This is a genomic window from Paenibacillus nanensis, assembly GCF_003583765.1.
In the GTDB taxonomy this organism is placed as follows: Bacteria; Bacillota; Bacilli; order Paenibacillales; family Paenibacillaceae; genus Pristimantibacillus; species Pristimantibacillus nanensis.
Genome location: NZ_QXQA01000024.1, coordinates 1 through 57,671, shown reverse-complemented (window position 1 = coordinate 57,671; position 57,671 = coordinate 1). Strand labels below are relative to the sequence as shown.

The 57,671-nt window shown below is 53.8% G+C and carries 41 protein-coding genes and 1 pseudogene (1 of these 42 running past the window's edge); 13 read left to right on the top strand and 29 right to left on the bottom strand.

From position 1 onward, the window contains the following. The 9 genes from D3P08_RS25535 to D3P08_RS25495 all read right to left on the bottom strand — a co-directional run. Positions 1–1,013, bottom strand: the 5' portion of a protein-coding gene (locus D3P08_RS25535; protein WP_119602955.1) for a DUF4097 family beta strand repeat-containing protein. It extends 928 nt beyond the left edge of the window; 1,013 of the gene's 1,941 nt are visible here — the first part of the coding sequence; the start codon lies at positions 1,011–1,013; its stop codon lies off the left edge, out of view. Further along, positions 995–1,723, bottom strand: a complete 729-nt coding sequence (locus tag D3P08_RS25530) for an MgtC/SapB family protein (protein ID WP_119602954.1) — start codon at positions 1,721–1,723, stop codon at positions 995–997. The genes D3P08_RS25535 and D3P08_RS25530 overlap by 19 nt, the downstream gene beginning before the upstream one ends. Positions 1,724–1,826: 103 nt before the next feature. After that, entirely contained in the window at positions 1,827–3,266 is a 1,440-nt protein-coding gene (gatB, locus tag D3P08_RS25525) for an Asp-tRNA(Asn)/Glu-tRNA(Gln) amidotransferase subunit GatB (RefSeq protein WP_119602953.1), read from the bottom strand. A 42-nt stretch (positions 3,267–3,308) separates the two neighbouring features. After that, positions 3,309–4,766, bottom strand: a complete 1,458-nt coding sequence (gatA, locus tag D3P08_RS25520; protein WP_119602952.1) for an Asp-tRNA(Asn)/Glu-tRNA(Gln) amidotransferase subunit GatA — start codon at positions 4,764–4,766, stop codon at positions 3,309–3,311. A 37-nt stretch (positions 4,767–4,803) separates the two neighbouring features. After that, positions 4,804–5,091 carry an Asp-tRNA(Asn)/Glu-tRNA(Gln) amidotransferase subunit GatC gene (gene gatC / locus D3P08_RS25515; protein WP_119602951.1) on the bottom strand — a complete coding sequence of 96 codons (288 nt, stop codon included), beginning with the start codon at positions 5,089–5,091 and terminating at the stop codon, positions 4,804–4,806. A 159-nt stretch (positions 5,092–5,250) separates the two neighbouring features. Further along, positions 5,251–5,628 carry an ATPase gene (locus D3P08_RS25510; protein ID WP_119602950.1) on the bottom strand — a complete coding sequence of 126 codons (378 nt, stop codon included), beginning with the start codon at positions 5,626–5,628 and terminating at the stop codon, positions 5,251–5,253. Positions 5,629–5,762: 134 nt separating this feature from the next. Next, positions 5,763–6,500, bottom strand: a complete 738-nt coding sequence (locus D3P08_RS25505; protein WP_119602949.1) for a GTP pyrophosphokinase — start codon at positions 6,498–6,500, stop codon at positions 5,763–5,765. Between the two features lie 159 nt (positions 6,501–6,659). Beyond that, positions 6,660–7,670, bottom strand: coding sequence for a Gfo/Idh/MocA family protein (locus D3P08_RS25500; RefSeq protein WP_119602948.1), 1,011 nt, complete (start codon positions 7,668–7,670; stop codon positions 6,660–6,662). A 43-nt stretch (positions 7,671–7,713) separates the two neighbouring features. After that, complete coding sequence (locus D3P08_RS25495) at positions 7,714–8,559, bottom strand: sugar phosphate isomerase/epimerase family protein (RefSeq protein WP_119602947.1); 846 nt, start codon at positions 8,557–8,559, stop codon at positions 7,714–7,716. Between the two features lie 182 nt (positions 8,560–8,741). Between D3P08_RS25495 and D3P08_RS25490 the strand changes: the two genes are divergently transcribed. The 4 genes and pseudogenes from D3P08_RS25490 to D3P08_RS25475 all read left to right on the top strand — a co-directional run bounded on the left by D3P08_RS25490 (position 8,742) and on the right by D3P08_RS25475 (position 13,225). Continuing rightward, complete coding sequence (locus D3P08_RS25490; protein WP_119602946.1) at positions 8,742–9,647, top strand: AraC family transcriptional regulator; 906 nt, start codon at positions 8,742–8,744, stop codon at positions 9,645–9,647. Positions 9,648–9,747: 100 nt separating this feature from the next. After that, positions 9,748–10,377: pseudogene (locus D3P08_RS27995) on the top strand (cupin domain-containing protein); the annotation flags it as partial. 450 nt (positions 10,378–10,827) lie between these two features. Then, positions 10,828–12,126, top strand: coding sequence for a uracil permease (uraA, locus tag D3P08_RS25480; RefSeq protein ID WP_119602944.1), 1,299 nt, complete (start codon positions 10,828–10,830; stop codon positions 12,124–12,126). 157 nt (positions 12,127–12,283) lie between these two features. Then, positions 12,284–13,225 carry a coiled-coil domain-containing protein gene (locus tag D3P08_RS25475; RefSeq protein WP_119602943.1) on the top strand — a complete coding sequence of 314 codons (942 nt, stop codon included), beginning with the start codon at positions 12,284–12,286 and terminating at the stop codon, positions 13,223–13,225. 57 nt (positions 13,226–13,282) lie between these two features. On the opposite strand, the gene D3P08_RS25470 is transcribed toward D3P08_RS25475, so the two are convergent. Next, the gene (locus tag D3P08_RS25470) at positions 13,283–22,531 is read right to left on the bottom strand and encodes an S-layer homology domain-containing protein (protein WP_119602942.1); all 9,249 of its coding nucleotides are present in this window, start codon (positions 22,529–22,531) and stop codon (positions 13,283–13,285) included. Positions 22,532–22,700: 169 nt separating this feature from the next. On the opposite strand from D3P08_RS25470, the gene D3P08_RS25465 reads away from it, so the two are divergent. The 6 genes from D3P08_RS25465 (at position 22,701) to D3P08_RS25440 (ending at position 29,829) form a co-directional block, all read left to right on the top strand. After that, complete coding sequence (locus tag D3P08_RS25465) at positions 22,701–24,752, top strand: ATP-binding protein (protein ID WP_119602941.1); 2,052 nt, start codon at positions 22,701–22,703, stop codon at positions 24,750–24,752. Positions 24,753–24,845: 93 nt separating this feature from the next. Continuing rightward, positions 24,846–25,649, top strand: coding sequence for an SDR family oxidoreductase (locus tag D3P08_RS25460; RefSeq protein WP_206099008.1), 804 nt, complete (start codon positions 24,846–24,848; stop codon positions 25,647–25,649). 139 nt (positions 25,650–25,788) lie between these two features. Then, positions 25,789–26,403, top strand: a complete 615-nt coding sequence (locus D3P08_RS25455) for a bifunctional transcriptional activator/DNA repair enzyme AdaA (protein ID WP_276311197.1) — start codon at positions 25,789–25,791, stop codon at positions 26,401–26,403. An 8-nt stretch (positions 26,404–26,411) separates the two neighbouring features. After that, positions 26,412–26,999, top strand: coding sequence for a methylated-DNA--[protein]-cysteine S-methyltransferase (locus D3P08_RS25450; protein WP_119602940.1), 588 nt, complete (start codon positions 26,412–26,414; stop codon positions 26,997–26,999). Continuing rightward, positions 26,974–27,795 carry an SPL family radical SAM protein gene (locus tag D3P08_RS25445; RefSeq protein WP_119602939.1) on the top strand — a complete coding sequence of 274 codons (822 nt, stop codon included), beginning with the start codon at positions 26,974–26,976 and terminating at the stop codon, positions 27,793–27,795. The genes D3P08_RS25450 and D3P08_RS25445 overlap by 26 nt, the downstream gene beginning before the upstream one ends. Positions 27,796–28,116: 321 nt before the next feature. After that, the gene (locus D3P08_RS25440; RefSeq protein WP_119602938.1) at positions 28,117–29,829 is read left to right on the top strand and encodes a proline--tRNA ligase; all 1,713 of its coding nucleotides are present in this window, start codon (positions 28,117–28,119) and stop codon (positions 29,827–29,829) included. Positions 29,830–29,885: 56 nt separating this feature from the next. On the opposite strand, the gene D3P08_RS25435 is transcribed toward D3P08_RS25440, so the two are convergent. The 10 genes from D3P08_RS25435 to D3P08_RS25390 all read right to left on the bottom strand — a co-directional run bounded on the left by D3P08_RS25435 (position 29,886) and on the right by D3P08_RS25390 (position 42,374). After that, complete coding sequence (locus D3P08_RS25435) at positions 29,886–31,061, bottom strand: MalY/PatB family protein (RefSeq protein WP_119602937.1); 1,176 nt, start codon at positions 31,059–31,061, stop codon at positions 29,886–29,888. A gap of 110 nt (positions 31,062–31,171) precedes the next feature. Further along, positions 31,172–32,026: a diguanylate cyclase domain-containing protein gene (locus D3P08_RS25430; protein WP_240647747.1), complete on the bottom strand. Its 855-nt coding sequence runs from the start codon at positions 32,024–32,026 to the stop codon at positions 31,172–31,174. Then, a complete protein-coding gene (locus tag D3P08_RS25425) occupies positions 32,023–34,089 on the bottom strand; it encodes a cellulose biosynthesis cyclic di-GMP-binding regulatory protein BcsB (RefSeq protein ID WP_162848602.1) in 2,067 nt (688 codons plus the stop codon). The genes D3P08_RS25430 and D3P08_RS25425 overlap by 4 nt, the downstream gene beginning before the upstream one ends. Positions 34,090–34,103: 14 nt before the next feature. Next, complete coding sequence (locus D3P08_RS25420) at positions 34,104–35,354, bottom strand: glycosyltransferase family 2 protein (protein WP_119602935.1); 1,251 nt, start codon at positions 35,352–35,354, stop codon at positions 34,104–34,106. A 10-nt stretch (positions 35,355–35,364) separates the two neighbouring features. After that, positions 35,365–36,921, bottom strand: coding sequence for a hypothetical protein (locus D3P08_RS25415; protein WP_119602934.1), 1,557 nt, complete (start codon positions 36,919–36,921; stop codon positions 35,365–35,367). 5 nt (positions 36,922–36,926) lie between these two features. Further along, entirely contained in the window at positions 36,927–38,414 is a 1,488-nt protein-coding gene (wsfD, locus tag D3P08_RS25410) for a glycan biosynthesis hexose transferase WsfD (protein WP_206099007.1), read from the bottom strand. Between the two features lie 18 nt (positions 38,415–38,432). After that, entirely contained in the window at positions 38,433–39,557 is a 1,125-nt protein-coding gene (locus D3P08_RS25405; RefSeq protein WP_119602933.1) for a glycosyl hydrolase family 8, read from the bottom strand. Positions 39,558–39,730: 173 nt separating this feature from the next. Then, on the bottom strand, positions 39,731–40,612 hold the full coding sequence (locus tag D3P08_RS25400) for a MetQ/NlpA family ABC transporter substrate-binding protein (RefSeq protein WP_119602932.1): 882 nt from the start codon (positions 40,610–40,612) through the stop codon (positions 39,731–39,733). Between the two features lie 41 nt (positions 40,613–40,653). Further along, positions 40,654–41,316, bottom strand: coding sequence for a methionine ABC transporter permease (locus tag D3P08_RS25395; protein WP_206099009.1), 663 nt, complete (start codon positions 41,314–41,316; stop codon positions 40,654–40,656). A 50-nt stretch (positions 41,317–41,366) separates the two neighbouring features. Further along, complete coding sequence (locus tag D3P08_RS25390; protein ID WP_119602961.1) at positions 41,367–42,374, bottom strand: methionine ABC transporter ATP-binding protein; 1,008 nt, start codon at positions 42,372–42,374, stop codon at positions 41,367–41,369. Between the two features lie 370 nt (positions 42,375–42,744). Here D3P08_RS25390 and D3P08_RS25385 point away from each other — a divergent pair, with 370 nt between their 5' ends. Next, positions 42,745–43,047 (top strand): hypothetical protein, encoded by a 303-nt coding sequence (locus D3P08_RS25385; RefSeq protein WP_119602931.1) that lies wholly within the window; start codon positions 42,745–42,747, stop codon positions 43,045–43,047. A 49-nt stretch (positions 43,048–43,096) separates the two neighbouring features. On the opposite strand, the gene D3P08_RS25380 is transcribed toward D3P08_RS25385, so the two are convergent. After that, positions 43,097–43,747 carry a TetR/AcrR family transcriptional regulator gene (locus D3P08_RS25380; protein WP_119602930.1) on the bottom strand — a complete coding sequence of 217 codons (651 nt, stop codon included), beginning with the start codon at positions 43,745–43,747 and terminating at the stop codon, positions 43,097–43,099. 179 nt (positions 43,748–43,926) lie between these two features. Here D3P08_RS25380 and D3P08_RS25375 point away from each other — a divergent pair, with 179 nt between their 5' ends. After that, a complete protein-coding gene (locus D3P08_RS25375) occupies positions 43,927–45,339 on the top strand; it encodes an MDR family MFS transporter (protein ID WP_119602929.1) in 1,413 nt (470 codons plus the stop codon). 245 nt (positions 45,340–45,584) lie between these two features. On the opposite strand, the gene D3P08_RS25370 is transcribed toward D3P08_RS25375, so the two are convergent. After that, on the bottom strand, positions 45,585–47,084 hold the full coding sequence (locus D3P08_RS25370; RefSeq protein ID WP_119602928.1) for a UxaA family hydrolase: 1,500 nt from the start codon (positions 47,082–47,084) through the stop codon (positions 45,585–45,587). After that, the gene (locus D3P08_RS25365) at positions 47,077–48,564 is read right to left on the bottom strand and encodes a tagaturonate reductase (RefSeq protein ID WP_119602927.1); all 1,488 of its coding nucleotides are present in this window, start codon (positions 48,562–48,564) and stop codon (positions 47,077–47,079) included. The genes D3P08_RS25370 and D3P08_RS25365 overlap by 8 nt, the downstream gene beginning before the upstream one ends. A 131-nt stretch (positions 48,565–48,695) precedes the next feature. Between D3P08_RS25365 and D3P08_RS25360 the strand changes: the two genes are divergently transcribed. Then, positions 48,696–49,565 carry a helix-turn-helix domain-containing protein gene (locus D3P08_RS25360; RefSeq protein WP_338068745.1) on the top strand — a complete coding sequence of 290 codons (870 nt, stop codon included), beginning with the start codon at positions 48,696–48,698 and terminating at the stop codon, positions 49,563–49,565. Positions 49,566–49,614: 49 nt separating this feature from the next. Here the strand turns inward: D3P08_RS25360 and D3P08_RS25355 are convergent, their stop codons facing one another. The 6 genes from D3P08_RS25355 to D3P08_RS25330 form a co-directional block, all read right to left on the bottom strand. After that, positions 49,615–50,652, bottom strand: coding sequence for an aromatic acid exporter family protein (locus tag D3P08_RS25355; protein WP_119602926.1), 1,038 nt, complete (start codon positions 50,650–50,652; stop codon positions 49,615–49,617). 141 nt (positions 50,653–50,793) lie between these two features. Beyond that, complete coding sequence (locus D3P08_RS28115; RefSeq protein ID WP_119602925.1) at positions 50,794–51,216, bottom strand: DUF1259 domain-containing protein; 423 nt, start codon at positions 51,214–51,216, stop codon at positions 50,794–50,796. 15 nt (positions 51,217–51,231) lie between these two features. Next, on the bottom strand, positions 51,232–51,672 hold the full coding sequence (locus tag D3P08_RS28110) for a DUF1259 domain-containing protein (RefSeq protein ID WP_240647746.1): 441 nt from the start codon (positions 51,670–51,672) through the stop codon (positions 51,232–51,234). A 132-nt stretch (positions 51,673–51,804) separates the two neighbouring features. Continuing rightward, positions 51,805–52,995, bottom strand: coding sequence for a sensor domain-containing protein (locus D3P08_RS25340; protein ID WP_119602924.1), 1,191 nt, complete (start codon positions 52,993–52,995; stop codon positions 51,805–51,807). 117 nt (positions 52,996–53,112) lie between these two features. Further along, positions 53,113–54,696, bottom strand: coding sequence for a methyl-accepting chemotaxis protein (locus D3P08_RS25335; RefSeq protein ID WP_119602923.1), 1,584 nt, complete (start codon positions 54,694–54,696; stop codon positions 53,113–53,115). Positions 54,697–54,873: 177 nt separating this feature from the next. Beyond that, positions 54,874–57,671: S-layer homology domain-containing protein (locus tag D3P08_RS25330; RefSeq protein WP_119602922.1), on the bottom strand; the 2,798-nt coding region annotated here is incomplete at its 5' end.

The following is a 57,671-nucleotide window of genomic DNA, read 5'->3' as shown; positions in this document are numbered from 1 at the left end:
ATCTCATTGCCGGGATTGATCTCAATGATGGATTGCTCGGCAATTTCGGCGGCCTCCGCTTCGCTCGCAAGATCGATCCAAACCGTTGCTTGCAGCTCCACTTCCTCCACGTCTCCGGAACGAACGGTTAAATCGCCGTTGGCATTGATCACTTTTATGGAGGTTACGTTTTCATCGAACGGCACTTTAATCACATTTTTATCGAAGCGATAGCCCTTCTCCTCGCCGTAATCATGCCTCCCGTTCAAGTCTACGTTGAATTGGTCCAGCCAACGGACCGGAAAGTCCGCATATTGGGTGATCGCATATGCCGTTACGGTAATGACCAGCGCGGCCGTAAAGCCAGGCATGTCTAGCCGAAGCTTCCCAGCTTTGCCTTTGAGGACCGTCGCATACAAGATCATCTCCATGCCTAACAATATGAATACGACGGGCCACCATTCGGACAATACCGCAATATCATTGCGTCCTTTCGCCAGATCCCATATAAGCAGCGCCCCTATCGCAAAAATAACGACAGCAGCTGTCATTCGCCCAAGCTTGAACATCCGTGCAGCTCCTTTCCTTGCGAATAGAACAAGCGCGATCGAAACGAGCATGAGCAGCGGGCCGACCGACCATTCCGCAAGCTCGTTCATCCAAGGCAGCATAAAATGGGGCGGCTTCACCAATATCATCATGAGAAGCCCCGCCGACGCAAGCAGGATGCCGCCTTTCAGACGCAACCCAGACGGTTCGGTGTATTGGGGCTCATCCATCTGCAGCACTTCATACACACTAATAAAATAAAACAAAGGGAGAAGCAGCATAAGGTAGACAATTAACAGCAAATGTCTTCCGCCGTCCGAATCCGCCAGCCTGAATATCGCCGTATAATCGAGCAGCAGCCCGGCGAAAAGCAAAAAGCCTTTCGCGTATTGGCCATTCCATACATGCCCCATCCCGGGAAGCAGGAAGGCAAGCAGGACCGAAGCCAGCCTTCCGCCGCGCCGTTTTATTCCGAGCTTACCCAACGTATGCCCTCCAGTTTTTTAAGGTCGTCTATTAAAGTCATGCTATTGTTATGGCGATTAGGCATCGTGATATGCATGATGAGCCGGGTCTCCGTCCGGACAGTCTCCGCGTTTCGGTCATCGTCTTCTTCTACGTCCTCCAGATGCATCTTCCTCACCGTTATATTCCGATCGTTCAGCATGCCGGTCAGCTTGCTCATTAACAAGGAGATGTCCGAGGATTGAACCTTAATGATGAATTCTTTCTTTCCTTTTATATACCGCTTCTCCAGCTTATTGAAGAGCCAAAGCGTGAGCAGCACCATCACCGTCACACTAGCGGAGGCGAAATAGAAGCCCGCGCCCACCGCCAGTCCGATCGCGGCCACAACCCATAGCGAAGCGGCTGTCGTAAGCCCCGTAATCGACTTCCCTGTGAACAATATCGTGCCCGCGCCTAGAAAACCGACTCCTGTAATGACAGCGGCGGCCAGCCTCGCAGGGTCAACCCGCACATTCGCCTCTTTCACAAAATCGGAAAAGCCGTAAATCGACAGCAGCATCAATAAACAAGCGCCGAGACAGACTAATATATTCGTACGGAGTCCCGCCGCGTGGTTGGACTGCTCCCGCTCCAATCCGATAAGCCCGCCAAGCAGAAGCGCCGTCGACAACCGAATGAGAATGTCCAGTTCGCTTATAAACCATGGATTATGAGTTGCGCTTAGCATCGCGATTCTGTCCTTTCTTTGTCAAAAGATGTGCCTCATTCGCTTATTCTATGCGGAAAAAGGCGCGATTCATCATCCAGAATGAATCGCGCCTTGCAGTCCGCTATTTCAGCCGTTCCAGGAGCAGCTTGTTTACAAGCGCCGGATTGGCTTTGCCTTTCGTTTCCTTCATAATTTGACCGACCAGGAAGCCGATGGCCTTCTCTTTGCCCGCCCGGAAGTCCTCTACGGATTGCGGATTCTTCTCGATGATCGAATCAACGACGGCCAGCAGCGCGCCTTCGTCGCTAATTTGGACAAGACCTTGCTCCTCAACGATCTGCTGGGGCAGCTTGCCGCTTTCAAGCATGGCTTTGAATACGGTTTTGGCGATCTTGCCGCTGATTGTGCCATTCTCGAGCAGACCGATCATTTCACCGAGGCCTTGGCCGGTAATCTTCACGTCGGACAGCTCAAGACCGTTCGTGTTGAGGTAACCGAGCAGATCGCCCATAATCCAGTTCGCGACCGCCTTGGCGTCTTTCGTATAGTTCAAGCTGTCCTCGAAGAAATCGGCCAGCTTCTTAGACGAGGTGATCACTTCCGCGTCGTACGCAGGAAGTCCGTATTCGGACGTATAGCGCGCTTTGCGCGCATCCGGCAGCTCGGGAATGGATGCGCGCACGCGCTCCTTCCACTCTTCGCTAATATGCAGACGGACGAGATCCGGGTCCGGGAAGTAGCGGTAATCATGCGCTTCTTCCTTGCCGCGCATGGAGAAGGACTTGCCGACCGTGTCGTCGTAACGGCGCGTCTCCTGCACAACTTCACCGCCGGCGTCGAGAATGTCCGCCTGGCGCATTTGCTCATACTCCAGACCGCGCTGCACGCTGCGGAAGGAGTTCATGTTCTTCAGCTCCGCGCGCGTGCCGAACTTCTCTTGGCCCCATGGACGAAGGCTGATGTTCGCGTCGCAGCGCAAGCTGCCTTCTTCCATCTTCACGTCTGACACTTCGCAATAGAGCATAATCGCTTTCAGCTTCTCGAGGTACGCCTTCGCTTCCTCCGGCGTGCGAATATCCGGCTCCGAGACGATCTCGACAAGCGGCGTTCCGACACGGTTGAAGTCGACGAGCGAAGCGTAGCCGCCGTCAACATGCGTCAGCTTGCCCGCGTCTTCCTCCAAGTGAAGGCGGGTAATGCCGATTCGTTTCGTCTCGCCGTTCACTTCGATATCGATCCAGCCGTTCTCGCCGATCGGCTGGTCGTATTGCGAAATTTGATAAGCCTTCGGCGAATCGGGATAAAAATAGTTTTTACGGTCGAACTTGCTGACGTCCGCAATTTTGCAGTTCAGCGCCATCGCGGCTTTCATCGCAAATTCGACGGCTTGCCGGTTGAGCACCGGCAGCACGCCGGGATGCCCTAGGCAGACGGGGCATGTATGGGTATTGGGCGGCGCGCCGAAGGCTGTGGAGCAGCCGCAAAAAATTTTGCTTTTCGTGTGCAGCTCGACATGCACTTCCAGTCCGACGACCGTCTCATATTTGCTTCCAACAGACATTCTTATCGTTCCTTTCCTAAGCGGGCTTCAAGAGCGCGATAGTTACAGCTGCGGGCGCAGCTTGTGATGATCGGTATGAGCTTCGAACGCATGGGCGGCGCGCAGCACCGTCGTCTCGTCGAAGGCTTTGCCGATAATTTGCAGACCGATTGGCAGCCCGTCCGCCGTTCCGCAAGGAACGCTGATTGCGGGAACGCCCGCAAGGCTGACCGGTATGGTGCAAATATCGTTCAAATACATCGTAAGCGGATCGCCAACCTGCTCGCCGATTCGGAATGCAGGCGTCGGAGCCGTCGGCCCGATAATAAGATCGTACTGCTTAAAGACGTTATCGAAGTCGCCTTTAATCAGCGTGCGAACCTTCTGCGCTTTCAAATAATACGCGTCGTAATAGCCGGAGCTTAGCGCGTAAGTGCCCAGCATAATGCGGCGTTTCACTTCCGGACCGAAGCCTTGGCTGCGCGACTTGCGGTACATGTCGATCAGGTTGTCCGGATTGTCCGCGCGCACGCCGTAACGCACGCCGTCGAAGCGCGCCAGGTTGGAGGACGCCTCGGATGACGCCAGCAAGTAGTAAGCTGCAATCGCGTATTCGGTGTGCGGCAGCGATACTTCTTCCCATGTCGCGCCGAGCGATTCGTAAACCTTTAGCGCGTTCATGACCGCTTCCTTCACTCTTGGGTCGATGCCCGCTCCGAGGTATTCCTTCGGCACGCCGATGCGCAAGCCCTTGACATCGCCGGTCAGAGCGGCGGTGTAGTCCGGAATTTCCACATTCGCGGATGTGGAATCGTTCTTGTCGTAGCCGGCGATCGCTTGAAGCACATAGGCTGCATCTTCCACGTTCTTCGTCAGCGGGCCGATCTGGTCCAGCGAGGACGCGAACGCGACCAGGCCGAAGCGCGATACTAAGCCGTACGTCGGCTTAAGGCCGACAATGCCGCAATAAGCGGCCGGCTGGCGGATAGAGCCGCCCGTATCCGATCCTAGCGAGAAGTAGACCTGTCCCGCCGCAACCGAAGCCGCGGAGCCGCCGCTCGAGCCGCCTGGAACATACTCCGTGTTCCAAGGATTGCGCGTCGGATAATAGCTGGAGTTTTCGTTCGAGCCGCCCATGGCGAATTCATCCATGTTCAGCTTGCCGATCGTGACCGCGTCCGCGGCCTTCAGCTTAAGCGCCGACGTGGCGCTGTAAATCGGATTGTAGTTGCGTAGGAATTGGCTCGCGCAAGTTGTCAGCAAACCTTCGGTTACGATATTGTCTTTGATACCGGCCGGGAGACCGAACAGCAATCCCCGCTCGCCGCCTTCTTGCAGACGCTTGTCCATTTCAAGAGCCTGCGCTCGCGCGTTATCTTCATTCAATGTAATGAAGGCTTGGATTGCAGGTTCCGTCTCCTTGATTCTCGCGTAAGACGCGTCTACGAGCTCCGCTACGGAGAGCTCTTTGTTATTCAATTGGTTATGTACTTCCTGCAGGCGTAGGTCAAACAGTGCCAACAGCAGCCCCTCCTTTTCAAAAATCCACTTATTCTCGTTATTCAAGCACCGCAGGCACTTTAATTTGTCCGTCTTCCTCGTCCGGCGCGTTCAGCAGCACCTTCTCGATCGGCAGCGATTCTCTGCACTCGTCGTCGCGCAGCACATTCGTAATCGGCAGCACGTGAGTCGTCGGCTCGACGTTATCGGTGTCCAGCTCGTTCAGCTTCTCGGCATATTTCAAGATCGCATTGAGCTGGTCGGTGAACTGGGCTTTCTCCGCATCCGTCAGCGCCAGGCGCGCCAGGTTCGCAACATGCTCAACATCCTTCAACGTTATGCTCATCGGGGTACTCTCCTCTATAAAAGTCATTCTTTTTATTATAGCCTACATAGGCCGCAGACAGCAACGATAGAGCAAGGCTGACGCGCGCTGACAAGCAAAAGGACGGAGGGGTTCATCTCCCCGCTCCGTCCTTCTCCTGTATGCCAAACCCGGTTCTTATCAGATCCACGCTTTCAGATTAACCTGACGGATGAAGTCTTCCCGGCTGATCGGCTCCTTCGCCTGCTCCGTCTCTTCTTCCTCCTGATCGCCGTTCATAATGCGCTTGAACAGCTCTTCGTTATGCGTAGCCAGCGCAAAATCGATAAGCGCCTCCCGTTCGATACGCTCCGCCTCCAGCTGCAGAAGCGTCTCTTCCAGCTCCACATCCTCGTCGATCACTAAAAAGTTGCGATTGGCCGACGGGACCCGGACCACATAATCAAAGACGTTATCGGCATTTCGTTCATAAGCGATAATATAGCCGTATTCTCCTATAGGAAGCTTCTGTTCAAACCGGTCGGACATAATGATGACCTTCGAACCTAGCTGCAGCATTATATTCAACCCCTATCTTAGCGCCATTGTTCTTGCTTCTCACTTTTTCTATTATCCTACTAGAAATTAAAAGTTATGTCCAATAGATAAAAGGTTTAATAGCCGGCGGCGCCGCGGGCAGATAGAGAACGGCTCTACTTCTCTTCCTCTTTGCTGAGCTGCAGAAGCCCCTGAGGCAGCCTGAATTGACGGTTGCCCATAAAGAGCTGCGTCAAATCCTCGATTTGATCGTCGCTTTGGCTTTCTTTGATGACGGCAATTTCCCGGTGCAGCCGCTCCATTTGCAGATCCAGCTTGTTGGCCGAATCGGATGCCTCCTTCAGCTCCTGCAGCAAAGTCGAAGGCACCGACTGATTGTATTTATAAAAGATTTTATGCTCTAGGCTAGCCCAAAAGTCCATCGCGATTGTGCGAATCTGAATTTCGACGCAGACATTCTCCTTCCCGTCCGACATGACAACGGGCACTTCGACCAGCAGGTGGAGACTGCGATAGCCGTTCGGCTTAGGATGCTGGATATAATCCTTTTCTTCGGTGACGCGAAGCTCGAATTGATTTTTCAGCATGTCGCGGATTTGATAAATATCGGCAATGAAGGAACACGTGATGCGCAGACCGGCGATATCTTTAATATGTCTCTTGATGTCATCGAGCGAGAGCGGAACGCCTTTGCGGCTAATTTTGGTCATAATGCTCTCAAGCGATTTCACGCGGGATTTCGTATGTTCGATCGGATTGTAGTCATGGAGAAACTGAAACTCTTCTTTTAATATCTCGATCTTGGTCTCAAGCTCGTTAAGGGCGAATTGATACATCATCATAAAACGGGTAACTTCGGTTTTTAGCTTCTTAAATTGTTCGATTTGGTTCATTGGGACTCTCCTAAAGTTTTTATGGACCATGACCTTTGGATTTCTCTCTCTCTTAGTATGAATGCAACACGTCCACAAAAGCAAATCCGCCCGAGCCCGAACAAAAAGGCAGCTTCGCGGGGATTTTCCAGTTCCGCAAAGCTGCCATAGCCAGTATTTCTATAGCCTTTCAATCGCGCCCCGGTTATTCGCGGAACGAATTTCCGCCTCCACGATCTCTAGCGACGCCGCAGCGCTATCGGGCGTGCAGACCTCTACCGGTTTTCCTTCGCTGACCGCTTGAAGAAAATAGCGGATCTCGCGGTAGTAGCCCATATCCTTGGGCAGCTCCGCATAAAAGCCGAGGCCTTCGTTCGGATTCACCTTCAACCGGTCGTTCTCAAAAACGAGATTGCCGCCTTCGAAATTAACGCGGAACGTCATCGCAAAGCCGAAGTCGCCTTGAAGCGTCCAGTCGGCCTGCGCGTTCAGCACTTTGCCGTCCGGATACATGTAATTCGTCGACACGATATCATAGGCGCTGCCGGGAACAACATTGCGGGCGAGCGTCGACACCGCCTCCGGCTTGCCGAAGAGCCAGTTGACGACGTCCGTATCGTGAATGTGCATATCCAGCATGCAGCCGCCGCTAAGCTCGCCGTTTCGGAACCAGCCTTCCGGAGTTGCGCCTCCCCGGAAGAAATAGCCGGAGGTAACCTTGCCATAGCGTCCATCCGTGACGCATTCCTTCAAATATTCGTAGGCCGGCCAGAAGCGGAGACATTGGCCGATCATCAGCGTCTTTCCTGTCTCCTTGGACGCTTCGACCATCCGGTAAGCTTCCTCGGACGTTCTTGCGATCGGCTTCTCGCACAAGACGTGAATGCCGCGCTTCATTAGCGAAATCGCGATATCCGCATGCAGCGTAGTCGGCAGCGTTATGTCGACGATATCCAGCTCTTCGTTCTCCAGCATCTTATCTATATCATCATACAGCTGAAATGGCGATAAATCGTACACCTGCTGCTCCGTGGCAATGTTGCCGGCAGCGGGAACGTTTTTCAGCTCGTCGATCCTTGTGTCGCAGATGGCCGCCAAGCGGACGTTCGCGCCTTCCTTCATCAACCGAACGTAATTGTCAAAATGCATGCGCCCCATAAATCCGAATCCGATAAGTCCTACCTTCAACATGGAATACCCTCTCCCTTATTCTCCATTACTTCAGCCGAACCGTTTAGCGGCTGCGGCCCAATATCGCGTCCATAGCCGCCGATGTGTTAAAGATGATCTGCTCGCTGTGATGCGAATAAGGAGGAATCATCTCCGCCGTGACATACCCTTCGTAGCCGATTTCCCGCAGCGCCTGTACGACTGCCGGATAGTCTACATCGCCTGCCAGCAGGTCGACGAAACCGTGCAAGCCTCCCGTTTGCCGGCGGTAGTCCTTGAAATGCACTTTTTTGATGCGGTCACCGAGTATACGAATCCACTGCTCCGGATAACCGCTATGCACGACATTGCCGACATCGAAATAGGAGCCGACATAGCTGGAGCCTTGATCGTCGATAAACCGGCGCAGCTCAAGCGGCGACAAGAGGAATTTGTTCCATACGTTTTCAATGGCAATGGACACGCCCGCGCTTGCGGCATGCGGAACCAGCTCGGCGATCGCTTCCGACGCCCGCTCGTAGGCGGCATCGTACGGCACGACCTCGGAGCCCGGAATAAAATCCACCCCGACTGCCCCCGGGATGACAAGAACCGCGTCGACGCCGAAAGCGGAAGCCAGCTCAAGCTGCTTCTTGCCGATATCGATTGCTTTCCGGCGCTTCGATTGATCGGCGCTCGTCATCGAATAGTTCCAATAAAGGCCGGTCGCCAGCCCTGCAATCTCCAGCCCTGCATCGTCCAGCCAGGATTTAATGGCGTGCACATCCTTATCCGTCGCGTCTAGTCCAAGCTCTCCCGACTCGTTGAGCGAAAGCTCGATGCCTTCAAAGCCGGCTTTTTGAGCAAGCTGAATACACTCTTGAATCGTGCTTCCCTCTTTAAACGACCAAATATTAATACCCTTTTTCATACGCTCCCTCGCTTTCAACTATTTAATCATTTGTCTAATTCCGTTTCTTGAAGCGCTGCTATAAACATGTGATAATATCTATATCTTATTTGATCGAGCTGACAACAATCTTTAGCTGAAAGAGTGATTTTTTGCACGATTCCGTTCTATCGATACAGTCGCAACGAGGGGGTTAAAGAAGGATGCATTCGTTCGAAAACGAGTTTCCCATACAGCGGAAGGCCCCGTTCAAGGAATGGTCGCCGAGCATTCATTACGCGCAGTTTCAGCGAATGCCTACAGGCTCCCTCGCCGAAAGGCGAATCTATGATTTCGAGCTCCTCTATGTCGGTCAAGGCGAGGCTGCAACGACTATGCGTGGGCAGCGTTATACGTTAACGGCAGGCCAGTTGATCTTCCTGCCGTCCGGCGTCCTCCATCGAAACGAAGCGGTCTCGAGGCCGGACACCCGGTTTCTGGGGATTCACTTTGATTTTTTTGACGAGCTGGATATCCAGACGGAAGCGGACATGATCGTGAATGAGGCCCAGGTGCAAGCGGAACGCTTCGCCTACGAAGCGGTCTCTGAAGATTTTCAACCGTTGTCTCAGGACCCTGTCTATACGCCGACTTTGGAATGCGTGCAGCTCATGGAGCAGCTGGTTCATGAATTTACGATGAGGCCGATCGGCTATGAGCTGGCTTGCAAAGCGCTTATGCTGAACATTTTGTCGCATCTGCTGAGGCTGCAGCATGCCCGCTCCCGCTCACTCGCGTCTCAGCATGACGGCAAGCTGCTGGAGCTGATCGAGAATATCGAGCGTAACCCCGAGGAGCCTTGGTCCAATGCCATCATTGCGAACCGTCTGAATTTGAGCATCGATCATGCGGCCAAGCTTTTTAAACAGCTGGTAGGCTTGCCTCCCAACGAATTTGTTCATACCGTTCGACATCGGGAAGCCCGACGGCTGCTCCGGGAAACGGACCTTCCCATCGAACGGATAGCCGAGCGGACCGGTTACTCCAGCATCCATTATTTCAGCCGGCTGTTCCGAAGGGCCGAAGGCATTTCCGCAACGGAATACCGCAAATTATCCAAAGTGCTGTAGGGGTTATTCATTCAAGCACCATGCCGGGTCACATCCATCTAGGCGAATACATACACTGTCCTGAACCATCATTTTTTCGGCGAAGGGCAGGAAGTGCAGCATGGCAACATCCTATATGGATTTCACGGCGCCGACCGCGCAGTTTACGTACACATTAGCCAACAATCCTTTTTTTAGAAAAGACGACCGGAATGTCATTAACTCTTTATCCGTCAATCAATTGAATACGCTCGGCAACGCGTCGCTTCTCGATATTTTCTTAAGCAAAAGCAACGTAGTCGAGCCGCACATTCACCAAAACGCGACTGAACTGGTGTACTGCGTATCGGGAGCGGCGGTCGTCTCTATCATCAACCCGTTCACGAAGGAGCTGTTAAACTTCCCCATTGCGCCGGGCCAAGTTGCGAATGTTCCGCAGGGCTGGTGGCATTACGAGATCGCAAGCGAGGACAACACGCATTTGATCGCCATCTTCGACGCGCCCGTTCCGCAGGTTATCTTCGGTTCGGACATTTTGCGGCTGACGCCTGCGAGCGTGCTCGCCCATTCCTATTGTCTCGATGAAGCGAAGGTGAAGGATGCGCTTGCTCCGCTTACGGAGACGGTCGTGATAGGTCCCCCGAACAGCTGCAACAAGCCGCAAATGGGGGTCATTCAACAAATAACGAACGAACAGATGCAGGGGATGATGAGCCAGGGCATGATGCAGCAGCAAAGCATGATGAACCAAGGGATGATGAATCAAGGCGGGATGCAGCAAGGTATGATGCAGCAGGGGATGCAGCAAGGTATGATGCAGCAAGGCATGGCGCCGTCCGGCATGACGGGGCAAGCAAGCCAGACCGCGCAGCCGCCGTTTGTACCGGGAAGCTATGGCGGCGTCTATCAGGATGACACGGCGCACTATCCATTCCGTCCGATTGCAAGCGACGGGTACAACATTCCGCTGGATTACCCGTTCCATCCGATTCCGTTCCTGTACAGAAGCTGGAACCAGCTATAATACGATTTCACGAATGATTGAAACTGCGGGAAAGCGATCGAGCTTCCGCAGTTTCTTTTTTTTGAATACCGCACTCCGAATAGATGAAGAAAACGCTTGCCAAAATAAGGTCGAACTATGTAGAATCAACAAAGATATTTGTCGATTTATAAATATTTTGTTAAGGAGCAAACAACCATGCAAAGATCCATTGGCGTCCACGAAAGGCCGCCCGCTGCCACGAGCATAATGCTCAGTCTGCAGCATCTGTTTGCGATGTTCGGCTCGACGGTGCTCGTGCCGAACATTTTCGGAGTCGATCCGGCCATCTGCTTGCTGATGAACGGGATCGGAACCCTGCTTTATATTCTCGTCACAAAAGGCAAAATCCCCGCTTATCTGGGCTCCAGCTTCGCATTCTTGGGGCCGGCCGGCGCCGTAATCGCAAGTCAGGCGGCCGATGGCGGTTACGCTGCCGCGTTAGGCGGGTTTATCGCTTCCGGCGTCATCTTCACCATCGTTGCTTTCATTGTACAAGCAGCCGGCACGCGCTGGCTCGACGTTGTGTTCCCGCCTGCGGCTATGGGCGCGATCGTAGCGATTATCGGCCTGGAGCTGGTGCCGGTCGCGGCGAAAATGGCGGGGTACATTCCTGGCGACGGAGCAGATCCCGCTACTTGGAAGATGGATCCCGACACCGTGATCTTGTCAACCGCTACACTCGCCGTAACCGTGCTTGGTTCGGTTCTGTTCCGCGGCTTCATGCGGATCATCCCGATCCTGTTCGGCATCATCTTCGGCTACGTGCTGGCTTATTTCATGAAAGCGACAGACTTCAGCGGAGTAGACGGGGCGAACTGGCTGCAAGCGCCGACGTTCACGACGCCAGAATTCCACTGGACGGCGATTATCGCCATTACGCCCGCTGCTCTTGTCGTCATCGCCGAGCATATCGGCCACCTCATCGTAACGGGCAATATCGTCGAAAAGGATCTGTCCAAAGACCCGGGCTTGCATCGTTCTATGCTCGGCAACGGCATCTCCACGATCCTATCGGGATTTGTAGGCTCTACGCCGAATACGACCTACGGCGAAAACATCGGCGTGCTTGCCATCACGAAAGTGTATTCCACCTTCGTCATTGGCGGCGCGGCGGTTATCGCGATCGTGCTGTCGTTCTTCGGCAAATTCTCAGCCGTTATTTCCGCCATTCCAGTCCCTGTTATGGGCGGCGTCTCCCTCCTGCTGTTCGGGGTTATCGCCGCATCCGGATTGCGAATGCTGGTTGAATCAAAAGTCGATTACAGCCGCCCGACGAACCTGTTCCTGACAACAATCGTGCTCGTCATCGGACTCTCCGGCGTGAAGCTGACGATCGGCGACGTGTCCTTCAGCGGCATGGCGCTTGCGACGATCGTCGCGATCGTGCTCAGCCTTCTGTTCAAACTTTTTGAAGTGCTGCGCATCTCGAACGACAACGAGGCTGCCGGCCATTAAAGCATAAGAACGCCCCTCAAACGGATCGTATCGGTTTGAGGGGATTTTTTTGCCCCTAATTTGGAACATATCGCTCCGTTTCGCGTAACATCACCCATACCAGCTTCATTTTCTTGAACTCAATAATAGAAGCATTTCAACGCTAAGGAGGCGCTTCATGATGCTGCACACCTATAACGAACGTATTTCCGCCCTTAAATCGAAGCAAAGGCAGAAGAGCAATTGGACCAGGCAAAAAGAAGCTTTGACCGATGAGCTGAAACGAAGGATTCATGAACGGGACCAGTGGGCGGAGCAGCTTCGCGAGGAGCAGAAGGATGTAGACCGGTTAAAAGGGATTAGTCTCGGGGCATTGTTTTTCACTCTGATTGGAAAAAAAGAGGAGAAACTGACGCAGGAGGAAGCCGAGCTGCTGCAAGCGAAGCTGAAGTACGATGAAGCGGCCGATACCGTCAACGACTTGGAGAAGGAGCTGGCTGAGCTTAATCTCAAGCTTGAGTCGGTACGCTTCGTGGAAGGCGATATTGAGCTCGCCTTGCGGGAGAAGGAGCGGCACATCTATAAAGAGCATCCTGCCTTGGCCGCGGAATTAGAGGAGCTGTCCGCTCAGGAAACCGAAGCGCAAGCTGACGCCAAGGAGCTGAACGAAGCGGTAAGCGCGGGCCGTTCCGTCCTGTCCGCGCTGGATCAAGCGGCTAATCTGCTGGAATCCGCGAAAAACTGGGGAACCTTCGACATGTTAGGCGGAGGCGTAATCGCGACCGCGGCAAAGCATAATCGGATCGATGAAGCCCGTTCCGCCATTCATTCCGCGCAGAGCCGGCTGCGGCGCTTCGAGACGGAATTGAAGGACGTGGAACGGGACGTTCATATTTCGATCGATATTAGCGGCATGCTGACCTTCGCGGATTATTTTTTTGACGGACTGATCATGGATTGGGTCGTGCAAGGCCGTATCAACGACGCCGTCTCCCAAGTTAACGGGAAGCGCCAGCAAATTCGCCGTATACTTTCAGAGCTCGGATCAGAGCTTGGCAAGAAGGAAGCTCATTTGCATGAGCTTCGCCGGCGGCAATCCTCTCTAATCGAACAGGCGTAGCAAAAAGAACGGGCTGGGTTCCCTCGCGTCCTGCGAGGGCGCACCCAGCCCGTTTGCTTAGATCCACTCCATAAATACCAGCATGCGATAAAGGACGGCCGCCGCTTGCGCCCGAGTCGTCGTCCCGTTCGGCACTATGCGGTCTTCTTGCACGCCTCTCATCAGACCGGCCTCCGTTGCGAATGCGATCGCTTCGGCAGCCCATGGCGAGATATCGCCGTTGTCCGCATAACGCTCAAGCGATTGTTCGTCGGCTTTCGCGGATTTGCCCAGCAGCTCGGCGAACCTCATCGCAAGCACCGCCATCTCTTCGCGCGTTATCGGGTCATTCGGACGGAATAGGCCCTGATTGCCTCGTATAAGCCCGAGGCGGGTCGCTTCATGAACGAGCTCATCGTACCAAGCGTCCGCTGCGACGTCCTTATACCGCAGAGCCGGTTCGTTTGCCGGCAGCTCCATATAGCTCGGAATTGCCGTTATCAGCATTTTTACCATCTCTGCCCTGGTGACTGCCCGCTCCGGCGCAAACAGGTTAGAGCTAACCCCGTTTACGATATGGCGGCTGATCAGCGCTTCAACCTCCGGCTTGCTCCAATGCCCGTTCAAATCGTCGAAGGAATGACCATACGCCAATACCGCATAAGTTCCCGGACTGTCGATGTAGGCCTCTATTGCGGCCCCGCCGGCGGCTATTTTGCCCCCCATATACTCCCATTGGTCCGGCTGCTGAGGATTCCTCCGATAAACGCCCATCGAATTCGGTTTCACGTCATTCCTCACTAGCGCCTGGTCCGAAATCGTGAGCAGAATGGGCTTCCGAGGCAATTGGCCGCTTTCCTCTTGAATCCGGTATGCCGGGGACAGAAGTCTCCAGCCTTCTTCATCCGGAGGCTGTACGGATTCGTCGAGCCTCAGCTGCAAATGCGCGCCATTCGGGAAGGCACCCTCTGCAATGTCCAGCTTCAGCCTGCCGTCGAAGCCTTCAAACAAGCCGCCTTGAGGAGCAACAACAATCTTCGTCTCATCCGAGCGCTCCGGAGGAGGGGCTCCTGGCGTTCCGCCGGGATCGCCTCCGCCGCCGGTCGGCGGCGCGGTTCCAGTTCGCTCCGTGAGCAGGAAGCCGGTTGAGGGGTTGCCCGCTTCATCCCATGCCTTAACGATGATGTCGTAAGACGTATCCGGCGCGAGTCCGGTAATGACGGCTTTTTGCACGCCCGGTTCGACTTCCATCGTCCCGGCGGACACTTCGGCCCCCGCTTTCATCCATTCCAGCGTCACCTTCACCAAATCCTCCGCAAACGCCGGATCCGTCCAGGACACATTCAGCGATGTCCCTTGGGCCTCAGCCGCCGCATTCATGACGGGACGAGTCGGAACCAGATCAGGCTCCGGTTCTAGGAATGGCGTTGTTACGGTCAGCTGATGCTTCGTTCGATTGCCTCCCGCATCAACCGTTATGACCGCCACATCATAGGAAGCCCCCGGCGTCCATCCGTCAATAACGGCAATACCCCCGCCCTTTTGTATGACAAGGGGCTCGCTGTAATCATCCGTCCCGCCGGCGCTTCTCCACGCAACCTCCACCCGGTCGAAATCCAAATCCGTCGGATCGGTCCAGGTTATCGTTACGCCGTTCGCCGTCGCATCCGCTTCCGCATTCGCCGCCATCCCGGGAGGGAGATCCTCCATCTGAACGTTAAGAACGGAATCCTCCGTCATCGGAATGCCATTGTAGCTTTGCGCGCCGGCATAAATTCGAATTTGAACGGATTGACCCGGCGCCAGCGCCGCTGCCGGCGTAAATCTGAATCGTTTTGACACCTTTAGTCCTTTATACTCGACCGGATCTACCGCGGCGATCGCGCCTTCGATCTCGGCCGGCTCCCCGGATTCGTCTTGGACGGTTGCCGAAAGCATCAGGCGGCTTAATGTCGTTTCATCCACATGACGGTCGAACACAATATCGACAGCTTCTCCTTCGGAGACCGCCATCGCGTATAGGGCTCGCGGAGGCAGCACCGATTCCATCGCGACGTTTACATCCGTATGCGGCGGCAGCACGAGCAGCTCTCTGCTTTCGGCCGGCTCATACCCCTCTTTCGCATAGACGACCTTCCATTTGCCTTCCGGCACATCCCAGCCGTATTTCCCGTTGATATCGGTCAAGTGGGGGTTCTGCTGACCGTACCAATCCGCATCCCAAGGCTTCCAGGCTTGCTCGGATTCCTCCCAAAAAAGCGCCGTTGCCGTTACGCCTTCCATCCGATTGTTCGGCTCCACCTCGTACACGTAACCGCTCGGATCGTAAATCCATTTCGGGTCGCCTACCTTTTTCCGTTTTTCCTCCGGCTCCTCTTCGCATCGGTCATCCTGTGCAATATGCCTTTTCAGATCTTTAATTTCCGAATCGATCGAATCGTCCATTACGTCCTCAATCTGCTCTGAGATGAAAAAGACGAGAATGGACCCTCCGAGCGTTGTCGGAGCAAACAAGATCGAGCTGGCGATCATCGCCCACTTGGCGGCTTCCTGCGCCATATAACGGTCGGCGATCCGATCCGTCCAATCCCGGTACTGATTCGCCGCCGCAGGCGCGCAGCCGGCTTCAATCATGCCCAGCACATCCTCCAGCTGCTTCAGCTTATCCGTATTCTCGACCGTGTCCTTCACATCGTCGTAAAATTCGTATCGGTCAAAGTTTTTCTCTGCGAATTCCATCGTTCCGCGGTAATTAATTTTGATGGACCGCACGTTAACGGCTGCCGTGCTGACCGCGCCTTTCATCGGCTCGCCTGATCCTGAAACGGCCGCGAGCTGCTGCAGCGCCTTATCTCCGCCCGCTTTCATGAAATCCTCTTCCGATATATAGCCGCTGATCGAATACGTGAACGTATTTCCCGAGAAGGCGTAATCAAAGGAATACCCCATAAGCTTTAGGCCAGTCGAAGCGAGAAGAACATCGTCTCTGGCTGTCGTGACGTAATTGACGGGCTCATAGGAAACGGTCGAACGCATCGTCACCTTTTCCCCTTTTGCGAGGAAAGTTCCGCCGACCGACGCTTTCATACGCAACGGATTATCCGGCGACTGCTCGACATCGACCTCCGTCTCCTCCATCTTTTCGAACGCATCCGGCAAATTCCCCAGCTGCTCCTCTTGGACCGATGTCTCATCAAATTCGAGTCCCCGGCGAACGTCATACCTCACATAGACCGGGCCAAGCACCGTCGGGCTGATGACCGCTCTGTACGTGGCGTCCGGTGAGCGGCTCATCTGCACTTCCTTATTGCCGATCTTTGCTCTTACGTTGCGGACTCGTTCATCCTCCTGGAATTTCAACGTTACGGTAAAAGGCTGCAAAGACGAAACATATGGAAACACCGCAACGCCCTGACTCGGGTCGATATGCACCATTCGTCCGCCCGCCTGATTCATGCGGACCTCGGTCACTTCCGGGTAATTGTGCTCAAAGATAACGGCGGATTCTTCCGTATACCATCGCCGAGCTCCGAGTTCAGCCTCCGCTCGCAGCCTGTGCGCGGACTTCCGCTCAGCATCGGTTAAATGGATGCGAAGCCGCCACAGTCCTCCGGCAGTGACGACCGTTTCTCCCAGCGGCCGTTCTCCGTCAAATACTCTGACGATGCTTCCCGCCGGGCCGATCCCGCTGATGAGCGGATCCCTATAGCCGGTCACAGGAGGCGCGTCCAGCCGAAGACGAGTAACGGCTGCCGCCGCTTCCCCAAACCATTCATCCTCCTCGCTTTCCTCAAGCCGATAGCGGATATGTTGAGTGACTGATATCCTCTCGCCTTCATAATCCTCCGCTATCTTCAAATGATAGGCTGCTGTGCCGCCCTTGCCGCTCGCAACATCGCCCAAATCAATTTCAAAGCTGTGATCGTCCTTCATCTCCGCGGCCGCAGCCATTCCGTTAACCGTTACGCTGTTCGGCGCAAGCTCCGTACCGCTAGGGACCGGTACGACGAGTCTTGTATTTTCGGTTGTCCACGAGCTGCGGTTGACGTAGGAGGTCCTTACCTGAAGCAGTTCCCCCGGCAGCGCTTCCGAGGACGCCAATGTAATGGCGTTACCCGCTTGCCCTCCGTATGGCCCCGGAGAAGTCAAACGAATCGTGCCAAGGTTTAACACTTCCCCTACCGCGATTTCGAATCCCCGAACGGCCGAACGCATCCCATAATGCGACGACGAAAAAACAACCTGGTATTGTCCCGGTTCATCGATGCTTAACGCGAATTGAAGGCCGATTGAACGCTCTTCGACGAAGGACAATTTCCCCTCGGAATCAACCTTGTAGATTGAAGCCTGTGCACGGTCTATTGACCCTAGCGTTTCGATGCGGCCGCTCGCTTGAGCGCCGCGCTGCTCCATACGCAGCTCAATTCGGCTGATATCCCGCTCATCCAGAATGGCGGAGCCGCATGCGGCCGGCAGTCCAGATTCGCGGCCATTCATGCATATGCGCACCGTTTCGCCGGGCTTGCCAAAGAACGTCAGAAGATTTCCGGATTGGCTCCGCTCCGGGAGAGACGCTCTGTATCCGAAGTGGGCTAGGACGCGCCAGTCCAATGAAAGCGGACCAACCCAATCTCCGTCAAGATGCTTCGTATACACGTCAAGCTGTACGGTCGGCAATACATTCACGGACATCCTGATATCATGATTATTTTGTTGGCCGGCTGCCAAACGAACCTCTTCCGTGCTGCTCGTGGAATAATCGTAACGCGCCGTCATCCTTGCCGCGCCTTCGTAAAGCTCCATCGCATACATCCCGTTCACATCCGTCACGGCCTGCCTAGTCTCATATCCCGCTTCTCCATATTGAACTGCCGTTACGGCCGCTCCCCGCAAAGGGACGCCATCCTGATTCACAACCTGGCCGCGAAGGACGGCTCGCGACCGCTCGGGAAGCTCGATATCGAATACGTTGCTGCCGGGCTTCTCCACCACCTTCGTTACCTGCAATTGCTTCAGCTCCGCTGATCTCGGGTAAACATTGATTGTAACTTCTTCTCCGACATGCAATCCGCCGATCCTATAACGTTCGCCCCCATTAACGGTCAGGCCGTAGGAGGAGTAAACCATGTCGCCTCCGACAAAAGCCGTAACGAAAGCCGCGGCCTCAGACTGCCCGACGGCAAACAACAATCCCTCGAGCGAAGCTATAGGCTTGGCTTCCAGTGTGAAAGCGCTCCTCTTGCCGGCATGTACGGTCATTTGATCCGCGACAAGCTCCACGGGCTCGCCGGAAGCCGTCTTCACAACGATCCTATACCCGCTTCCTTCCGGCCCCGCCGGCAGCCCCCGCAATTCGTAGCTGTCTCTGCCGTCCAGCTTGATCGCCGCTTGCGCCATCCGGTCCCGGTCCTGAGAGGACAATATAAGGGTCCCTTGGTCCATCCATTCCGGCTGCTCCCCGGCGAGCAGGATTTGAACCGTTCCGCCTACGCGCACCTTTGTTTTCATAACAGCCTCTTGCACCTTGTGCCGATTGCCATCCGTCAGCCGAACCTCGACTCCCGTTATTTCGGAAATTCCTTCCTTTAGCTCGAAGCTGCCGCTATAATGGCTGGCTGCCTGCTCTGTTACATCGACAGCTTCTTCCACCGCCGTGCCGTCCTCAAGAACCGCATGGACGACGGCCGACGCTTGATACCCTGCAGTGCCTTTAAAGGCAACGGTAAGCAAATCGCCGATTTGGGCATAGGAGCCATATTTCACTGGCGCACTTGCCTTCGCATCGAATAGGGCAAGCTCGCCGCCTTCGGGCGCCTTGCCGGTTATGACGCTTACGGATAACGCCTCACTTCGATTGCCGGCGGCATCTATTGCAATAATGCGGAATGTATAATCTGTTTCCGGCTGAAGCCCGCTAATTGCGCGGCTTAGCTCTGAGGACGAAGCCGTAGCGGCAAGCTCGTTCCCATTGAATATTTGATAAGAAACAACTCCTCTTTGGTCGGAAGCTGGCGGCCAGCTAATCGTCACCGATTGGTGCGTAGGCCCGCTCGCGGCAGCCTCAGCTCCGTCCGGCCAGACTGGCGGCTCCGTATCCGCAGCAGCGGACGATTTCAGCTCCGTGTAAAAAACGTCATCCGTAAAATTTGTGTCGCCCGCTGCCAAATTGTCTCCGGAGGAGACGAATGCCGCAATGCGCCCGTCGCTGCTGAGCGCCGGATGATGAGACGACCCGCTGCCGTAGCTCCCCTCAGCCGATTTGCTGATTACGCTCGATTCGCCCGTCGGGATATCATAGGCGAATACGTGCGTGCCGAAGCCCGGCGAATCCGAAGCGTATCCCGTGTAGGCGATTACGGTCCCGTCGCCGCTTAACGCGGGATGCTCGGAATGGCCTAGCGCTGAATACGCGATGCTGCGAGCTTCATCTGTTCGGAGGTCGTAGAGGTATACGCCATAACGTTGCGTCTGTTCATCCTCATTGTAAGCAAATGCGACAAGCTGTCCGTCATCGGAGATAGACGGCTCGGCTGCTTGAGCCATGGCGCCTTCCATTTCACCCTCAATCGCGGAAGCGAGCTCCGCTTGCAAATCGGATAGCCGGATGACATAGACGTCGTTATATCCGTCCGTATCGTTCGGATCAAGCGCCGCCGTCGTCTGCACAGCCAAGTATTCGCCATTTGCGCTCATCGCCGGGCTCGAATAGCTTCCCTGAGGCAGCGCAAGCTTGCTGATCGGATCCGCTAGCGGCCCCTCTTCCTCCCCGCTCTCGCTCTTCGATCGGTCATAAACATACAGACTGCTTTCCGAACCCCCTTCTCCTGCTGAGCGGAATGCCACTTTCCCTCCATCGTCGCTGATGGCTGGTTCCGCAAACGAGAGCTGCTCAGGGTCCTGCCAATAGGTAAAGGGAGATATCAGCTCCGCTGCCGTTCCTTCCTGCTCGTCGAATATCCCGTTGCCGTCGCTGTCCCGGTCGTACAGCACAATACCGCCGTACAAGTTGGAATCGATTAACCCTGCCAGATTGCTGGCATCCGTCACATAAACGATAAACCGGCCGTTGCCGCTAATTCTAGGACTCCAGCTGTCATCAAAACCGAGGTAGCCGTCACGGTCCCGGCTAATGACTTTCAGAGCGCTTGTTTGCCTGTCATACAAATAAATTTGCTTTGCCGTTCCCCAATCCGCATCGGGAATCAAATTGTGCGCTCTGCCCGAAAACACAAAGTACCTCCCGTCGGCGCTGACATCGACCGAAGCCGGACGCGGCTGTTCGTTCTCGTTGGTTCGCGGAGACAGCTGTTCTCCCGTTTCGGTGACGGAGATTCGCTCCAGGACACGGCCGTCCATGCTTTTCGCCTGCGCGTGCGTACCCTCGGACCGATTGCCTTCAGCATCCACCGCCATCACCCGCACATCATAAATGCGGCTGTTCGTGATGCCCTCCAGCACTTGGCTTTGTTGGCCGGGCAGCACAAAGACTTCCTTGTACGCGGCGGCCTCCGCCTTCTTCCATTGCAAAATGATGCCGGTCAAATCCAAATCCGGAGGATCAGTCCAGGAAACCAGCAGCCGCCCTTGAACTGGGGTGACGTTCAAGTGAACAGGCTTGCCGGGAGGCGTCGTTTCTGGAAGCAGGGTATTCGTCGAAACCGTTAAACTCTTCTCGCCGAAAACGTAGCTTTCACTGCCCGCAGCTACCTCGAATGTGTAAGGCTCCGCCAGCTCAAGATCTCTCACAAGCGCGCTCGCGCTGCGCGTAATGGCCGCAATGCGCCGATAGCCGTCATGGACGGTCATTACCTTGTATATCGTGGAGCCGTCGCCGCCGGCTACGGGCGTCCAGCTTAAAGCCGCGTAGCTCCCCCCTGCCTGCTCCACCTGCACGTTCGCGCTTTCCGGCCACTTTGGAGACTCTGCCGCCGGGAGCCCTTCAAGCTCTGCCAAAAAAACGTCCATGTCCTCGGTATCTTCATGATTGGACAGATTGACAGAGCGCGAGGCAAACATGGCATAGCGGCCGTTATTTGTTATAAAAGACTCCATGCTGTCTGCATTTCCGCCGTCTCCGGTCAGGCCGGCGCTAAGCAGTCGGGTTACGCCGGAGGTTCTGTCGTGCACATAAATTTGCTGTAAGCCTGCCTGCCGCGCTTCATAGGTTAGCAACCGGCCTTCCGCCGAAATCGCCGGCGCTTGCTTGAATTCGCCCTCCGTTTCCGGGAGCGAAGGGATAAGCTTCGTCTCCTTCGTCTTCCTGTCGTGGACGAAAATCTCGATGCCGAATGCTCCCCCGCTCTGTTCCGCTAGATTGGAAGCCTCGGACGAATATGCGACATAACGGCCGTCGGCGCTGATCGAAGGCGAGCCGCTGCCGGCGTTGCCCTGACCGCCGGAGGACGATACGCTTACACGCTCAACCGCCGACGATTGGTAATCGTACACGAACACGTCGATTGCGTCGTTCGTATCGCCCTCCACCAAATTCGCTTGCGGCGAATCGAAAGCGATGTGATTCCCGTCGGGCGACATCGACACCGAGTACATGGTCTGTTCTGCAGGTTCAGCAGCTGAATAAGGATGCGAGGTGATGCGCACCGTCCGTCCCGTTGAAACATCCTTCCGGAATAAATCCCAATTGTTGTTGAAATCATCCTTTACGCCATTGTCCGCTCTGGACCAAAACGTAATAAATTGCCCGTTCGCGCTGACAGCATACTTGTTTTTTCCCGGACTGACTCCCTTGGCCACCATCTGCCTCGTGCTTGACTGCCTGTCATACAAATAGAGGTTTATCGTCTCATCCCAGTCATGCTCCTCTACCAAATTCCAGGCTTCCGAAGCGAACAAGACATAGCTGCCGTCCATGCTGATGACAGGATCATAGCTTGGAGCTGTCCCATAGTCCGTTCTTGAGATCATTGTGGCCGCGTTCGTCTCCCGGTCCAGCAGGAAAACGTCCGCAAATCCGTTGTCGTCGCCTTCGACGATCCCCGCCGAAGCGGAATCGAACGCGACGAAGCGGCCGTCCTCGCTCACCGAAGGCGACGAGCTGTCGCCGGCATGGCCCGCGGCCGATTCGCTGATCAGCTCGAGCTGCCCCTGGGCTGGTAGAACTGCGCTCGCCTCTATCGGCATTCCGCCGTCTGCCCCTGACGCCGCGGTTATGGCTTCATTCAGCCGCAAGAGATCAGCTGCATCCATATCCGCCGGAAACCGCGTTTCAGCTTGCGCCGGCGGGGGCAGCGCAATTCCCGCAAGCAGTGCGGCTGCCAGCAGCGCTGCCGCTCCTTTGCTCCATCGTTTGCGTATTCGATTCTTCATTTTTTCACTCCTCCGCGTCAATATCGCTCTCAATGTAATCGCTTCACGCTCTCAGGGACAATATCAATTCACTCTCAATTTTTTCGCTCAAAACCGCAAAATACCGCTGTTTCTTATTCATCCGATCGCTATAATGGAGATATATGTCATTCTCCAAGGAGGGACGGCAATGCGGTTGCGAGACAAGCTGCTTTCGTCCGAACGCGGACAATTTGTAGGGCGAAGCGCGGAGTTAGAGATGATCCGGGCGCATTCGGCAGGCGACTCGAGGCGGCAATGGCTTCATTTTTACGGGCCGGGCGGGATCGGCAAATCAACGCTGCTCCGGCAAGCCGATACGGGGGCCGTTAAGCTTCACCGCTACGAGCTGGACGGCGGCAGCGGGGTACGCCAGAAGGAGGAGATGCTTGCCCAGCTTTCCGAACAGCTTCGTCATGCCGGCGAATCGGTACACGAGAGTGACGGCTGGCCGGAAATGGTAGAAATCATTAATCGCCGCGCCGCGCGGGATGGCTGCGGTATATTTCTGCTTATCGATACGTTCGAAAATTTGCGGTCGGTGGAGGACTGGTTGATCGGTCTGCTCGAGCAGCTGGAAGCGGATATACGCATTGTCTCGGCGGGACGTCATCCCTTGTCGGGCGGATGGCTTCGTTCCGGATGGACGAGTTTCGCTCGGGAGGTTCCGCTTGCCGCGCTTCCGCCTTCCGAGGTTGAACGTTACGCGAGCCGCCGCGGAATTACCGAAAGCGCCTCTTTGTCCCGGTTGGTGCAATTCTCCGGCGGCATCCCGCTCGCGATGGCCCTCGCAGCGGAAGTGATGCTGAGGACCGGCGATCCGGGACAGTTCGACCGGACGGAGCACGGCCGGCTTATTGAGGTTTTGATGGTAGAGCTTCTTCGCGATTTGCCGCCGTCCGTGCAAAGTCTTATCGAGGCCGCTTCCGTCTATTGGCGGTTTAACGAAGAGCGTCTAATAGCCGCCCTGAATACGGAAATTCTCACCGACGCGTTCAGAGATCTGGTGCAGCTACCGTTCGTTATCCGGTCGGAGAACGAATGGATGCTGCATGACACCGTCCGCGCATGGGCGCTCGAGGATTTGATCCAGCGCAAGCCGAATACGTATGAGCAGATGAGGCGCAGAGCGCTGGCGCAGCTGCTCGAGGAGGAGCGGCTTCGCCCTCACCTGCAAAAGAAGCTTTATATCGACAAAATGAATCTCCATGAGCATCCGTTCGTCCGCAGCACCTTTTTCTCCGGACATTTGAACCTCGTTGAGCTGAGAGAATGCCAGCAGAGCGATCTTCCGACGATTGAGCGCCTCTATCTTCACTATTTGAGACACTCCCTTCCTACAGGCGCCGCGGAAAATCATATGGCATGGCTGCTCCGTCCGGTTTGGGAAGAAGCGCCCTCCTCCTTCGTCACCTTTTGGCAGGATGACGAGATGATCGCCTTCTATGCCATGGTCCCGCTTCAGGAGCGAATATTGGAGCTGTTCAGGCAGGAGCCGCTTTTAAAGCCCTTTGTGCAAAACTGGAAGCCCGTCCCTAACGCTTATTTCCTTTCGTTTATGGGGATGGTCCCGGAAATCGAAATTAAAACCCGGTCTTATTTCTTGAATATGATAATCCATCACTTTGGAGCCGCGGATTGGCTGCTTGACTTCACGTGCCTGCAGGAATGGTTCCCCGTATTCGAATATTGCGGCTTCGAACGCGCCGAATGGGCGGAGGCTCGCACGCCGCTTGGCACAGAGTACCGCGCTTTCGCGCTCGATTTGACCCAGGAGGACTTCCTGGCCAAGCTTGACCGGCTGTTAACCCAAGCTCCGAATGCGTTGGACCCGGAGCCGCCTGCGCCGGCAGCCTCTCCGGACCTTCCCGCGCTCAAAGGCCTGCTCCGTCAATGGCACAGCTTGCCGCATTCGCCGGCCGCGGCTGAACAATTCGCAAGACTGTTCCCTCATCGCAAGCCGGCCGCAGGTCAAGAAGCCGGCCAGCTCGCGCGGCAGGAGCTAAGCAGCGCTATGGAGCGGATGCAGAAAGGGAACCGCCGCGAAATGCTGTGGGGGAAAATGCTGAAGTACGCTTATACAGGCGAAAGTCTCCCTCATGAACGCGTCGCGGAAAGACTGAACTTATCGATGGCTACCTATTACCGTTATTTGAACAAGGCGTTGACGCGTCTGTATCAGCTGCTGTCCGAACGCCAGTAGCCTGCCCAAAGCGTTCCGGCGTTTTCGGAATGGATTCCTCCGCTTCATGGAAAGCTAAGAGGAAGATTTTCGGAAACGAAGGGAGCTAACATCATGAGCAGCCATACATCAATCGAAAACCAACGAGTCAAAAACAAGGTGGCCGTTATTACCGGCGCGGGCTCCGGCATCGGCCGGGCGGCCGCCATGAAGCTGGCCGAGCACGGCGCCAAGATCGTGCTGGTTGACTTGCTCGATGAACGGAGCGAGAAGACCCGGCAAGCTATTCGCGATGCGGGAGGGGAAGCCATCTTCGCCGATACGGATGTATCGGATCCCGCGCGGGTGGAGCAGGCGATGCAGGAAGCGGCGAAGCAGTTCGGCGGCATCGACATCCTGTTCGCGAATGCGGGAGTGAACGGCACCTTGGCCCCGATTCAACATCTGGAGCCGGAGGATTGGGACCGGACGCTCGGCGTCAATCTGAAAGGCACGTTCCTTTCGGTCAAGTACGCCCTTCCGCATATGACCGCGCGCGGCGGAAGCATCGTCATTACAAGCTCCATCAACGGCAACCGCAAGTTCACCGGCTTCGGCATGTCCGCTTACAGCGCCTCCAAGGCGGGACAGGTCGCCTTTGCCAAAATGGCGGCGCTTGAGCTCGCGCATCACCGCATTCGGGTGAACGCCATTTGCCCGGGAGCCATCGAGACGAACATCGGACAAAATACGCACCCAACGCCGGAAGTGAATGATATCAAAATCCCCGTCATTTATCCGGAAGGCAACCAGCCCCTTGAACGAAGAGCCGGGCACCCGAATCAAGTCGCGGATTTGGTGCTGTTCCTCGCATCGGACGAGTCGAGCCACATTACGGGCACGACCGTGTACATCGACGGAGCGGAATCGCTGCTCTAATGGAATGCTAGAAAAGGCCGACTCGCATGACGCGGGTTCCGGCCTTTTCTTTTTTTCTTTCGATATCTTGCTCTTCCATACGAAATGACGAGCATCTGTTCCTTTAAGCGGCTATACTGTACATAAAGGAGGCGGTGCGATGGTTACGAAACGAGCGGAGGAAGAAAACGCAATGAAGAGGAAAAGGCGGCCGGGGCAAATCGCCGAAGAGCAATGGCAGGCCATCATCCGCAATGATTCCGATTACGACGGACGTTTCTACTATGCAGTCCGGACAACCGGTATCTATTGCAGGCCATCCTGCAAATCAAAGCCGCCAAATCGGGATAACGCGGAAGTTTTCCCTTCTTCCGCCGACGCTGCGGCCGCAGGCTACCGTCCCTGCAAGCGGTGCAAGCCGGCGGGCGGGCGGCTGCCCGACGAGGAATGGACGCAGCAAATCATCGATTATATCGACCGGCATTACGAGGAGGAACTCGACTTGGCGACGCTAGGCGAGCTATGCCACGGCAGCCCTTATCACCTGCATCGCACCTTCCGCAAAGTGACGGGTATGACGCCTCTTGCCTACTTGCAGCAGGCACGCGTGAAGGAGGCGCAGCGGCTTCTGGCTGCTACCGAGCTTCCCGTCACCCGAATCGGAGACAACGTCGGGATGCGGAATACGCCTTATTTTACGACACTGTTCAAGAAGCTGACCGGTCAGACGCCCGCGCAATATCGACAGAGCCAGCGATTAGGAAAGGAAGGGTGATCATTGGAATGAAACAGAATCAGAAGCAAAAGCAGAAACAGGTGCAGGACAAAACCGTTTATTGGACCGTCATGGAGCACTCCGGCCAATCGCTCTTTATGGCCGCGACCGATGAGGGGCTTTGTTTTGTCGGGGGCTGGAACGAAGCCTTGGAGGAGCTGGAGAAATGGACATTATCCAAATATCCTGGCTCAGCGCTGATTCGCGACGATGTCCGGCTCTCCCAATACCGGAACGGGCTGGCAGCGTACATGAAGGGTGAACGCCCGGCGCTCGACTTCCCCATGGCGGTTCGGGGTACGGCGTTCCAGCAGAAAGTATGGAACGCCCTCCTGGCGATCCCCTACGGGGAAACCCGCACCTATACCGACATCGCGGCGGCTGTCGGCAGTCCGGCAGCGGTGCGCGCCGTGGGCGCCGCCATTGGCGCTAACCCTATCCTGATCGCCGTGCCCTGCCACCGCGTGATCGGCAAAGACGGCTCCTTAACGGGCTTCCGGGGCGGGCTTGCGATGAAGAAGGCTTTGCTTGCGCTGGAGCGCGGCGCGGCCTCGAGGGAGAATAAGCCGCATGAAGAGACCGTCGCTTACTTATAAAAAGCCGAAGACGCTCCTGAACAAAGGGAGCGGCTTCCTTGAAGGCTACAGCCATACCTTAAACCCATATGCGGGCTGCGCCTTCGGCTGCTCGTATTGCTATGTACGCGGCATGCCGGTATCGCTATTCCGGGAGGATGCTTGGGGCTCCTGGGTTGATGTCAAAACGGAAGCCGCCTCCGTTCTCCGCAAAGAGCTGGCGCGAGCCAAGGCGAAGGGGCCCGTCACCATCTTCATGTCCTCGAGCACGGACCCTTATCAGCCCGCAGAGTATAAAGAAGGGATCACCCGCTCCCTGCTTGAGGTGATGGCCGATGACCCGCCGGACTTCCTGCTGCTGCAGACGCGCAGCCCGCTTGTCACGCGGGACATCGATCTGCTCCAGCGGCTGGGCGAGCGCGTGCGGGTCAGCATGACGGTGGAGACGGACCGCGAGGACGTGCGCAAAGCGTTCTCGCCCGCGGCGCCGCCGATTCCGGCAAGGCTGCGTGCGCTCCGCCTGCTGGCCGATGCCGGGGTGCCTGCGCAGGCCGCGGTAGCGCCTATGCTTCCCAGCAGCGGCTCGTTCCCGGAAACGCTTCGTTCCGTCGTCGGCCGGGTCTGCATCGACGATTATTACCGCGGCGACGGCAGCGGCGGCAGACGTTCCGGCAGACTCGGACTCGAAGCCATCTACGAACGGCTTGGCGAGAAGGATTGGTATTCGCGCGAAGCCTTCTCGAAGCAATACGATTCGTTCACGCGGGTATTCCCCGAGGGTTCCGTGCTCGCGAGCCAAGAAGGATTTCTCCCTTGAGCATATCCATTGACATCGGCAGGTTCTTCCATTAAGATAAATCTCACTATATTCAAAAAGACTTCGACCAAGGATATGAGATTCGGGTATATGCGATTCAGAGAGGGAGCCCCAGGCTGCAAGGTTTCCCGCATGACCGAATGCTTCCCCCCTTGCGAGTCGGGCGGTGAACTGCAAGTATCCGCTGCCGGTTGCTGGCCGTTAACCAGTTCAAGGATCGTTTTTTTGCTGCGATCGAAATAGGGTGGTACCACGACACATTCGTCCCTGGCGAATGTGTTTTTTTTATTTTCCAAGCCAAATTAACAGGGGGTTACAAGCATGCGTCAATCCAGTCTACTATCCAGCACGCTGAGAGAAATACCGTCCGACGCGGAGGCCGCAAGTCATCAATACATGCTCAAAGCGGGGTTTATCCGGCAGCTTGCGGCGGGCATTTATTCCTACTTGCCGCTGGGCCTTCGCGTATTGCGCAAGGTGGAGAAGATCATACGCGAAGAAATGGACAAGTCGGGCGCGCAGGAGCTGTTCATGCCGGTCATGCAGCCGGCCGAGCTGTGGAAGGAGTCGGGGCGGTATGCGGTATACGGCCCTGAGCTGATTCGCCTGAAGGATCGTCATGACCGCGAGTTTGCGCTAGGGCCGACCCATGAAGAAGTGATTACAACGTTGGTTAAAAACGAAATAAACTCCTATCGCCGCTTGCCTGTTACTTTATATCAAATCCAAACGAAGTTCCGGGACGAGCGCCGGCCTCGATTCGGGCTGCTTCGCGGCAGGGAATTTCTTATGAAGGACGCTTATTCCTTCGATACGTCATGGGAAGGGCTGCATCAATCGTATCTCGCGATGTTTGACGCGTACACTCGGATTTTTGACCGCTGCGGACTTCGGTACTCTGCCGTAGAAGCCGATCCGGGCGCGATCGGCGGCGAAGGCGGCACGCACGAATTTATGGCCCTCGCCCAAATCGGCGAGGACACGATCGTCTCCTGCACGCATTGCCGTTACGCGGCCAACCTGGAGAAAGCGCGGTCCATCGCAGCGCAAGCTCCCCGCTCCTCCGCCCGTAATGGCATGAAGGAGAAGGTCCATACGCCGGATACGCGCACGATCGAGCAGCTGACAAAGCTCCTGAAGAGGGAGCCGCAGGAAATGATTAAGACGCTGATCTATATGGCGGACGATAAGCCGGTCGCGGTGCTGGTAAGAGGCGATCATGAGGTCAATGAGCTGAAGCTGAAGCATGCTTTAGGCGCTGAAAACGTTGCGTTAGCGGATGCCAAAACAACGGTTGAAGCAACGGGCGCGCCGGTAGGCTTTGCAGGCCCGATCGGCCTTGAAATCCCCGTTCTCGCCGATTTAGCCGTCGGCGAGATGCAAGCGGCAGTCACAGGCGCGAATGAAGCGGATTATCACTTCGCCGGCGTTGTTCCGGGCAAGGATTTCGCCATAGAGCAGACCGCCGATATTCGAAATGCGGCGGAAGGCGAAGCGTGCCCGCACTGCGAGGAAGGAACGCTTCGCTTCGACAGGGGGATCGAGGTCGGGCATATTTTTAAGCTTGGAAAAAAATACAGCGAGGCGCTTGGCGCGCGGTTCACGGATCATGAAGGCAAAGACCAGCATATGATCATGGGCTGCTACGGCATCGGCGTATCCCGCATTTTGTCTGCAATCGCCGAACAGAGGCATGATGACCGAGGACTGGTCTGGCCTTTGTCTATTGCTCCTTTCCATGTCCATCTAGTACCCGTATCGATCAAGGACGAAACGCAAATGCGGTTGGCGGAGGAGCTGTACGATTTGCTGACGAGACAAGATATAGAGGTGCTTCTGGATGACCGGGACGAACGTCTCGGCGTGAAGCTGAACGACTCCGAGCTCATCGGCATACCGGTACGGGTGGTCGTCGGCAAGCTTGCCGCGAGCGGCGAAGTGGAATACACGGAGCGCGAGCACGGCGATAAGCAAGTAGTAAGCAAAGACTCCGCTCTATCGCGAATCGTCCGGCTTGTTCATCCAGACAATTAATACGCCAAAAAAACAAGGCAGCCTATCCATGCAGGATTTCGGCTGCCTTGTCGCGATTAACTAATCCCTTTTGCCGCTTCGCAGAACTGCTTCAGCGCCTGCTCCAGCACGAACCTCGGACATGCGAGATTGATGCGCAGCCAGCCTTCCCCCTCTGTGCCGAAGGTCGAGCCTTCGTTGAACGCGACCTTCGCTTTTTCGTACATCAGCTGCTTCAGCCCCTGCTTGTCGAGACCAAGCGAACGGCAGTCAACCCACAGCAGATATGTGCCCTCCGGCTTCATCGGCTTCACTTGCGGCAGCTGCTGCGCCAAATAGTCCAGCGCATAGTCCAGATTGCCTTTCACGTAAACGAGCAGCTCGTCCAGCCAGTCCTCGCTTTCGGTATAGGCGGCGATCACCGCCTCCTGGGCGAAATGATGCGACATATGGATGCTCAGCGTCTTGATGCGCTTGTCGAGCCGCGCTTTCATGTCCCGGTTCGAAATGACCATAAACGAGGTGTGAAGGCCCGGCAAATTAAACGTTTTGGTCGCGGCGAGACATGTAATCGTCTTATCGGCCAGCTCCGGCGAAAGGGAAGCGAACGGTGTATATTCATAATCCGGATATACCAGATCGCAATGAATTTCATCCGAAACGACGATGACGCCATAGCGAAGACAGAGCTCGCCCAAAGCTGCCAGCTCCTCCCTGCTCCAGACGCGTCCTCCCGGATTATGCGGATTGCAGAGCAGAATCATCTTGGCGCCGTCCTTAAACAGCGATTCCAGATGCGCGAGATCCATCTCGAAACGACCGTCGCGGATTTGCAGCGGATTCAGCGCCAGCTCCCTGCCATTGTCTCTTACGACATCATAGAACGGATAATAGACCGGCGTCTGAATGACAACCTTATCTCCCGGAGCGGTAAACTGCTCGACGGCGAGGCTCAACGTCGTCACGACGCTCGGGCTGTCCGAGATCCATTCCCTCTGCAGGCTCCAGCCGTGCCGGCGCCCGAACCAGCTCATGATCGAGTCAGCGTACTCATCGGTCCGGATCGCGTAGCCGTAAGCGCCAATGTCCACGCGTTTCTTCAATGCCTCCTGCACGGCAGGCGGGCTTGGAAAGTCCATATCCGCCACCCACAGCGGCAGTATATCCGCGCTGCCGAACAGCGGTCCTACTTGATCCCATTTGTAGGAACGGGTATTTTTCCGGTTAATCAGCTCATCGAATTTATAGGCCACAGTCAATCTCTCCCGTCATTGATGTGTGCTCTTGCTTTTGCTCATGCATGCAGAGCTATACTATCCCCTATCTTACCCATTCCAACGGCTCAAATCAAAAGTTTTATTCCTTATACGTCGTACTCCAGCTGCTTCCGCGCCTTCTCGATCCAATCCAGAGGCGATTTCACCGACTCCGCGCCGTACTGGCTGGCGCCGATCCGCAGCTCGAGCTTCACCTGGTAACCGCCTGCCCGTTCCCCGCCGCCTAATTGCCGCGCGCTCGATCTCAGCCGGTCCATTACGATTGTTGCGCCTTCCTTGTCCGTGAACAGCAGCAGTCCCCACGTCGCATTTTCGTTGTCGAGCATGTAGATGGTGTCGTTGCTTCGGATGCTCTTCTCGCTCATTTGGGACAGCTCGAATAACGCCTCCGACATCTGTTCTCCGCTTATCATGCGGCGGACCTCGTTCCAATAACGAACCTGCATCACTAGCAGCGTGAGCGGAATGCCGTAACGCGTAGAAAGCGCCATATAAACCGTGGCATCCTTCTGAAATAACAACGCGTTGCGAAGATTCGTGCTGCGGTCCATCGTCGCAAGCCGGGCGTTCGACTCCTTCAGAGAGCTGTTCTCCGTCTGCAGCTGCCTCATACCGAGCGTCAGCAGCCATACCGCAACGGTATAGAGAGGCGTCATGAGCAGCCAGAAGTAAGTATCCGGCCCCACCGTTTGGCCGATCACGATCGCCTGATACAGCGTATAGGTTCCGTAACCGAAAATAAACACGATATGAAGCAGCAAGCCGAAGGTCATGCTGGTGAAGTAAGTAATAATCGCAGCCAGCATTGCGAAATTGAGCAGCAGGATGCGCTCCATAAATCGGTTAGGGTCGCTTGCTACAACCATTACACCGACAAAACATAAAAGAATAAAAAACAATAAACCAAGATCCGACAACAATCCGCTTGCTCTTCGATTCACCCGCGTCCCCCCCGCTTGTTACGGTATTTCCGAATCAGCAGCAGGAGCGAGACGATCACGAGCGAGAGAACGAGGATCGATGCCGTCATAAAGGTCAGCAGATCCGTTCTATGCAGGATTTGCTCAAGCCCGCTCTCCGGCTCGGCTTCCGCTTCCAGCTTGAACCGGAAAGCGCGGATGACGCCGTCCGTATCCGTCACGACAGCGTCGCCCCATATCTTCCACTTATCTCGCTCAAGCGCGATAAGCTTTGACGCCATTGCGGCGTATTCCGGGCCGGTGCCGGTGACAGCAAGCATAGCGAATCCGTCTTGGTAGGGGGATTCCATAAATTGCAGCGCGCCCAGCCTGCCGCCATAAACCGGATCGATGCTCATTTTTTCATTCGAAATAAAGGCGCTGCCGTCCGGGTTGAATTGAAAGTAGAGGACATCGTTCGCTTCGCGGACAAGCCGGTTTTCGGAGTAGCTCCCTATTGTTATGACATTGCTGTTCTGCCAAGGATCTCCCTGCTCGTCATCCGTGTAGAAGCGGATCTCGCCAATATTCCCTTCCGCATATTGTCCCAGCAGCGTAAAGACGTTCGCCACGGCTTCATACGTGTGCGCGTCCTTCTCCTTTGGCAGCACGACCGCCACATGATTAAAAATCCCGTCTCGAAGAAACGGATACGGGTAATGATCAAACAGCAGGTCGGTCCGGTCTTTCGTATTAAGCTGAAGCATCGAATCCGGGGTAATATGCGCCCAAGGCATATTTTCGTCGTTTTCCGCGCAATATCGGCTTGCAAGCTCCAGCTCAAAAGCAGCAGAAATCGTAAAATCACCCGCCACATCCAAATTTTTCGGAATAGGCAGGGTCAGACTATCCCCGTCCGCCAGCTCTTCGCTTAGCTTCTTGCTGCCGATCGGCCGGTCGTTGACGAGCAGGGTAACCATCGATCTGGTAAAGTCTAAATTTTTGGCATAGCGGAAATCCAGCTTCACTTTGCTGGCATCGGAAATCGATCGGTTCGCGGGCAAGGCGATATAATACGATTTGACTTGATGCTTCATGCCCGATAAGGTGTCACCCGTTTCCGTCAATCTCTGCGCGCGGTTGATTTCGACAGCCGGCGTATCGACGTTCGTCTCGGCCGTTATCGACGTCCGGTCACGATCGAGCTGGCTCACCAGCTCCTCATTGGCCAGCAGCCTTCCGGCCTTCACTAATAAGGAAGGCTCGTTCGACGTTGCTACGAGCACATGCTGCCCGCGAAGCCTCATTAATTGAACGGCGGCCTCCTTGCTCCAGTCCCGCTCATCAAGCTGCCGCCGAATATCGGCAGGCAATCGATTATACAGCGAGACGATAACCGTATACGGCTTCGCCGTCCACTGCGATTCAGAGAACGGGATCATCAAGACGGGCCGTTCCTTGCGAATATCCGCCTTGGAGAAACCGGAGATGGCGTATGCGGCCGCTTCCAGCTCGGCGTTCTCGCTTGCCGCGGGAACCATAACCGCGCTCTGCGAATCGCTCATCGTATCCATCCCCGCAAACCGTTCGTAAAAATCACGAATCGTGCCGTCCAAGGGCAAAATCGCATATTGCATATCAACCGCCGTCGATGGATGGATGTTCAGCCAATTATCCCGCTTATCGTCGGGGACGCATACAAGCTCGTTCTCAATCGTGCGCACGTCCCCCCGAACCGTCAAACGATTCGTCCCCTCGACCAGCAGCTCCACAGGAATCGCGGCTCCAATCGAGTGCTTCAAGCCGTCGGCATCGGGACGGAAGGAATGAAACGGAATCCCGTTCATGAATAACGTCACGCTTGATTGATCGCGCTGGGCGATCGGGGTCGCGGTATAGTCCAGTCCAAGCGCCGCTTGTTCAACTTTCCAATACGGCGGGATATGAAAATAGCTTTCGTTCGTCGCCATCGCGTCCGACAAGGAACGCTCCTGCTCCGACAATTGAATCGGATAATGAACCGATGCGGCTTGAGCAAACGTTAGCGGAGCAGCCGATATTAGGAATAGGAATAAAGCGGCAAATCGGGCCATCCTTTTTCTCATCTCGTAAGCCCCTTTCAGTAACGCTCTGTTTTGTACCATTTCACTTCTTTTTTGAACACCAAATCCTTCAGATAGGTATAGAAGCCATAGCCCGCGACAACCATCCAAAGCTGGGAATACGTCACATACATGAGCATGATCAGCCACAAGTTGGAGAGGCTCATCTCCCCTTTCTCCGTCGTAAGCGTAATAAATGTGCCTACGATAAATAGAAGAATGGCGAGCGCCCATAGAAGCGAGCTAAAGCCGGCTATCGTCGTATAGACAAGCCCCAATGCGTGCAAAACCAGCAGCGCGTCCGATACGATTAAGGAAGACAACAGCAAAAAGTAGATGGACAAAAAATATAAAATATCGAACCGAACCTTTCGGGCGGACCGCTCCAATAATAGCGGCGCGTTTTTAATAATGACGTAAATATTTCCTTTGGCCCATCTTGTCCTCTGCTTGAACCATACCTTTAGCGTCTGCGGCTCTTGCTCCCAAGTGACCGATTTCGGCTGGAACTTGATCCGGTAGCCCATCCTATAAATTCTGAAGCTGATTTCGGTATCTTCCGCTATAGCCTTCACATCCCAGCCGCCGATTTTTTCGACGATGCCGCGTCTCATCATAAAATTGGTGCCCGGTATCGTGCACAGCTTGAACAATCGCCACCTGCCGGCCTGCGCCATCCATTGGAACGATAAAGTCTCGATATTAATAAACCTTGTTAACAGGCTTGCGTTCCGGTTCCGGGTACGGAACTTGCCGATGACCGCTCCCAATGAAGGATCCCGCGTCAGCTCGGCCGCTAAATAGAGCAGCGCTTTTCTCTCCGGCGTGTTATCCGCATCGTAAATCGCGATGAGCTCTCCGCGGCTTTGTTTGAAGCCGATATTTAACGCGTTCGATTTGCCTTTTCCGCCGGTAGAGGCGTCCGTATTGATCAGAATCAAATTTCTCCCGGCATACTTCGATTGCAAGGCGGCAAGCAGCTCGGCGCTGTTATCGGAGGAGTTGTCGTTAATGACAATGATCTCGTAGCGGTCATGCGGATAATGCAGCGCAAGGAGAGCTTCCACGGTAGGAACGATCACTTTGCCTTCATTGTGAGCCGGAACCATGATGCTGACGAATGGAACGTCGCCCATAATCTCTGGAGCAGGCTCGCTTTCGCTTCTCATATAAAACAGATAGCCTGCAATAATGAGGACAATGTTCACCAGCAGCAGCGACCATACGCAGAATACGGCAATGACCATCAAGATGTCCGCTGTCGTCATTCGTCACCCCTCATTTCTTGAACTTCCGCCGATACAACCGGAATCCCGCCGCGAATAAACCGCTAAACAACAGAAGCGCAATGCCTATGACAACCAGATAAATGTTATTCTGCACGGTAAAAAACCGCTTGAAGCTTTCTTTTTCCTTTTCTCTATATTCGTAATCAGCGCTGACCACACTCACTGCCGCATTCAGATTGACCGCTTGACCGTCCTTCATGAGCTGCCCGTTTTCAGATTTCAGCACATGCGATTCGGTCTTAGTCGTATGCGGGAGAGTCTTGTAATCCGAAAACGACAGCCAGCCGCCCTTCAAAGCTTCCAGCACCGCATCCGCTCCCGCAGCGTCCTCCGGAAAATCAAAGGTAACCGCAAGATGCAGCGGCAGCGGCTCAACAAGCCATCGTTCGTTAAGCAGAGGCTCCACATCCCGCCATCGCAGGCTAAGCATCGACGAAGCAAAGGACGTCGATTCGCCTTCCGTTACATTCACGGGACTTTCGCCAGGGAATAAGACCGACGAATCAAAAAACGGCATGCCCTCCCTCATGAAATTCCGTTCATTCCGCCAATACATATCCATATCGGCGCCAATGCCAAGGGGGACAATCCGATGCTCCGCGAGCAAATCGATAAACCCCGCCATTTTATCGCGCAGGCTGTCTTCCTGATTACCGGCAACGGGAGAGATGACAGGCGCGTTGACCAAGATGGCGCCATTCCGGCTTTGCGCATATTTCAGCAATTCAAGGTATCGCTGCATGGCAGGATAATCGGTATTCGCGAATACAGGCCGTACGCTGTAAATGAACGGAATCCCCAAGTCGTACAGACGGTCGGCAGCGGCTTGAAGCGCTCCGAGATCTGTAAAAGGATAAATTTCTTTAAACAGCGCATACGCTTGCCCGTCCACGTTCGCGCCCAGCCAAGCTTTAAGCACATAAGCCATTGCGAGTTCGGCCGCCGCTCCCGCTTCGAAATACGGAACGGCAGCAAGCCTGCCGTTCTTAATTCCAAACGGCGCGGGCTGCCGCAGTTCCTTGGCCTCCACATAACCGTACATTTCCCCGGCATAATGAGCCGCGATAGAAATTTGCATGCCGCGGACGGGGAGCTCCGCTTGCCGGATAGGCCCGATGGATAACGATACTACTCTCGCCTTCAACGCGCTTATCTGCAGCTGCAGGCCGGATTCGATAACCGCCGAAGGGTCATCCCCAATATGCAGATAAGCTCCTGAATAAGAAGCGAGCTCTCTCTCAAAGCCTTCATTGCGGAGCTTAAGCTCCGGGCTGTTCCTAACGACGATAAGCCGTTCGAAATTGCGCAGCAATCCCGGTTCATAACGTTCAACCGGCATCAGCTTCACCCCCGCCCCCATTGCGGATAGCAGCTTCAGCATCGCCTCGACATTCCCTTCCTTCGCCGTGCCGGCTGCCAGACGATCGTAAACCAAAAGAATCGAGGCCTGCTCGGCTTCGGCGGCATGTGCCTTCGGCTTTGGGACACAAAGGAGTTCAAAGACGAACAATGCAAGTAATAGCGCGGTTATTGGATTCCGTCTCACGACTGTCAGCCTCCTCCCAGCCTTTCCTGGCGCCAGAGCTGCTTTCTGATCAGGTCTGCGATGACCACAAAGGTAACGAGATCAAAGGCGACCGTAAACAAAAACTCATGCTTGGCCAGATCCGCATCGCCCGCGCCGATAATCGAGACGGCAATGCCCGACAAACCGACGAGGATCATCGTCAATAAGAGCGGGAGACGCATCATGCCACGGCGGTTTCTTTTTTTTAACGCTGCAATAAACGAAGGGAGATAGAGGCCGATAACGGTAACGGTCCATATGACGATAAATCCGAATGTTTTCGGGGAAAGATTCATTTTCAGCAGGCTGTAGCCTGAAAAAAACATTGTCTGTTCGCCAAACCCTTTATGCTCCGACCTCTCGAAATTCCCCATGGCCATCGGCCGTATCGTAAACGCGTTCCGCGCCGCTATGTTAAGCATTTGAACAGCCTTGTCCGGATTCGATATATAGTAGCCCATGATCGAAACAAATCCGTACCGGTTGAAGAAGTCCTCTTGCAAAACCGGTGAATCCACGGAGATCGTCGTATAGGTTTCGTAATAATTGCTCCCCGCCAAAATTGCGTACTGTTTGCTGATTCCGAAGGCCTTCAAGGTTTCCTCCGGATTATCCGTCAGCAAGAGCGGTCCGCGCGTCATGGCGTGATACTGGTTAATATTTACGAATTCCTTCGGAATAAGCGTGTAGGTTAACACGCCTGCGGCGGCTAACGACAGACACGACAGAGACGCGATCAATCTGTACATGCCGTTTTTTCTTAAAAAAACGAACAGAACGGTTAATCCGGCAGCAAGAACGCCGACTGGAGCATTCTGCTGCTTCGAGGTCGTTAGAAGCAGCGTACTGAGTACAAATACCGTCAGCATGGCGTAATCATTGTAGCGATTCCGATAAAGCAGCATGCCGGAAGCCATCACCAGCATAGCCATGATGAGCACCACGCTTTCGCCGTAAAAGGAATTAAAATAAGCGGTATAACCGGTATCCGCAAACATAAAAACGGCGATGACGGCAATCGCATAGCCCTGCTTTTTCGGGATGCTCCATGTTAAGCTTTCCACCAGCAGATAAATCGCAGCAACGTATAGCAGCACATACACGGCCCCTTGTATTCGGATATCGAATACCGCCGGGCTGTAAACCATTTTGTTCAAGACGATGGATAGCTTAATAAAGAGGGATTGCGACGAGGCCAGCGCTCCCGCATTTTCATTGAAATATTGAAAAATGCCGTAATCCTTCACGAAGTAGCCGAAATATTGTTCGGTATAATCCGGCGCGTTAAAATACAACCCGTTCCCGTACGCGATCCGATAATAGTCGCCGTTGTCCGCTATCCCGATAAATGGCGGAATGAACAAAGCGACGATCGTAATGATGCCTGCCGCTGCAGCCGCAGCGACGGATGGCGGTAAAAAACGAAGGAAAGTCTTCACTCTATGAGCTGGCTGCAAGCTGCGTTCTGACATAATAAGCCTCGTTCCTCGCTAACGTTTAACCGAAAATGCCAACAGCGCCATAAGATTATCGAAGGAATACGCCTGCCCCGAGGCAGGGTCTCCAAAGCCGCCGTACAAAGGGCTGGAGGGATCCATCACTTGAAATGCCTTCATTTTCTCCAAGCTGCCGTAATAAAGCTCGTCATCGCTTGTTTCATGTCCGATAAGCGCCGCAATCGCGTAAATGGCGGTTGAACGTATATCGTTTGCCGGTTCGCCCGCTTTCGTATATTCGCCGAACAAATGATTTTCTGTCACTTGTTTCTTTATATAAGCGATACTGCTTGCTTGGCTTTGTCCGATTTCCGCCAAATGCAAAATCGTCAGCAGCGATTCGATGGCATGAATGTGCTCCGAGCTGTATTGCGACGTTTCGTAATCATAACGCGTCTCGTAAAACGGAAATGTATCGGAGAGGTAGCCCTTTTGAATAACGTTCAGCATGGCGGATTGCAGCCGCTCGCTCTCATCCTTGTCGACCGGCAGCTTCCTCAGCGTAAATAAATCGATGTAACATAAGGTGATGGACCGATTCCTTGCGTCGTAGTCCTCATCATAAAGATCGAAGAGCTTGCGGTCCCGCACGTTGGTGGAATAGAATCGCTTCGCATACCGGTTCGCTTCTTCCCGATACGCCTTTCCGCCAAAAGCATCAGACGCTTCGTATAAAGCCCTAATGATTCGCAGATCGTCGACAGCCGCGTTAACCGGATATTTTTTGTTCCCTTTCGGGCTGAAGCGGTAGCTGAATAGACGTTCGCTGTCGAACGTTTGCCGGGCGGCCGCCCACGCTTTCTTAAAGCCCTCTTCATCCCGGACGTTCACATAGTACCTCATGAGCAAGCCTGCGGATTCGCTGAGCACCTCATGCCCGGACGCCGCTTGCTCCTCCTGACTCGAATCCAAACGGTTGGTAAAGACGCCGAATTCGCCGGTTTGCTGGTTGATAAGATAGCGGAGCAGCAGCTTCTCCGAACCTGATACCGCAGCAGCAGTCTGAGCGGCAGGCGGAGACGCAGCGGGGAGATCCGTATTCGAGCTTTGGCTGCAAGCCACAGTTGCTAGCATCAGGGGAACGATCAAAAAGACGACGAGCGGCCTCCCTTCTTTCATTTCCGACCTCCAATCGCATGGATCTCGCTATAAGTTCGTGCATCTCACCCCATATTATGGGTAAATTGCATCCTTTTGATGTGTGCGGGGACGGAATCAGCAACCAAATAAAAAAGAGGCAAGGGAACCATATCCCTTACCTCTTTGTCTAACTCATTCCATTGTTCAATCGATTATTGAAATGCCGGCACAACCGCGCCTTTGTAGGTTTCGTTGATGAACGCTTCCGTCTCCGGCGATTGCAGAGCTTTCACAAGCTTCTGAATGGCTGGATCGTTCTGATTGTCGGGACGCGCCACCAGAATGTTAACATAAGGGGAATCCTTGTCTTCAATGAACAATGCGTCTTCCGTCGGATTCAGATCCGCTTCAAGCGCATAGTTCGTATTGATCGCCGCGATGTCGACTTCATCCAGCACGCGCGGAAGCGTTGCGGCTTCCAGCTCGACGATTTCGAATTCGCGCGGATTCGCCGTAATATCTCCAACCGTTACATCTACGCCTTTGCTTTCATCCAGCTCGATCAAACCATGCTGAGCAAGCAGGATCAGTGCGCGGCCGCCGTTGGACGGATCGTTCGGGATCGCAATCTTCGCGCCGTCCTTCAGCTCTTCGATCGCTTTGATCTTACTGGAGTAAACGCCGAACGGTTCAACGTGAACGCCTGCTACCTTCACCAAATCATACCCTTTGTCCTTGTTGAATTGATCCAAGTAAGGCACGTGCTGGAAGTAGTTCGCATCCAGCTGCTTCTCGTACAGCTGCTCGTTCGGCTGAACGTAGTCGCTGAATTCGACAACCTCGAGGTTTACGCCCTGCTCCTTCAATGTATCAACCAGGTTATTCAGGATCACCGCATGCGGTACGGACGAAGCGCCGACTTTCAGCGTTACGACTTCATCTGTCGCAGGCGTTTCGGTTGCCTGACCGGCATCGTTCGAAGGCGCGGCATTGCCGCTCGTATTGTTGCCCGTATTGCCACCGTTATTGCCGCAGCCAGCCAGCATAACCGCGATTGCAAGCAATGCAAACCAAAGCGTTGATTTCTTTTTCATGACAAAACCCTCCCAAAAAATAATAAATATATATGTTCTTCCTACCTACGGCTAAAGTATCGCACGAGCGCATCCCCGACCATCTGCAGAATTTGAACCAAAATAAGCATAAGCAAGACCGTTACCGCCATGACTTCAATCATGAACCGCTGGTAGCCGTAACGCATCGCAAGGTCGCCCAAGCCGCCGCCGCCGATGACGCCGGACATGGCGGTATACGAAACGAGGGTCACTGCTGTAATCGTTACCGCCGCGATGAGCCCCGTCCGCGCTTCCCGAAGCAGCACATGCAGGACAATCATCCCTTTGGACGCCCCCATAGCCGTTGCCGCCTCGATAACGCCGCGGTCCACCTCCCGCAGCGCGGATTCGACCAGCCTTGCGAAAAACGGCGCCGCCGCCACAACTAACGGCGGTATCGCGCCGACTACGCCGATCTTCGTGCCCACCAGAAATTTCGTAAACGGCATAATCAGAATCATCAGAATGACAAACGGTACGGACCTAAGCACATTAACGAGAAGCGAAAGCGCGCCATAAATAATCCTCGCGTAGAACTTGCCGCCGAGGAGCTGCTTATCCGACGTCAGAAACAGAAGAACGCCAAGCAGCAAGCCGAGAATAACGGTAAACAGCAAGGAATAGCCAAGCATATACAGCGTCTCGTTCGTCGCTTTGCCGACGACCTTCCAATCGATCTCCATAACCGATTGCCAGAACGTAGGCTCTTTCTCAACATTCGCAGCCAGCATCATCATAGCTCGTTCACCGCCAATCCGCGCGTCTTAAGCTCGGCGATAATCCGATCCACATCATCGTCGCTGCCTCGCAGTTCTACAATGAGCTGACCGTAAGGGACATCCTTCATACGAGAAACCGTCCCCTGCAATATCGCGAACGTAGCATTTGTCCCCCGAACCGTCTCGTATAGGACTGGCTCGTACGTCTGCTCGCCGCGGAAGTTAATCCGCACGACCCGGCCGTCTCCTTCAAAGGCGCTAAGCGTGTCGTTCCCGAGCGTATCGGATACCTCGCTTACGAACTCCTTCGTAATCGAATGCACCGGGTTCAGGAAGACGTCCAGCACCGTACCGCTCTCCACGATTTGCCCGTGCTCCATCACCGCTACCCGGTCGCAAATCGAACGGATGACGGCCATTTCATGAGTAATCAGCAGAATCGTAATGCCCATCTTGCGGTTAATGTCCTTCAGAAGCGACAAAATGCTGTCCGTCGTCTGAGGGTCGAGGGCCGAGGTCGCTTCGTCGCAAAGCAGCACCTCCGGATCGTTGGCCAGCGCTCTCGCTATGCCCACCCGCTGCTTCTGTCCGCCTGACAGCTGGCTTGGATACTGATGCTGCTGTGCCGTCAATCCGACAAGCTCGAGCAGCTCATCTACCCGCTCTTTAATCGCTTTGGACGAAAGCTTTGATATTTTAAGCGGAAACGCGATATTATCTCTAACCGTCGCGGTCGAGAGCAGATTGAAATGCTGAAAGATCATCCCGATCTTTTTCCGCTTCTCCTGCAGCTCCTTTTCCCCCAAGGCGGTTAGATCGACTCCTCCGACGATCACCGTTCCGCTGGTTGGCCGCTCCAGCAGATTGATGCTGCGGAGCAGCGTGCTCTTGCCTGCGCCGGAACGTCCGATCACGCCGAATATTTCGCCTTTCTCCAGCTTTAAGTTAACGCCGCGCAAAGCGACAAACGGTTCTGCCTTTTTCCGTATGTACGCTTTCTCGATATCTATTAATTCAATCAGCCGAAACACCCCCTGTTGCAAGCCGTTCAATTCATAGTATTTTCATTGGAATAGTATATTATAGTTTTTTCGGTATAGCAATAGAACCTTACGCTCTATTTTTCAAATGAACGGAGCAAGATATGCACGCATCAAAAAAAAGCATGCCCCATTAGGGGCACTACGTTATTATGGCTTGGCCTATCGCGAATATCAATAGATATTTTTTAACAATTTCATGGCTAGACAAGGCGTATCGCCATACTAATCGATAGAATCGCAAATAAGAGCTGCATGCTGTGAGATTTGGCACAGATTTTCTGTTCAACAACGACGCATAATAAGCGTAACAAGAACCTCAGTTGATCCTGAACGCGAAAGGAGAACCCTCATGCGGGAATGCTTGTTTCATTTCAAATGGATGAAAGGCGATAAATCGAAGGAGCTGCGCGCCTTGACGATGGTGCCGGACAATAAAGAACCGGATATTTCCGACTTCATCCGCGCCTTCCATACGCTCGGCTATGATGTTGAGCTCGAGAATGAACGCGAGCTGATCTTTCACTCGCTCGCCGGGAGCGAGCCTTACAAGCTTGATATTACGAGAATCGAGCTGAAAGGCGGGCATCAGGAGATGCCGGAGCATGACGGTGAGCTGCGGGCCATCCTGGAGCATCTCATTCAGCACCACTAATCCCGGCACTTCAGATACGGCTGCGCAGAGCGATCTGCGCAGCCGTTGTTCAATTAGGCGTATGAAAATAAAAGTTAGCCAAAACGCTTCGTTTCATTTCCTCTTTAAAAGCCTCGGCATTCGCGCATTGATCCGACAGGCTGGCGGCGTAATGCGGCATAGTGGCCAGCAGCGAGACCGAATTGATCAGCATAAGAAAAAATAGCCCGGGCTCCTGCTTCGGGATCACCCCTGCCTGCATACCTGCTTCGAAAAACGGCTTATGCTCGCGAAAAATCGGACCCAATAGCTTACTCATCAAATAGTCCGACCGCTCATTTTGATTGACCGCATCATGCGTAATAAACATGCCGTGGTACGGATGCTCGAAGCTGAATTCCACAAAGTCCTCTAGAAATCTCCTCATCAACGAGCGGATATCTTCTTGGTCTATTAACGAAACCAGATCGCGAAAAGGCGCTCTCGCCCGAATTTGCACAGCCAAATCGTCGACGACCGCTTTCCAAAGATCAAGCTTCGATCCGAAGTGATGCGAGATTAAGGCCACATCGACATGCGACAGGCCCGCGATCGTGCGAAGGCTTGTCCCCTCATAGCCGTTCTTCGCGAACTCGGTTAACGCGTTGGATAATAAAAATTCCCGGCCAAACTCGGTTTTTTTAGGGGGACGGCCGGGACGTCTTTTCGTTTCGCTCTTCATGGAGCACACCTGCTTTCAAAAAAATAATTCATCAACTGTTGACTTTAATTATTCATCGAATGTAGAATAAATCGAGTTGAAGCTTAGTATATAACGTATTGGAAGGATGAACAAACAACGTGGAGTCAACAGCATCGAAGCCCTTACATTCAGAAACAACTTATCGTGTCGCACCCATTATGATCGCCATATGCATTGCCGGTTTTATCGGGATGTTCAGCGAGACTGCGCTTAATATCGCGTTAAGCGACCTGATGGCGTCTCTCCATCTAACAACAGGTACGGTGCAGTGGCTGACAACCGGCTATCTGCTCACGATGGGCGTGCTCGTTCCCGTATCGGGCTTGCTCATGCAATGGTTCACAACCAGACAGCTATTTATGACCTCCCTCTCCTTTTCCATTGTAGGCGCGGTCGTCGCCGCTTTATCGGCTGACTTTAGTCTACTGCTCATTGGACGTCTGCTTCAAGCGGTCGGCATCGGCATCGTATTGCCGCTATTATTTAATATCATTCTCGTTATCTTTCCGGTTGAAAAGCGCGGAGCGGCAATGGGCACGATGGGGCTGGTCATCATGTTCGCTCCCGCAGCGGGGCCGACCATGGCCGGGCTTATGATTCAATATTTGTCGTGGAACTATATTTTCTGGTTTACGATTCCGTTCCTTCTCCTTTCGCTCTTTATCGGCGCCCGGTATATGCAAAATATCGCGGCCATTACGAAGCCGCGGGTCGATTGGTTCTCCATCCTGTTGTCCACGATCGGCTTCGGCGGGATCGTCTTCGGCTTCAGCCATGCCGGTGAAGGTAAAGGCGGCTGGGCTGACCCTATCGTTATTGCTTCCCTAGCGTTTGGTATTATTGCGTTAATCGTCTTCTGCTTGCGCCAGACAACTATGAAGCAGCCGATGCTGAATCTTCAGGTGTTTCAATACCCCATGTTCGTTGTCGGCCTCACGATGGTTTTCCTTTGCTTTATGATCATTATGTCAACGATGCTTATTCTGCCGATGTATTTCCAAGGCGCGCTCGCTATGACAGCGATGGCTGCAGGCTTGACGCTGCTCCCCGGCGGGATCGTAAACGGACTTCTCGCTCCGGTAACAGGCATGCTGTACGACAAGCTCGGTCCCCGCTTCCTCGTCATTCCCGGCTTCGCCATTATCGCGATTACCCTGTGGATGATGACCGGCTTCTCGGACGATACATCCACCGTGTTGGTCATTGTATTGCATGGCTTGTTAATGATCGGGATTTCCATGGTGATGATGCCTGCGCAAACAAATGGCCTGAATCAGCTGCCTCCTCATTTGTACCCGGACGGCACGGCGTTTATAAACACGCTGCAACAGATTTCAGGAGCCATTGCGACAGCCGTAGCGGCAAGCATTATTTCAAAAGGGATGGCGTCTTATCTGAGCGCCTCAACGAATCCCGCAGCGGAGGCGGAAAAAGCGAGCGCGATGGCGTTAGGCTCCCAGAATGCCTTTATGTTTGCCTTCATTGTAACGATTGCCGGCTTTGTGATTTCCCTCTTTATCCGGCGCGTAAAGGCAGAAAAAAGCGCGGAGCGCCAAATGCCGATGCATTAATGCATGAATCTAGCAGCTAAAACCAAAATCGTGACGGGATGAACAAAGACTGTCTTCGCTTAAATTCGCGGCAAAGACAGTCTTTGTGCTTTAAATGTATAATGCTTCTCATTTCCGCATGCGCGAAAGATCAGGAAACAGAAGGTTGTTCTCGAGATGGACTTGCGTGAACCTATCGTCCTCTAGCGCGGCCAGCTGTGACTGCAACCACTCGGTTTACGACACTTACGGTGAACATGCCGCAGCTAAAGAATGACGCCATCCTTAAAAATCGCGATTTCCCGGAAGCCGTTGCGCTCGTTATGCGTTTTCCTGGCTCCGGATGCTAGCTCAATGAGCTGCCGCCATAATTCATCGGTCATCTCCGCCATCGATTTCCCTTCAAGCAGCTGGCCCGCATTATAATCGATCCAATTTTTCTTCCGCTCCGCCAGCTCCGAATTGGTAGAGATTTTGACCGTTGGGACCGGGCCGCCGAACGGCGTCCCCCTTCCCGTCGTGAACAGCACGATATGCGCGCCGGCTGCGGACAGCGCGGTTACGGAGACGAGATCGTTGCCTGGCGCCTCGAGCAGATTAAGCCCGTTTTTGCGAACCCGCTCGCCGTACTTCCTTACATCCCGCACGATAGCGCGGCCGCCTTTTTGCGTGCAGCCGAGCGACTTCTCTTCCAGCGTGCTTATCCCGCCATCCTTGTTGCCCGGCGACGGATTTTCATAGATTTCTTGGCCATGTCTTATAAAATACTGCTTAAAGTCGTTAATCAGGGTTACGATATTTTCAAACACTTCCGTATTCGCCGCCCGATTCATGAGAATCGTCTCCGCGCCGAACATCTCCGGCACCTCGGTCAGAATCGCCGTTCCGCCTGAGGCGATCAGCCGGTCCGACAAGCTTCCGACGAGAGGATTGGCGGTAATGCCCGAGAAGCCGTCCGAGCCCCCGCACTTCAGACCAAGCTTCAGCTTGGACACCGGAACGGGCTCCCGCTGGAACGTTCCCGCGTACGCGATTAATTCCTCGATCAGCTCAAGCCCCTTCTCCAGCTCATCCTCCTCGGTCTGGGCGCACATAAACTTTACCCGCCGCGGATCATAGCCGCCGATTGCTTGCTTGAAGGACTCGATGCCGTTATTTTCGCAGCCCAGCCCTACGATAAGAACGCCGCCCGCATTCGGATGGTGGACGAGCGAGGCGAGCAGCTTTTGGGTATATTGCAAATCATCGCCGAGCTGGGAACAGCCGAACGGGTGCGCAAAATGAAACACGCCGTCCACCTGTCCGCCGGCAAGGTCATTGCCGCGCTTGGCCAGCACCTCGCAGGTTTTGTTAATGCAGCCAACCGTATTAATAACCCAAATTTCATTGCGGATGCCGACATCGCCGCTCGCGCGCACATAGCCTTGGAAAGTCGGAATTTCACCAGCCGGAAAGAATACGGGCAGCTCCTGCATCGACGGCTCGTAGCTGTAATCTAGTATGGCGCCGAGGCCTGTTCCTAGATTATGCGTATGCACCCATGAACCCGGCGCAATATCCTGCTTGGCTTTTCCGATGGAGTAGCCGAATTTATAAACATCCTGCCCGGCGGAAACCGGAACCGTCAATATTTTATGACCCCTGGGAATATCCTCTTGTACAGCCAGCCGCTCACCGTTCTCCAGCTCAAGCACGTCTCCGGCGGGTAGAGGCGCCAGCGCGATGACGACCTGATCCCGCTCTGACAGACGAACCCAATTATGCACGGAACTCACCCCGCTCCAAACGCTCGATTTGCTCTGTTACCGCTTCGCTTAATGAATTCCAAGCGGACAAGTTTTGCCCCCACAGCTCCTCGTCGGCAAGCAGCGCCTTCACGACAGGAAGTACCCCGCTGTCCGCCGCGTCCCAGTGCTTAGCTATTCGACTTAATACTGCAGCGTCATCACGAACAACATAGGGCTTTCCGTCCAGATCCTTTCCTTGGAAGCCGCCTTCTTCGCCCGGCGTTACTCGATAATAACGGATAAGCGCCGCTAAGCTCCGCGCAAGCCCTGCCGGCACCTGCTTGCCTGCCTCGGCATAATAAGCCATTGTCGGCAGCAGACGGGCTTTGAATTTGCTGATCGAATTCATGGCAATGTCCGACAGACGATGGCGAATATAAGGATTCCCAAAGCGGTCGAATACGCTTCTCGCGTAGGCCTGCAGCTCTTCTTCCCCATAAGGCAGCGTCGGCAAAATGTCGTGCTGAACCGTCGCCTTCACCATAGCCCCAAGCACCGGATGCTCCAGCAGCTCTCTTACGTGCTCGACGCCATGAAGCAGCCCGATCGGCGCCATCCACGTATGGGCCCCGTTCAAGATCCGCACCTTACGCTGCTGGAACGGCGTCAAATCCTCCGTCCAATGGACATTTAGTCCGGCCTTCCGAAGCGGAAGAAGCGCTTCCATGTCCGGCTCGGCCTCAATCGCCCACAAATGATAAGGCTCCGCCGTGCAGAGCATCGCATCCCGGTAGCCCCACTCCTCAAACCAGACCTCCGCTTGCGCGTCATCCGGGTAACCGGTCACGATCCGGTCGACCAGCGAGTTCAAGAACCGGTTATGCTCCTTCACCCACTGCTGGAAAGCGGCTGAATAATGCCAGTCTTCCGCGTAACGAAGCACCGCTTCCTTGAGCGCGTCGCCATTTCGCGGCAGCAGCTCGCAAGGGAGCAGAATAAGTCCCTTCGAGGCGTCGCCGTTATAAGCATGATAGCGTTCGTGCAGCAGATAGGCGATTTTCCCCGGATAAGAGAGGATCGGACCCTCGGTCAGCGGCTCGGGACGATAGACCAACCCGGCCTCGGTCGTATTCGATACGACGGTCCGGAGATCCGGGCTGACCGCGAGCTCGATGAGCCGCTGCCATTCCGAGTACGGGTCGAATACTTGGGAGAAGACTTGAATAATCTCTGTGCGCTTAACGGGCTGTCCATTCTCAAGCCCTTGCGTGACGAGGGTATACACGCCGTTCTGCTGCGCCAGCTTATCAATCTTGGCTTTCCCTGCAGGTCTTGGCTGCGTGACCGCCACACTTCCGGAGAACAGCCCCTGGGCGCGGCAAGTATGGAGCATCCAGTCCACGAACCCCCTGAGGAAGTTGCCCTCCCCGATTTGCAGCACCGTCACCGGAGCGCTCTTTACCGATTCGAAGAGTTCACGGTTTTCGCCGGATAACGCTAGACCGTCCAATTGTTTCATAAGAGCATTCATCCTTCCCTTATTCGCTTTCCCCCATTATAAAATATCAAAAAACAGAATCATATTGCGTGTTATTGCACATCTATACTCTATTTTGATATTCTGAAGCTAAAGATAGAGAAGCGCAGGTGATGCATGTGGAGCCTTTCCGCAAACCGTTTTTCGTCGACCCCTTGTTTCCTTTTCAAATTATCCATAAAACGGTAAAGCTTCCTCAGTTCGAGCTTCCCGACCATCTTCATGATCTGTACGAGCTTGTTTATATCTATCAGGGCACAGGCACCTTTTTTATCGACAAAACGTTGTATGACCAAAAGCCCGGCGATCTGTTCATCATACCGGGCAATACGATCCATCGGTCCATTCCGGATGAAGCCAATCCGATCCTCTCGACCGCTGTATTTTTTGCGCCGGCGCTTGCCGGAACGGGGACGTACGAGGACTCTTACTCCTTGCTGCAGTGCTTCGATCGAGCCCGCAAACGCAAGAGCTATAAGCTCGAACTGCCTGACTCTCTTCGCGCCGCGATCGAATCGATGCTGACGTTCATCCAGGAAGAGAACAGGGGCCGGCAGCATCATTACCGCGCAGCCATCCGATTGGAATTGGGCCGTCTGCTTCTTCAGGTAAATCGTCATCTGGCTGAGCAATTGACGGCTCAATCGCCGGAGCAGAAACGCGGTCCGTCATGGATCGTGGAGACGCTCCACGAAATCGACGCTCATCCCGAGCGTCCGTACAGTCTGGTTTCTTTTGCCGAAAAGGCCGCTGTGTCGGAAGCGCATTTCTCTCGCGCCTTTAAGCAGTTCACCGGCATGAATGTGACGGATTACGTGAATGCCAAACGGATTATCCGCGCCAAAGAATTGCTGCTCGAAACGGACGACAGCGTTGCCGCCGTTGCGGAGAAATGCGGGTTTGCGAGCATCCCCCATTTTCACCGCATGTTCAAAGCGTTTACCGGCTCGACGCCGACCTCTTATCGGAAAGCCAACCAATAAGAAGACCCTTGATTCATCAGTCGAAACTGATCAACCAAGGGTCTTGCCTTTAGGCCGAAGTCGCCTGCTCTGCGTCATCCGAGTCCGTATGGTCGACTAATCGGTCCGATCGAATCGTCTGATGCCCGTAATCATAAATGGCCGCGGCGACAATGAACAGCCGGAGCGCACCGTCCCTGTCTTCATTATAGCAATCGGTCGCGTGCTTCATGAACGCATCGTTCGCTTCCTCGATCGACTCGGAAATCCAGATGCCCGGCTTCACCTTGTCTTCAAACTTGAGCAGCACATGCTCATTGAACTTGATCAGTCTCTCCAAATGGCCGTCATAGTTCATATTGATGTCCGGCGTCCGTTCCGCCTGGAAATAATGCTCCTGTATCGCCTCGAGCACCTCATAGCCCTTATGTAGGTTGTGCAGCAGCTGTTTGTACACGACAATATGGCGCTTTTGCCGGTATTTCGCGCGCTTCAGCTTCTTGAACTCCTCTTCCAAGAGCTTATACTTATCCGTCAAAGACTTGAGCTTATCCTCCACTTCCTGCATTTGCTCCCGAAACACCTTCTCTTTGATTTCATCGGAAATCGCAGTGCGAAGCAGCAGGGAAAGCTGGTTGAAGACCGAGTGGATCTGCTTATTGATTTGCTCCTTTGGATCAGGCGGGATAAATGCGATATTAAGCAAAAATGCCGATATGATGCCGATCATGCTGAGCAGAAAACGGTTCAGCGCAAATTGCCACTCCCCAGAAGCCTCCATTACAGACACGACTGTGACCAGCGTCAGGCCGATCGATTCCACCATTCCGATTTTCATACAGATCATGATAACCAGAATGCAGACCACGCCGACGGCGATAGGCTCGTTCGAGAAAAATTTGCCGGCCAGCAGCGCGATAACGGCGCCGAGCGTATTCGCCTGCACCTGCTCGATGAAATGCCGCCAAGACCGGTATATCGATGGCTGCAGCGCGAAAATTGCAGCCACCGCGGCAATTACCGGAGGCGAGAAATTAAGCCAAATGCTGACGTACAGGGCCAGCGTGACTGCAATGCCAGTCTTGAGCATACGAGCTCCAAATGTCATGGCGCCCCTCCTTGATGTCGTTCATACGATCCTATTGTATCAAAGGGAGAGCGGCCAATCCAAACATTGCTATCGCCTTCAATCAAAAAAAGCATGAACGCGATACAGAAACCCAAGCTCATGCCTCGAAGCAGGCTGCCTCTATCTTCTCCCTCTAACGACTCTCGTCGTGAGGACGCTTAACGCGTCTTTCGTTTTTCTCGCGAATGCTACCGGGTTGTCGACCGATTCCCAGTGCATGAACATAAGGCGAGGACTGTCGAAAAGCCAGTGGTTATGGATGGCCGTCACCTTGATACCGTGCTTGCGAAGCCTGCTCGTAAACCGGTTGATCTCCGATTGCAAAATGACGGTTTCTCCGCTGCAAAGGGCTCGGCCGTCTCTGGTCATCGATTCAAAGCTGAACATTTGGGGGACAAGCAAAAACGAGCGGCCGCGTCTGCCAAGGACAACAGGCTTAATATTCGTTCTCGATTTCATGACCGTGCACACCCCGTTCGCGGAGGTATGCATGCCTCCAAGAATTCGGCCGAATTGCTCGCAAGTTCTTTCGAAATTCGCCATGGATAAACCTCCTTTTTATTTGCTAGATCCTCCGCGGACAATGCGGGATGTTAAGACGCGGTTGGCAAAGCGGACTTTCCTTGCGAAGCTAAGGGGCTTATCGATCGCTTCGTAGTGAATGTACATAAGCCGTGGAGAATCAAAAAGCCAGTGGTTATGCGTTGCCGTCACTTTGATCCCTTGTCTCCGAAGCCGCGTAATAAATGGGTTCAGCTCGGATTGCAGGATGACCGTCTCACCGAGGCACAAAGCTCTGCCCTGGCGATCCATGCTTTCGAAAGAATACGCCTGCGGAACAAACATAAAGGATTCCGCTCTTCTGCCTAACACTCTAGGTTTGATGTTCGTTCTCGACCTTGTGGCGGTACATACGCCGTTAATCACAGCCGGCGTCGCGTTCAAGATTCTCGCAAATCTTCTACACAAATCAGAAGGCTGTATCTTATGCATTGCCATTGTCATCACCTCGAGGTCAATATATGAAAAAGCCGCGAGAATGCTTTAGATGAGTAACTAGAGTCGTTTCCTATTTTTCATAGAAGAAAGCCCTCAATCCGTCAGCTTTAACTAACGAATCGGGGGCTTCCTTTACGTTTCTATTTTCGCTTCCCGTTTGGACCTGTACATCGCAGCATCCGCATGTCTGATAAGCGCCTCTACCGAATCGCCGTCTTCGCGGAAGTAAGAAAAGCCAATACTTGCTGAAAGAACATGGGTATGCCCTGCAATACGGAAAGGCTCGGCGATGGCCTCCTTGACCCGCTCGATTAAGATTGTCAAGTCCGTCTTGCTGTTCATGCTGGTCAGAAGGATCGTAAACTCATCCCCTCCCCAGCGGGCCACACATTCCTTATCGCCAATGGCAGCCGTTAACCTATGCGCTACTTCGATAAGCACCACGTCGCCTCTGTCATGACCGAAACGGTCGTTGATCGCTTTAAACCCGTCCAAGTCGATTAACAATAAGGCATGAAGCTCGTTCGCTGCTCCCTTTAGCCGGGCATTCACCTTGTCAATAAAGAGACGCCGGTTCGGCAAATCCGTGAGGCTATCGTGGAAGGCCAAGTGCAGGATGGTTTCCTCGGCTTCTTTCCGGTCTGTAATGTCCCAGCCAACGCCAATGCTCTGTATGATGTCTCCCGATTCGTCGCGTATATATTCGACTGTCGTCTCGTACCAGCGATAACCGCCGTTTTTATGACGAACGAGGCCCGTGAATTTCACCGTGTTTTGATCGACAAACAAGGAGCTTCGGTGCTCCAGCAGCTTCTTGTTCGTCTCAGGGTGATTAAAAGATGCAGCCGTCTGCCCGACCACCTCCGCAGGCGTATAGCCAAGGAGTGCCTGCACGGTAGGGGAAACGTAGGTGAATACGCCGTCTGCCGATATAGAAGATATGATGTTTTGAGATTTCTCGGATAAGAACGAAAACATCTCTTGCGCATCTATTAGTTCCTTGCGATGCTCCCGATACCGCGACACCTTCTCGATTCGGAATAGACTTCCATGTTCTAGCGGAATAGATGCTAATTTCACATAGACAGGGTGCCCCTTTTGATGCTGCATCGGCAGGATGGAACGGCTAGCCGCTTCACCTGCCAATAATTGCTCCCATGTTAGTTGTGAAATTTCCTCGCGTGTGTAACCTAGCATGGCTAGCAGCGAAACATTTGCATACAAAAAATGGCCTTTTTCGTCTACGATACATATCCCGTCAGAATGATGATCAAATAGCTGCTGAAACAGATCAGGCTGAGCGATTGCGTTTTTTTGCGGCATATTTTTTGTCCACCTTCTATGACCGGATGAAATCTGCTACATGCATTATAGTTATTATTCTATCATACGAAAAATCCCGCTGGAGGATCCAACGGGATTTCATCATTTTTTTATGAACTAGACTTTAAACACGCTTACCGAATGATGCAGCTCCTCAGCCAGCTTCGCAAGCGACTGCGATGTGGCAGCTGTCTCTTCCGTCGCCGCCGCGGTCTCTTCGCTGATGGAAGCGATCGATTCGACCGATTGTGACACCTGTGCGGTTTGCGCCGCTTGTTCCTCGCATGCTGCGGCGATCATCGTAATTTGCTCGGAGGTATCATTCACTTTTTGCAGGATCAAATCGAAGGACTCCTGCGTTTGTCTGGAATGGCCTACTCCCTCTGAAACCGCTTTGACGCTGTTGTGCATATTAACCTGCATCTTACGGATGATACCCGAGATCTGCTTGGTTGCGTCGATGCTGCGTTCGGCAAGCTTACGCACTTCATTCGCAACCACGGCGAATCCGCGGCCCTGCTCGCCTGCGCGGGCTGCTTCGATTGCCGCATTAAGCGCGAGCAAATTGGTTTGCGAGGAGATTTCATCGATTACGCCGATAATTTCGCCGATTTTCTCCGAATCTTCTTCTAAAAGCTTCATCTTTTCGCTTACATCATCCATGCCTTGGATCGAGGCTCTTATGACGGCGCCGCCTTCCATCGCGATGGACAAGGTTTGAGCGGACATTTCTGCGGCATCTTCCGCCCGGCCCGCGACGTCGTTATTCGCAATCGACAGTTCCTTGAATAGCTCGGCTATCATCTGGCTGTCTTCGGCCAGCTTCATGTTGCCGGCGGACACCTCTTCCGTGCTTGAAGAAATTTGCTGGCTCGATGCCGCTACATTGCCTGCCGAGTCCAAGATTTGGTTAACCAAGCCGCGCAAATTTAGAATCGTGGAATTAAACGACTCGCAAAGCTGACCAATCTCATCCTTCGATTTATAATCAGCCTCAGCCGTCAAGTCGTTATTTTTCAGCCGAGCCATGACCTCCTGCAATTTCCGGACCGGCCTTGTAATGGTACGAACAATTAGCCAGCCGATCATTCCGCACAGCACGATCGAGAGAGCCGCGATCCCAATCGTTAAACGATTTGCTTTTTGTGCGCTGCTTTTGCTTTCCTCGTAAAACATTTTGGCGTCTTCCTGCTGGTACTTGACGATGGTGTCGATCGCTGTAATCATATCCTTGCGAATCGGCTTTAGCTGATTAATGTACACTTGATACGCCTCATCGCTGTTTCCGTCAATGATATGCGTATCGAAGCCTTTTTTCGCGTCGTTATTTTTTTGGACTAACGATTTGAACAGCAAGTATTGCTCCTCGACCTGCGGGGTCGTCGGAATCGCTTCGAACGTTTTTTGCATGGCAATGTTTTCTTGAACGCGGTCGTCGATTTGCTTCAGCAGAAATTCATTATTTGTGGCGTCCGTATTGATAAGACGCTCCAAATTGTAGGAATCGATTTGCGAATTGTTAAACAAAATACCCTCAATCAGGGCCGAAGCAGTCATTTTTTCTTCATACATTCGTTTGGAGTTTGTGGTGACGCTCTCCAACGAGAGGTAACTGGAAATACCGATTACGACAATAAAGGCCAGCGATAAAATGAGGAGACTGAAGATTTTGGTAGATACTTTCCAATTACGCAATAACATGATGGCCCTCCTAGAAATATGATTCTAGTACATTCATCGGCATCTCATTCCATGAATTCCATGATGAATTATTGGGATTCCGTCTGTAATTTGGAAGCTTTGAAGAACAATGAGAAAAGACGCTCCCTATGCCATAATTAACATGGCGCAGGAAACGTCTTGAGCATGCTGCTATGATCAAATCAAATTCGATTTCTGAAGGAGACGCTGTACGACCACAGCCACTTCAGCTCTTGTTATATACGCTTTTGGTGCAAGCTCTGTGCTGCTTCTACCCGTAATCATGCCTAATTTTACACTGTCCGCGATGCTCTCTAGTGCCCAGTCGGAGACTTTGGCCGCATCTGCGTACGGTTGGAGAATATCCTCTGCAGGCTGGATAGGAAGCTTAGCCTTCAGGCTTGTCATTTCCATCGCCCTTGCGATAATGACCATGGCCTGCTCACGTGTAATCGGGTCATTCGGACCAAAGGTGCCGTCCTCATATCCATTGATCAGCTTATACGCGTACGCCGTTTCAATCGCGCTGCTGTACCAAGCGGATTCATTCACATCCGAGAATGGAACTGCTCCCTCTTCCAATCTTAGTCCTAGGCCGCGTACAATAATGGCCGCAAATTCTGCGCGGGTAATGTTGCGGTCCGGACTGAATTGCCCTTCTCCCGTTCCTTCAATAACCATGCGCGATCCCATATCATTGACTGCCGATTTGGACCAATGACCGGCAACATCTGCAAACTCTATCGGATGCCATACAACGGAGTATGTGCTGTTCGTCAAGCTATTGATCACCGCGTAATATTTGCCATCATTCTTGATGACCTTCGTCGGCACGTGGCGCACGGTACCGTCCGGTTCAATGACAACGCCTGTAGTAATTTTGTTCGGGTCGGCTCCTTCCGGAATCGCAACTGTTCGTTCTACGAAGGCGTTGAATTTCTCAACACTTATCGTTGTGTTTCCATACGATACGGTAACCGTGAAGTTGACCGGTGGTACGACAATCGTAAACGCTCCCTTTTTCGCCGCGTTTTCAACGACTTTCACCATATCCGGCAATGGTTCCGCAATTTCAACCTTCACCTTGATATCCTGGAGGTTAACCGACTTGCCGATCTGGCGAGACACTTTGTCGATGTTCATTTGCTGAGCTGGAATGGAATAGGTTGCCCTTTCTGTTTTGATTTCCAGAACAGCAAGCTTGTTCTCCATATTTTTAATCATATGGCCGTTCAGCTCGCCGACCACGATATCTGCATCCGAATTGACAGGGATTGTGACAATCGCGCCAAGTCCTTCCGCATCGAGCTTCTCTTCCAGCTTCTTCTGATCCACAACGATGTTTATGACTTGTTGATTATTAACCGTAGTAACCGTTGCCGTTCCCGCCTTCTCAACCTTTCCATTCACAAGCACTTCAACGCTTATGTTCGGTGCAGGCTGTGGTAACGGCGTTGGCGTTGGCACAGGCGCGTATGGCACCACAGCATTGGATAACGCCGATGGCAAGCTGCTTCCCGCTTCATTGACAGCCTTCACCGTAAACATATAGCTTGTTCCATTATTCAGACCAGTAACGGTTATCGGGCTTGCCGTTCCCGTAGCCTCGATTGAGCCTGTAGAATCTGTTACCACGAAACGGGTGACCGGACTTCCTCCGTTATCGGCAGGAGGATCAAATAAAATGGTAGCCGAACCGTTGCCTGCCTGGGCAGTGATCCCCGTTGGGGCTGATGGCACCGTTATTGGCTTTGCGGTTGCTTCTGCCGAAGATACGCTTTCGCCGCCCGCGTTGCCTGCTGTTACTTTGAAGAAATAGATCGTACCATTCGTCAGATCTTGTACGCGATACGCAGGGACAGTTACAGTAGCAATAGGCAAGCTGCTATATGTCCCTTCTGCATTTTTCATGTAAACCTTGTAGTAGTCAGCGCCGGCAACTGCGTGCCAGGATAAATCGACCGTTTTGTTGCCTCCGACTGCAGCAACATTCTGCGGCGCGCCGGGAACTGTCGGCTCCTCAGCTGGCGCGACCACTTGAGTTGTCGTGAAGGTTACATCCGCCATGTTTGTGGCTGAAATTCTGACCGTTACGGTATACGTTCCGGGCAGCAAACCGCCTTTAGCCCGTATCGTAAAGATAGTCGCCGGTGTGCTTTCATCCAGTGTAGGAACTGCCGGCTGCGTAATTTCGAATTCGTTCGCTCCAGCGCCTTCCAGGGCAACGGCAAGTTGATTTAGCGTCCCTGTGCCAGTGCGTGTGATAGTAATATTTTTTGTTTCTTGCGTTGTATAACCCACCGTTAATGGTGTCAGGACCTGATTGCCAATCGGCGCAATTGCGTAAACCGGATCGGGTGGTAGCACGGCATCTGTAATAACGGAAGCTGTATTCGAGATACCGGCATTGCTGCCGCCTGTTACGACGAGGCGGAAATCATATTCCGTGGACGGGCTCAGACCCGTTACGGTTGCGCTTCCTGCCGTTGGAGCAATCGTTCCCGTTATTGCAGCTGCCCACGTGTTCGTGCCTTTCAGCGACTGCTCGATTATGATTGACGCTGCATTGTTCGCGGGACTCCAGCTGAAATCCGCTGTCGTGCTTGTTTTGGCTGTGCTTGCAAAGTTGCTTACAGGAACGGTCACAGGTATCGATGCCGATGTTGTTACGCTTACGACGTTCGATGTTCCGGCATTGCTGCCGCCTGTTACGACGAGGCGGAAATCATATTCCGTCGACGGGCTTAGACCTGTTACGGTTGCGCTTCCTGCCGTTGGAGCAATCGTTCCCGTTATTGCAGCTGCCCACGTGTTCGTACCTTTCAGCGACTGCTCGATTATGATTGACGCTGCATTGTTCGCGGGACTCCAGCTGAAATCCGCTGTCGTGCTTGTTTTGGCTGTGCTTGCAAAGTTGCTTACAGGAACAGTCACAGGTATCGATGCCGATGTTGTTACGCTTACGACGTTCGATG

Excerpts from the sequence above, each read along its gene's own strand:
- D3P08_RS25470 (WP_119602942.1), bottom strand. The coding sequence starts at position 22,531 with ATGAAGAATCGAATACGCAAACGATGGAGCAAAGGAGCGGCAGCGCTG.
- D3P08_RS25460 (WP_206099008.1), top strand. The coding sequence starts at position 24,846 with ATGAGCAGCCATACATCAATCGAAAACCAACGAGTCAAAAACAAGGTG.
- gatB (WP_119602953.1), bottom strand. The coding sequence starts at position 3,266 with ATGTCTGTTGGAAGCAAATATGAGACGGTCGTCGGACTGGAAGTGCAT.
- D3P08_RS25445 (WP_119602939.1), top strand. The coding sequence starts at position 26,974 with ATGAAGAGACCGTCGCTTACTTATAAAAAGCCGAAGACGCTCCTGAAC.
- D3P08_RS25380 (WP_119602930.1), bottom strand. The coding sequence starts at position 43,747 with ATGAAGAGCGAAACGAAAAGACGTCCCGGCCGTCCCCCTAAAAAAACC.
- D3P08_RS25450 (WP_119602940.1), top strand. The coding sequence starts at position 26,412 with ATGAAACAGAATCAGAAGCAAAAGCAGAAACAGGTGCAGGACAAAACC.
- D3P08_RS25385 (WP_119602931.1), top strand. The coding sequence starts at position 42,745 with ATGCGGGAATGCTTGTTTCATTTCAAATGGATGAAAGGCGATAAATCG.
- D3P08_RS25395 (WP_206099009.1), bottom strand. The coding sequence starts at position 41,316 with ATGGAGATCGATTGGAAGGTCGTCGGCAAAGCGACGAACGAGACGCTG.
- D3P08_RS25455 (WP_276311197.1), top strand. The coding sequence starts at position 25,789 with ATGGTTACGAAACGAGCGGAGGAAGAAAACGCAATGAAGAGGAAAAGG.
- D3P08_RS25505 (WP_119602949.1), bottom strand. The coding sequence starts at position 6,500 with ATGAACCAAATCGAACAATTTAAGAAGCTAAAAACCGAAGTTACCCGT.
- D3P08_RS25375 (WP_119602929.1), top strand. The coding sequence starts at position 43,927 with ATGATCGCCATATGCATTGCCGGTTTTATCGGGATGTTCAGCGAGACT.
- D3P08_RS28110 (WP_240647746.1), bottom strand. The coding sequence starts at position 51,672 with ATGGCAATGCATAAGATACAGCCTTCTGATTTGTGTAGAAGATTTGCG.
- D3P08_RS25425 (WP_162848602.1), bottom strand. The coding sequence starts at position 34,089 with ATGAGAAAAAGGATGGCCCGATTTGCCGCTTTATTCCTATTCCTAATA.
- D3P08_RS28115 (WP_119602925.1), bottom strand. The coding sequence starts at position 51,216 with ATGGCGAATTTCGAAAGAACTTGCGAGCAATTCGGCCGAATTCTTGGA.
- uraA (WP_119602944.1), top strand. The coding sequence starts at position 10,828 with ATGCAAAGATCCATTGGCGTCCACGAAAGGCCGCCCGCTGCCACGAGC.
- D3P08_RS25400 (WP_119602932.1), bottom strand. The coding sequence starts at position 40,612 with ATGAAAAAGAAATCAACGCTTTGGTTTGCATTGCTTGCAATCGCGGTT.
- D3P08_RS25465 (WP_119602941.1), top strand. The coding sequence starts at position 22,701 with ATGCGGTTGCGAGACAAGCTGCTTTCGTCCGAACGCGGACAATTTGTA.
- D3P08_RS25440 (WP_119602938.1), top strand. The coding sequence starts at position 28,117 with ATGCGTCAATCCAGTCTACTATCCAGCACGCTGAGAGAAATACCGTCC.
- D3P08_RS25490 (WP_119602946.1), top strand. The coding sequence starts at position 8,742 with ATGCATTCGTTCGAAAACGAGTTTCCCATACAGCGGAAGGCCCCGTTC.
- gatC (WP_119602951.1), bottom strand. The coding sequence starts at position 5,091 with ATGAGCATAACGTTGAAGGATGTTGAGCATGTTGCGAACCTGGCGCGC.
- wsfD (WP_206099007.1), bottom strand. The coding sequence starts at position 38,414 with ATGTCAGAACGCAGCTTGCAGCCAGCTCATAGAGTGAAGACTTTCCTT.
- D3P08_RS25420 (WP_119602935.1), bottom strand. The coding sequence starts at position 35,354 with ATGACGACAGCGGACATCTTGATGGTCATTGCCGTATTCTGCGTATGG.
- D3P08_RS25510 (WP_119602950.1), bottom strand. The coding sequence starts at position 5,628 with ATGCTGCAGCTAGGTTCGAAGGTCATCATTATGTCCGACCGGTTTGAA.
- D3P08_RS25495 (WP_119602947.1), bottom strand. The coding sequence starts at position 8,559 with ATGAAAAAGGGTATTAATATTTGGTCGTTTAAAGAGGGAAGCACGATT.
- D3P08_RS25355 (WP_119602926.1), bottom strand. The coding sequence starts at position 50,652 with ATGACATTTGGAGCTCGTATGCTCAAGACTGGCATTGCAGTCACGCTG.
- D3P08_RS25475 (WP_119602943.1), top strand. The coding sequence starts at position 12,284 with ATGATGCTGCACACCTATAACGAACGTATTTCCGCCCTTAAATCGAAG.
- D3P08_RS25405 (WP_119602933.1), bottom strand. The coding sequence starts at position 39,557 with ATGAAAGAAGGGAGGCCGCTCGTCGTCTTTTTGATCGTTCCCCTGATG.
- D3P08_RS25340 (WP_119602924.1), bottom strand. The coding sequence starts at position 52,995 with ATGCCGCAAAAAAACGCAATCGCTCAGCCTGATCTGTTTCAGCAGCTA.
- D3P08_RS25360 (WP_338068745.1), top strand. The coding sequence starts at position 48,696 with ATGCATGTGGAGCCTTTCCGCAAACCGTTTTTCGTCGACCCCTTGTTT.
- D3P08_RS25500 (WP_119602948.1), bottom strand. The coding sequence starts at position 7,670 with ATGTTGAAGGTAGGACTTATCGGATTCGGATTTATGGGGCGCATGCAT.
- D3P08_RS25335 (WP_119602923.1), bottom strand. The coding sequence starts at position 54,696 with ATGTTATTGCGTAATTGGAAAGTATCTACCAAAATCTTCAGTCTCCTC.
- D3P08_RS25530 (WP_119602954.1), bottom strand. The coding sequence starts at position 1,723 with ATGCTAAGCGCAACTCATAATCCATGGTTTATAAGCGAACTGGACATT.
- D3P08_RS25365 (WP_119602927.1), bottom strand. The coding sequence starts at position 48,564 with ATGAAACAATTGGACGGTCTAGCGTTATCCGGCGAAAACCGTGAACTC.